This window comes from Bradyrhizobium sp. Leo78 (genome assembly GCF_059512425.1).
Genome location: NZ_JCAMOT010000016.1, coordinates 113,950 through 171,062 on the forward strand (window position 1 = coordinate 113,950; position 57,113 = coordinate 171,062).

The following is a 57,113-nucleotide window of genomic DNA, read 5'->3' on the forward strand; positions in this document are numbered from 1 at the left end:
GCCGTCGCGCAACAGGAAAAACAGAAGATACAGCATGATGCCCAGGCTGATGACGAAATCGAATGTGTTCATCCCGATGCTGAGCGCCTGAGGCGCCAGGACCTGTCCGCCCTTCATGAGGCCGGACGTCAACGTTTCGCGCAGGGCCGAAAGATCGCCCAGGTTGAAGCGATCCAGCCAGCCGGTCGCCCACGCAGGCAGCGCATCGAAAACCCGCTGGACATAGGCGGAGAAGTTGTACTCCCCGGACTGGATCTTTGCGTAAAGACCGGCAGCTTCTCGAGCCAGGGAGGTCGCGATGATCGCGAGCGGCAGCAGCACCATCGCGATGATAAGCAGGACCGTGATCGAGGCGGCGAGGGTCTCCCTTCCGCCCACCGATCTCAATATCCTCCGGTTGGCCGGCGCAAAGATGACGGCCACGACGATGGCCCAGAGCACCGCGCCATAGAACGGCTGCAGGATCCAGGCGAACGCCAGGGTGACGACGAACAGCAGCAGCAGGAAACCCTGGTCTTCAATCCTTCGCACGGCCGTCTCGCTTTCACCTTTGCTGCGCCGCTGTCGATACAACGAACCCGGCGCCGACTTTGTTCACGGCCTGTATATTGCTTTATTGCGTCCCGGTCCCCTCGAAAAAATCGCGCTCGCCTGCGCACGGCGTCGCAGCCCGCTGCCATTCTCCCACAAGATGCCTCCGTCCCATTTGCCGGAGATGTCGCATCGTACAAACGCGGTCATAGTCCGCCCGAAAAAGAAACGTGGAGGAAACATGACCGAGAGTGCCGTTGAGATGATAGCGTCGGAGGTCGCGGAGGGCGGGGCGGTATCGCCCAGGAAAGTGTTCTGGGCGACCTGGTCCGGATGGATGCTCGATGGCTTCGACTCCTCCATGTACAGCTACATCCTGGTCGGCGCGCTCTCGGAATTGTTGCCGGCGAGCGGGATCGAGGCGAATCACGCCAATATCGGCATTTATGGCGGCCTCCTGTTCTCGATCTTCATGCTCGGCTGGGCTTGCTCGATGGTGTGGGGCTGGGCGGCTGACCGCTATGGCCGGGTCCGGATCATGTGCTGGACGGTGCTGGTCTATTCGTTGTTCACGGCACTGTGCGGTCTTGCGACCGGCGTCGTCATGTTCGCCCTGTTTCGCTTCATGGCCGGTTTCGGTGTCGGCGGCGAATGGGCGGCGGGCACGCCGCTGCTGCAGGAATCCGTGCCCGAACACACAAGGGTGCGGCTCGCTGGCTGGCTGCACACGGCAACGCCGACCGGACTGTTTCTCGCCGCAGCCGTCACGCTGATCGGGGGAAGCCTGCTCGGCTGGCGCGGCATGTTCATGCTCGGCATCTTGCCTGCGCTCTTGATCGCGTACTTGCGCAGAAATATTCCTGAGCCGGCGCACAGCCGCGCATCCAGGACGAAGACCTCGCTTGCGGCGCTGTTCTCGGGCGCGCAAGCGCGCACCACATGGGCGGCAGCGCTGATGATGGCCTGCATCATCTTCGGCCTATGGTCATCCAACTTCTGGGCGCCGACGGTCATCATCACCAAGCTCACCGCGGCGGGCGCGACGCCAGCGCATGCGCAGCAGATGGGCGCGGTGGCCGGTCTCATCACCAATGTCGGCACGCTGGCCGGTTGCCTGCTGATGCCCTGGATCACCGGCTATCTCGCGAGCCGCCGCCGGACGGCGGTGCTGTTCTTCATCGGCTCGCTGATCTCGGTGGTGGTGAGCTACGAGATCGCCATCGCGCGTCTCGACAATCTCGCGCTGTTCCTGGTCCTGCTTCCCGTGCTCGGCTTCTTCACCAACGGCGTGTTTGGCCTGTTCACGATCTGGCTGCCGGAGATGTTTCCGACCGCCTTGCGGGGATCCGGCTCCGGCTTCGCCTTCAGCATGGGACGCGTATTGGGCGCGGCCGGCCCGACCCTGATCGGCGCGCTCGCCGCAAAGACCGGGAGCTATCCGCTCGCGATCTCGCTGCTGTCGCTGATCTACGTGGTCGGCCTGCCCTTCATCGCGATGGCGCCCGAGACGGCGGGGAAGCCGCTGGCAAGATGAGGTCAGGCGCGCGCTTCGGCTCGCGTCATTCGGCCGGCTCCGGAACGCGCGCCTTGCTCGCCGTCGCCGGTGCTGCGGCCGGCGGCAGTGATTGGTCCTGATCGTCGGAAGGCAGGCCGAAGCCTTTGACGATGCCGAAGATCGCGGGGATCACGATCAGCGTCAGCAGCGTCGAGGAGACCATGCCACCGATCATGGGCACCGCGATCCGCTGCATGATCTCCGAGCCCGTGCCGGTGCTCCACATGATCGGCAGCAGTCCGGCCATGATCGCAACCACCGTCATCATCTTCGGCCGCACGCGCTCGACCGCGCCTTCCATGATGGCATCGCGCAGGTCGGCCCTAGTCAACGCGCGTCCCTCGACGGCGCGACGCTCCCTGATCTCGGCCAGCGCCTGGTTGAGATAGATCAGCATCACGACGCCGGTCTCGGCGGCAACGCCCGCGAGCGCAATGAAGCCGACCGCGACGGCAACCGAAAGGTTGAAGCCGAGCCACCACATCAGCCAGAGACCGCCGACCAGCGCGAAAGGCAGCGACAGCATGACAACGCCCGTCTCGGTGACCGAGCGGAAGTTGAGGTAGAGCAGGAGGAAGATGATCAGGAGCGTTGCCGGCACGACGATCTTCAGGCGGGCCATCGCGCGTTCGAGATATTCGTACTGGCCGCTCCAGATCACATAATAGCCCGGCGGAAACTGGACGCTTGCCTGCACCGCATGCTGCGCCTCAGTGACGTAGCCGCCGAGGTCGCGGTCGCGGATGTCGACATAGATGTAGGTCGCAAGCTGCCCGTTCTCGGTGCGGATCGAGGTCGGCCCGCGTGCCGGCTGGATGGTCGCGACCTCGCCGAGCGGCACCGCGCCTCCCGCCGGCATCGGCACCAGGACGTCGCTCCCGATCGCCTTCGGATTGTCACGGAGATCGCGCGGATAGCGCATATTGACAGTGAAGCGCTGCCGGCCTTCGACTGTCGTCGTCACCGTCTGTCCGCCGAGCGCGGTTGCGATCGTATCCTGTACGTCCTGGACCGACATGCCGTAGCGCGCGAGCGCCGTGCGGTCCGGCGTGATCTCGAGATAATAGCCGCCGATGCCGCGCTCGGCATAAGCCGATGATGTTCCCGGGACTGCCTTCAGAACCTGCTCGATCTGCTTGGCGAGACGATCGATCTCGACCAGGTCGGTACCAACGACTTTCACGCCGATCGGCGTGCGGATGCCGGTCGAAAGCATGTCGATGCGCGCCTTGATCGGCATGGTCCAGGCGTTGGAGACACCTGGGAACTGCAGCGCCTTGTCCATCTCCGCGATCAGGCTGTCTACGGTGACTCCCGCCCGCCATTGCTCCTTGGGCTTGAGGTTGACGATGGTCTCGAACATCTCGGTCGGCGCGGGATCGGTCGCGGTCGCCGCCCGTCCGGCCTTGCCGTAGACTGAGGCAACTTCGGGGAACGAGCGGATGATGCGGTCCTGCATCTGCATCAGCTCGGCGGCTTTTGTCACGGAGATGCCGGGCAGCGTGGTCGGCATGTAGAGCAGGGTGCCTTCGTTCAGGTTCGGCATGAATTCGGTGCCAAGCTGCCGCGCCGGCCAGACCGTCACAGTGAGGACGGCGAGCGCGAGCAGCACGACCAGCGTCTTGGCACGCAATACGCCCTTGATGATGGGCCGATAGATCCAGATCAGGAAGCGGTTGATCGGATTCTTGTGCTCCGGAACGATCTTGCCGCGGACGAAGATCACCATCAGCGCCGGCACCAGCGTGACCGAGAGCAGCGCGGCGGCCGCCATCGCAAACGTCTTGGTGAAGGCAAGCGGGCTGAACAGACGGCCCTCCTGCGATTCCAGCGTGAAGATCGGCATGAAGGAGACGGTGATGATCAATAGGCTGAAGAACAGCGCCGGCCCGACTTCGGCGGCGGCGTCGATCAGGATCGAGACGCGGGACTGGCCGGGCCTGGCCCGCTCGAGATGCTTGTGGGCGTTCTCGATCATGACGATGGCGGCGTCCACCATGGCGCCGATCGCAATGGCGATGCCGCCGAGACTCATGATGTTGGAGCCGATGCCGAGCAGCTTCATCGCGCCGAACGCCATCAGCACGCCGACCGGCAGCATCAGGATCGCGACCAGCGCGCTGCGGACATGGAGCAGGAACACGATGCAGACGACGGCGACGACGATGCTCTCCTCGACCAGCGTGTGCTTCAAGGTATCGATGGCGGCATTGATCAGGTTCGAGCGGTCGTAGACCGGCACGATCTCGACCGATTTCGGCAGGCTGGTTGCGATCTCCTTGAAACGCTTCTTGACGTTCTCGATGACGTCGAGCGCATTGACGCCGAAGCGTTGCAGCACGATGCCGCTTGCAACCTCGCCCTCGCCATTGAGCTCGGCGATGCCGCGCCGCTCGTCGGGGCCGAGCTCGACGCGGGCGACATCGCGCAGCAGCACGGGCGTGCCGTTGGTGGCCTTGAGCACGATATTGCCGAGGTCGTTGACATCCTTGATGTAGCCCTTGCCGCGGATGACGTATTCGAATTCGGACAATTCGACGGTGCGGCCGCCGACATCGGCGTTGCTGGCGCGGATCGCCTCGCGCATCCTTTGCATGGTGATGCCGCGGTCGCGCATCCGCTGCGGATCGAGGATCACGTTGTACTGCTTCACGAAGCCGCCGATGCTGGCGACCTCTGCGACACCTTCGGCCTTGGCGAGCGCGAATTTCAGATTCCAGTCCTGGATCGTGCGGGTGTCGGCGAGGTTCAGCTCTTTCGAGATCACGGCGTATTGGTAAACCCAGCCGACGCCCGTCGCGTCGGGCCCGATCGTCGGCGTTACGCCGGCCGGCAGGCGCGAGGATGCGCCATTGAGGAATTCGAGCACGCGCGAGCGCGCCCAATAGATGTCGGTGCCGTCTTCGAAGATCACATAGACGAAGGAGACGCCGAAGAACGAGAAGCCGCGCACCACCTTCGACTTCGGCACCGTCAGCATTGCTGATGTCAAGGGATAGGTGACCTGGTCCTCGATCACCTGCGGCGCCTGGCCCGGATATTCGGTGTAGACGATCACCTGGGTGTCAGAGAGGTCAGGGATGGCATCGAGCGGCAGATGAAGGAGCGCATAGAGCCCGGCCGCCGCGGCGAAGCCGGTGCCGAACAGCACCAGCACGAGGTTACGTGCCGACCAGGCGATGAGGCGGGCGATCATGGCTGTCCTCCCATGCCGCTGGTCGAGGATGTTTCCTGCACACTGCGTGCATCGGAAAAGCCCTTCAGTGCCGCCTTGAGATTGCTCTCGGCGTCGATCAGGAAATTGGCCGAGGTCACGACGATGTCGTCTTCGCTGACACCCTCCGTGATCTCGACATAGCCGCCGCCGCGATGTCCGACCTTGACCTCGCGCGGCTCGAACCGGCCGCCGCCCTTGTCGATGATGACCGTCTGCCGGCTGCCGGTGTCGAGCACGGAGCTGTCGGGTACGGCGATCACGGGGTTCTGGCTGCCGACTTCGATCTCAGCATCGACATACATGTCGGGAAGCAGCGCGAGGTCGGCATTGTCGAGTTCGATCCGGAGGCGGACGGTGCGCGTGTCGCGGTTCACCTGCGGATAGATCACGCTGACCTTGCCGGCGAAAGCGCGGCCCGGAAAGCTACGGGCGCGCACGGTGACGGGCTGGCCGACAGCCACGCCGCCGACATCGCGTTCCGCCACTTCGACCACCGCCCAGACCAGCGAGGTGTCGGCCACACGAAACAGCACGTCGCCGGGCTGCGCACGCATGCCCTCGATCGCATTGCGCTCCAGCACGATGCCGTCGCGCGGCGCCGACCATTCGATCACGATCGGGACGGCCTTGGTCTTTTCCATCGTCGCGATGGCGGCTTCCGGCACGTCGAGATTCATCAGCCGCTGCCGCGAGCCGCGGCCATAGCTTTCGATCGTCGCCGTGGTCTTCGAGGTGATGGTGGCGAGATATTCGGCGGCGGCCGATGAGACCGCGGGGCTATAGATCTCCATTAGCGGCAGGCCTTTTGTCACCCGGTTGCCGGTGGTCACATTGGCGACCTTCTGCACATAGCTTTCGGCGCGCATGGCGATGACGGAGACGCGGCGCTCGTCGAGCTGGATCGTCCCCGGTGCACGCACCAATGTGCTGACGATATGGAGCATCACCGGCTCGGACTTGACGCCGGTGCGCTGGATCCGGCCCGGCGACAGCCTGATCGAGCCGTCGTCGGTCTCCTCGCCGTCGTAGACGGGGATGTAGTCCATCCCCATCGAGTCCTTCTTCGGTGTCGGCGAGGTATCCGGCAGCCCCATCGGGTTGCGGTAGTACTTGATCTTGCGGGCGTTCGCAGGCGGGCCGCTTTCGGCGGCGACCGCGTGCGAGACGGTGTAACCCGCGAGCTTCGACGGAAGTCCGCCGGCGAAAATGGCGAGACCCGCCGCTGCGAAGGTCGCAGCGGCGGCGCCGATCATGATGGCGCGGGTCATTTCTGCGCCGTGACGACGAGCTTGTTTTCGACCGCGCCGGTTTCGCCCTGCACCTTGGCGCCGAGCGAAAGCTGCCACCGGCCGGCCATGCCCAGGGTGGCCTTGAACTTGTACAGTCCGGGCTCGCCGCCGGGCACGGCGGTAACCTTGGTCGCCATCTCCTGCATGCCGTCGGGGGCCATATCCAGCCGCGTGGCGAAGATCACGGCATCCGGCACCGGCTTGCCGGTCTTCTTGTTGACCAGCCGAACCGTGATGATCTTGTCCGCTCCCGCCTGGACGGTCTGATCGACCAGTTGGAATTCGTAGTCCTTGATCTCGGCCCGCGCGGTGCCGGCCGTGCCCAGCATGGCCATGCCGATGAGCGCTGCCGAGACGGCGCGCTTGGTGTTGAACGATTTCATTTTTCCATTCCTCGATTGCTTTGGTCTGCTGCTCGCGCAGCACGTGTCATCCGCGCGGCGTCTCAAGCCACGCGGCAGCGCTCGGCGCCGTGACGCCGGTCAGGCCAAAGTTCGAGGGGGGTGGTCGGGAGGTGGGCGCGCCAGCCCGTCTGCGATGATGTCGTTGAGCGGACGGAGCTGTTCGCCCGGCCGTCGGATCACGTCCACCATGCTGGTCGATGGGCCGGCCAGCATGACCTGCATCATGCAGATCGCAACCAGCGGACAATCCTGGCAAGCCGGACTCTTCTCTTTGTCCGGGCAGCAGGGCATGTCCGCCATGTCCTGATCGTCCGCCATCTGCATGCCAGCGGACGACAGCATATGCTCCGCCGCGGCCGGGGTGGCGAGCGGCGCCAGGGTCAGGCTTGCCGTCACCAGCAGCGCGACCAGGAGCTTGAGCAGTTGGCGGATATCCACGGTGCGAGTTTCGCATAGTTGGATGGTTGCTGGAAGGGCCCTATTGCTCACGAAGTTGGTGGCAGCGTGAGAATGCCGTCATTCCGGGATGCGCCGTGAGGCGCAGGCCCGGAATCCATTGGGCCGCAGGCACGGTGGTGAAGTGGATTCCGGGTTCTCGCTGCGCGAGCCCCGGAATGACGGGAGTGGCGGAGGGCATTTCCGCATGCCCAATATTTCGCCAAAGCGCTTGACCAGGAGGCAATTCGCGACGAAGTTTGGCCTCGCCGTGGAAATTCCTTCTCAGATCAGCCCAAATTCGGACCAGTTCATTCCCGATTCGCGCCGGGCATGGCTGCGGCTCGCTGTCGCCGTGGTGATCGGCGCGCTCGGCAGCGTCGGTATGTGGTCCGTGGTGGTGGCGCTGCCGGTGGTGCAGGGGGATTTCGCCGCCACGCGAGGGACCGCCTCGCTCGCATTCACCCTCGTCATGATCGGCTTCGGCTCGGGCGGGGTTTTGACCGGCAAGATCACCGATCGCTACGGCATCGTCACCGCGATCGGGCTCGGGATCGGCATCCTCGGGCTCGGCTATATTGGCGCCGGCTACTCGCCGTCGATCTGGTCGTTCATCCTGTTTCATTTCGCGATCGGACTGTCGTCATCGGCGACCTTCGGGCCGTTGATGGCGGAAGCCTCGCACTGGTTCGACCGCTACCGCGGACTCGCGGTCGCGATCGCCGCCAGCGGCAACTATATCGGCGGCACGATCTGGCCGCCGCTGGTGAATCTCGGCATGCAGCAGTTCGGCTGGCGCACCACGCATGTCGCGATCGGCATCTTCACGGCGGTGGCGATGACGGTCGCGCTGTTGGTGCTGCGGCGCCTGACGGGCGCGGCGAGCCGGCGCAGCCATCTCAACGCGGCGCCGCCGCGCGTCAATGTGCGGCTCTCCACCAACGCGCTGACGGCGATCCTGTCGCTGGCCGCGATCGCCTGCTGCGTGGCGATGGCGATGCCGCAGGTGCATATCGTCGCCTATTGCGGCGACCTTGGCTATGGCGTGGCGCGCGGCGCCGAGATGCTGTCCCTGATGCTCGGCTTCGGCATCATCAGCCGCATCGGCTCCGGCTTTCTCGCCGACCGGATCGGCGGCATCCGTACGCTGCTGCTCGGCTCGGTCGCGCAGGGCACGGCGCTGCTGTTCTATTTATTCTTCGACAGCCTGACCTCGCTCTACATCATCTCGGCGATGTTCGGCCTGTTCCAGGGCGGCATCGTGCCGAGCTACGCCATCATCATCCGCGAGGCGATGCCGGCCGCGGAGGCCGCCACCCGGGTGGGCATCGTGATCTTCGCCTCGGTGATCGGCATGTCGCTGGGCGGCTATATTTCCGGGGTGATCTTCGATGCCACCGGCTCCTACGCCGCCGCCTTCGCCAACGGGCTCGCCTGGAACGCGCTCAACGTCACCATCATGCTGATGCTGCTGATCCGCTCGCGGCAGCGGCTGGCGATGGCCTAGGCCTACCATCCTTTCGGATTTGATCGAGCGCAAAGCACTGCGGCGGCAATCCGCTAGCTTTTCTCCATCAGCCACGGAGAGAAGCCATGACCCTCGATACCATCCTGGTCGTTATTGGCGTGACGGCGATATTCGTGACGATCGCTGCGGCCATCGCCTGGGGCGACAAGCAGACCCGGAATCTGTGAGGCGCCGCGCGGCGCCTGCCACGTTCAGAACGTCGGCGGGGTGCAGGCGCTGATCACCTCGCAGGGCTTGCCGCCGACGCAGCGAAAGCGATGCGGGCGGCGGCTTTCGAAATAATAGGCGTCGCCGGGATTGAGGATGCGGCGCTCGTCATCGACGGTGACCTCGAGCTTGCCGGAGACCACGATGCCGCCTTCCTCCCCGTCATGCACCAGCGGCACGCGGCCGGTGTCGCTGCCGGGCTCGTAGCGCTCTTTCAGGATCTGCAGGCTGCGGCCGAACAGATTGTCGCCGACCTGGCGATAGGAGATCGGCTTCTTGCCGATCTCGGTCAGTTCGTCGGAGCGGTAGAACACCTTGCGGCGGCGCTCCGGCTCAAGCGCGAAGAATTCCGCCAGTCCCATCGGAATTCCATCGAGGATGCGCTTCAGCGCCCCGACGGATGGGTTCATCTGGTTGGACTCGATCAGCGAGATCGTCGAATTGGTGACGCCGGACCGCTTGGCGAGTTCGCGCTGCGACAGCTTCTGCTGCGCGCGAATGAATCGCAGCCGGCCACCGATATCGACGCTCATGGAGAGAATCCCTGTTGCAGGTGTTGCGGATCGCGCAAATATGCCGCGTCCGCCCCAACGAGATCAATGGGTTGCGGCGGCCCAGAAAAGGGCTTGTTGCGCGTTTGGGAGCATGTTCGGCTGCGGCGTCAGCAGTGGAGCGACGCCGTGACCGTTCATCAGATTCCGAACACCATCAAGCTCGATTCGTTCTGGATGCCGTTCACGGCCAACCGGCAGTTCAAGGAGACGCCGCGGCTGTTCGCCTCCGCCGAGGGCATGTATTACACCAGCGTCGATGGGCGGAAGGTGATCGACGGCTCGGCCGGGCTCTGGTGCGTCAATGCCGGCCACGGCCGCAAGCAGATTGCTGCAGCGGTCGAGCGGCAGTTGATGACGCTGGACTTCGCGCCGTCGTTCCAGATGGGCCATCCGATCGCGTTCGATTTCGCCGAACGCCTCGCCGCGCTGGCGCCCACGGGATTGGACCGCGTCTTCTTCACCAATTCGGGATCGGAATCGGTCGATACCGCGCTGAAAATCGCGCTCGCCTATCACCGCGCCGCCGGCCAGCCGACCCGCACGCGCCTGATTGGCCGCGAGCGCGGCTATCACGGCGTCGGTTTTGGCGGCATGTCCGTGGGCGGCATGGTGGCCAACCGCCGCGCCTTCGCGACTCATCTGCCCGGTGTCGACCATATCCGCCACACCTATGATCTCGCCCGCAACGCGTTTGCAAAGGATCAGCCGGAGCACGGCGCCGAACTCGCCGACGACGTCGAGCGGCTGGTGGCGCTGCACGGTGCCGAGACCATCGCAGCCGTCATCGTCGAGCCGGTGCCGGGTTCGACCGCGGTGCTGCCGCCGCCGAAGGGCTATCTGCAGCGGCTGCGCGAATTGTGCGACAAGCACGGCATTCTGCTGATCTTCGACGAAGTCATCACCGGGTTCGGCCGGCTCGGCACGCCGTTCGCGTCGCAGTTCTTCGGCGTGACGCCTGACCTGATGACGACCGCCAAGGGCATCACCAACGGCACCGTTCCCTGCGGCGCGGTGTTCGCCAGCCGTAAGATCTACGACGGACTGATGACCGGGCCGGAAAGCCAGATCGAGTTGTTCCACGGCTACACCTATTCGGCGCATCCGGTGGCCTGCGCCGCCGGCCTTGCCACGCTCGACATCTACAAGGACGAAGGCCTGCTGACGCGCGGCGCTTCGCTCGCCGAATACTGGCGCGATGCGCTGCATCAGCTCAAGGGGCTGCCGAACGTGATCGACATCCGCAATGTCGGCCTGATGGGCGCCATCGAAGTGGCACCGCGCAAGGACGCGATTGGTGCACGCGGCTATGACATGATGGTCGATTGTTTCAATCGCGGCCTCTACCTCCGCCAGAGCGGCGACTCCTTGGCGATGTCGCCGCCTTTGATCGTCGAGCGCAGTCATATCGACGAGATCGTGTCGATCCTCGGCGACGTCATCAAGCGCGTAGCCTGACCTTGCTCCAGCCGTTGCGGAGATTATTTGCAGCGGCAAGTCATGCCGCGGCGGGAGCCTGAAAAGCGTGAAAGTCATCATCCTCGGCAGCGGCGTCATCGGCGTCACGTCAGCCTATTATCTCGCGCGCGCCGGTCATGAGGTGACGGTTGTCGACCGCCAGCCCAAGCCCGCGCTGGAAACCTCTTTTGCCAATGCCGGCGAAGTCTCGCCCGGCTACTCTTCGCCATGGGCCGGTCCCGGCGTGCCGATCAAGGCCATCAAATGGCTGTTGATGAAGCACGGTCCGCTGGTGGTTCGCCCGAAGCCCGATCCCGCGATGTGGATCTGGCTGCTCAAGATGCTGCGCAACTGCACCGCGGAGCGGTACGCGGTCAACAAGAGCCGGATGATCCCGATCGCGGAATATAGCCGCGACTGCCTGCGCGCGTTGCGCAGCGAGATCGGCATCCCATATGACGAGCGTTCCCGCGGCACGCTGCAATTGTTCCGCTACGCCGCCCAGCTCGACCACACCGCCGATGACATTGCGGTGCTCAAGCAATATGGCGTTCCGTTCGAGGTGCTCGATCGCGAAGGCTGCATTGCCGCCGAGCCGGCGCTCGCCGCGGTGAAGGAGAAGATCGCCGGCGGACTGCAGCTGCCGCAGGACGAGACCGGCGATTGCCACATGTTTACGCAGGCTCTCGCGCTTGAGGCCGAAAAGCTCGGCGTGCGCTTCGAATTCAACGTCGCCATTGATGGCTTGATCGCCGACGCCTCGCGCGTCACCGGCGTTGCGACCAGCAAGGGCGTGCTGCGGGCCGACGCCTATGTCGTCGCGCTCGGAAGCTGGTCGCCGCGACTGCTCAGGCCGCTCGGCATTTCGCTGCCGGTGTATCCGGTGAAAGGCTATTCGATCACGGTGCCGATCGTAGATGCCAGCGGCGCGCCGGAATCGACCGTCATGGACGAGAGCTACAAGGTCGCGATCACGCGGCTCGGCGAGCGCATCCGCGTCGGCGGCACCGCGGAGATTTCAGGCTATTCCGACAAGCTTTATGCGGCGCGTCGGGCGACGCTCGATCATTCGCTGACAGATCTGTTTCCGCGTGGCGGCGATCTTGCCAAGGCGACGTTCTGGAGTGGCCTGCGCCCGATGACGCCGGATGGACCGCCGGTGATCGGCGCGACACGCTACAGCAATCTCCATCTCAACAGCGGCCATGGCACGCTTGGCTGGACCATGGCCTGCGGCTCGGGCAGGGTGCTGGCAGACCTCTTGTCCGGACGCAAGCCGGAGATCGATGTGAGCGAGCTGTCGATCACGCGCTACGATCATAGATTTGGGTGAGTTGCACTGTCGTCATTGCGAGGAGCGAAAGCGACGAAGCAATCCATATCTCGGCTTGCGGCGACATGGATTGCTTCGCTGCGCTCGCAATGACGGTGCTTGGAGCTAGCGCTTTCGCTTGACTGCCTTCTTCGCCGGCTTCGGCACCGCCACCGTCGCCTTCCGCGCCGGTTGCAGGCGCAGTCCGTCGATGAACACATCCAACAGCCGCAGCACGGTCGATTGCCAGCCTGCCTGGTCGTGCATGTAGCACAGGCCGATCAGCGCGCGCAGGACGTCCTCGGCGCTGATATCGGCCCGGATCTCGCCGGCGGCGACGGCGCGCGCAAGCAGCGCGGCGATCGCCTTGGTCAGGCGGTCGAGCGAGTAGGCGTGAAGCTCGGGCGAGCCGTGCGCGACCAGCGCCAGCGCCGCCGCCATGCCCTTCTTGGTGGCGACGAATTGCACGTTGGCATGCAGCCAATGCCGCAGCGCTTCGACCGGGTCCGCCTCTTCGTTCAATTGCTCCGCGAGGTCGCCGAGCTGATCCACCTCGCGCCGATACACCGCTTCATACAGTGCTTCGCGCGTCGGAAAGTGACGGTAGAGCGTTCCGATGCCGACGCCGGCGTGCCGCGCGACGGCCTCCAGGCTGGCCTCGGGACCACCAGCGCTGAACACGGCTTTCGCTGCTTCCAGCACGCGCTCCCGGTTGCGCACGGCATCTGCGCGTGGCTTGCGAACTATTCCTGCGAACTGACTGGCCATCAGATTTGTGATCACCCTCCCTTGTAAAACGGAGGATGCCTCCGTATATGCGATGAGTACCCGGCCTGCAAAGGTTCGCCGATCGACACATTGGCGGACGCCGGCGGCGCATTACCACTGTAACAATCCCACCATAGCACTGATCGGAGCCCTGCATGAATTTCTCCATCAGCCTCACCGTGAACGGTGTGCGGCGGGAGATCGAGCTCGACGACCCGCGCGTCACCCTGCTCGATCTCTTGCGCGAACGTCTTGATCTGACCGGCACCAAGAAGGGGTGCGACCGCGGCCAGTGTGGCGCCTGCACCGTCCTGGTCGACGGGCGGCGCATCAATTCCTGCCTCGCTTTGGCGGTGAGCCAGGACGGCGCCGACATCCTCACCATCGAAGGTGTCGCGCATGGCGACCAGCTCCATCCGGTGCAGGCCGCCTTCATCGCGCATGACGCCTTTCAATGCGGCTTCTGCACGCCCGGACAGGTCATGAGCGGAATCGGACTGATCACCGAAGGCCAGGCGGGCGATGATCCCGAGCGCGTGCGCGAAGGCATGAGTGGCAATCTGTGCCGGTGCGGCGCCTATGCCGGCATCACCGAAGCCGTGCTTGAGGCCCAACAAACTCTCGCGAACTCCGAACAGAGGCGCTCCGCATGATGAAGTTCGATTACGTCAGGCCCGCCACCATCGCCGAGGCGGTCGCGGCCGCGTCCGAGAAGGGCGCCACTTATCTTGCTTCCGGCACCAATCTGCTCGACCTCATGAAGGGCGGCGTCTGCCATCCGAGCCGGCTGGTCGACGTCACGCGCCTGCCGGGGCTCGACCGCGTCGAATATCTTGCCGACGGCGGCGTCCGGATCGGCGCGCTGGTCCGCAATGCCGATCTCGCGCATGATGCGGAGTTCGCCCGCGCCTTTCCGTCGGTGGCCGAGGCGCTGCTGTCGGGCGCGTCCGCGCAGCTTCGCAACGCAGCGACTGTCGGCGGCAACGTGCTGCAGCGGACGCGCTGTGCCTATTTCTACGACGCCCCCAGCGCCTGCAACAAACGCTGGCCCGGTGCCGGCTGCGACGCCCGCCATGGCGAAAACCGCCTGCATGCCGTGCTCGGCTGGAGCGAGGCCTGCATCGCCACGCATCCTTCTGATTTCTGCGTTCCGCTGGTTGCGCTCGATGCGGTCGTCGAGATCGAGGGCAAGAGCGGGCGGCGCGAGGTCGCGCTCGAGGCGCTGCACCGCCTGCCCGGCGACACGCCGCAGCGGGAGACTTTGCTCGAGCGCGGTGATCTGATCGTCGCGCTGCGGCTGCCGGCGGAGGCACGCGGCTTTGCCGCGCATGCACGCTATATCAAGGTTCGCGAACGCACCTCCTATGCATTCGCGGTCGTATCGGCCGCCGCGAGCCTGCAGCTGGAGCAAGGTCTGATCCGCGAGGCACGGCTCGCGCTCGGCGGCCTCGCGGCAAAGCCCTGGCGCGCGCGGGCCGCGGAGCAGAGTCTTGCCGGCGTTACGCCCGATGCTGCGGGCTTCCGCGAGGCTGCGCGCATCGCGCTTGCCGATGCAAAGCCGTCTGGCGACAACGCGTTCAAGATCGAACTCGCAGAGCGTATCGTGGTCCGGGCGCTGACGCTCGCCACCGCGGGCACGCCGGCGCGCATTCCCGCGCTTCCCGGCTCTCCCTTCTCATCAGGAGTGCGCCATGTCGCTTGAGCTCACCCGTGATCCTGCCCATCTCAGGCACGGCTCGAATATTGGCCAGCCGCTGACCCGCCGCGACGGCGTCCTGAAGGTCAAGGGCCAGGCCCGCTATGCCGCCGACAATCACCCGGCGGGCATGCTCTATGCCGTGATCGCCGTCTCCACCATCGCGCGCGGCCGCGTGACCTCCCTCGATGTCGATGCCGCCAAGCGCTATCCCGGCGTCGTCGACGTGATGACGCCCTCGCACAAGCCGCCGCTTGCCGAAGATCCGGACGGCAAGCCCAATCCTTTCGCATTCAAGATGGAGCTCCTGCAGAACGACGAGGTGCGCTATGCGAACCAGGCGATCGCGGTCGTGATCGCCGAGACGCTGGAAGCCGCGACCGAAGGCGCGGCACTGCTGTCGCCGCAATATCACATCGAGTCCGCGCGGGTCGGCCTTGATGGTGCCGAGAGCTATGTGCCGCCGGTGGTCGGTATCGGCAATCCGGCCGAGGTCCGGCATGGCGATGTCGATGCTGCGCTCGCCGGTGCATCGAAACGCATCGAGGCGACGTATGAAACGCCCGCGCAGTATCACAATGCGATGGAGCCGCACGCGATGGTCGCGGCCTGGGACGGCGACAAGCTCTCGATCGATACGCCGAGCCAGGGCATGGCGATGGCGCAGATGCGGCTCGGCGGATTGCTCGGCATTCCGCCTGGCAATATTCATATCCGCAGCCCGTTCCTCGGTGGTGGTTTCGGCTCGAAGGGACTGGTCTCCGGGCCACAAGTGCTGGGCATCATGGCGGCCAAGCTGGTGGGACGTCCGGTCAAGCTCGTGCTGCGCCGTGACCAGATGTACGGCCCGGTCGGCCATCGTCCGCCGACCCGGCAGACGCTGCGCATCGGCGCCGACGGCGAAGGTCGCCTGACCGCCATCGATCATCACGCCAAGGTCACGACCAGCACGTTCGATGATTTCTACGAGCCGGCCGCCGACGCCTCGCACACGCTCTATGCAAGCCCCGCGATCAAGACCTCGCATGAAGCGGTGCGCGTCAATACCGGCACGCCACTGTTCATGCGCGCGCCGGGAGAGGCGACCGGCTCGATCGCGCTCGAGAGTGCCATCGACGAGATCGCGGTGGCGTGCGGAATGGACCCGCTCGATTTTCGCCTGAAGAACTACGCCGAGGTCGAGCCGATCTCCGGAAAGCCGTTCTCCTCGAAGGCGCTGCGGCAGTGTTATGCCAAGGGTGCCGAACGCTTCGGTTGGGCAGGGCGTCCGCTCGCGCCGCGGCAGATGCGCGACGATGATGGTTTCCTGGTCGGGTGGGGCATGGGCACCGCGACCTTTCCGGCGCTGATGTTCCAGGCGCAGGCGCGCGCCGTGATCCGCAGCGACGGCTCGGGCGTGATGGAGACCGGCGCGCATGACATGGGGCAGGGCGCGTGGACCGCGCTCGCCCAGATCGCGGCCGACGGACTCGGGCTCGGCATCGACCAGGTCGAATTCAGGTCGGGCACGTCGGATCTGCCGGACGCGGGCATTGCCGGCGGCTCGGCCCATACCGCGACCGCCGGTGCTGCGATCCACAACGCCGGCGCGGCGGTGATCGCAAAGCTCGCCGATCTCGCGACCTCCGACCAGCGCTCGCCGTTGTTCGGTGCCGGCAATGCCGGCGTGATCGCGCGGGAAGGGCGGCTATTCCGCCGAGACGATGAAGCGCGTAGCGAGAGCTATGCCGACATCCTCAAGCGCGCCGGCGTCGCCGAAATCGAAGCCAGCGGTGGCGGCGCGGCAGATCCTGCGGCGCAGTCGAACTATGCCATGCACGCCCATGGCGCTGTTTTCGCGGAGGTGAAGGTCGATCCCGAACTCGGCCAGATCCGCGTCACGCGCCTGGTTGGCGCCTTTGCAGCCGGCCGCATCATCAATCCGCGCCTGGTCCAGAGCCAGCTCTTCGGCGGCATGATCTGGGGCGTATCGTTCGCGCTGCACGAGGAAGCCGTCATGGACCACCGTTCCGGCCGGATCCTGAACGCGAACCTCGCCGAGTACCATATCCCTGTGAATGCCGATGTGCCGTCGCTCGATGTGCTGACGGTCGACGAGCACGATCCGCATGTGAATGCGCTCGGCATCAAGGGCGTCGGCGAGATCGGCGTCACCGGCAGCGCCGGTGCGGTCGCCAATGCGCTCTGGCACGCCACAGGCGTTCGCGTGCGCCGCTTCCCGATCCGGATCGATGATCTCCTGACGCAGCTTTAGGTTCAGCCGCGTCAGCGTCCCTGGAACACCGCAGCCCGCCGTTCGATGAAGGACTGAATGCCTTCGCGGGCGTCGGCGCTGTTCAGGACGCGTTCGCGGATCGACGGGATAAAGGCGATCGCAGCGGCCTCGCCGCCGTCGATATATTTCGCGGCTGCTTCCTTGGTCGCCTGGATGCCGAGCGGCGCGTTGCGCGCGATCGCGGCGGCAAGCTCCATCGCGCGGGCGACCTGCTGGCCCGCTGGCACCACCTCCTGCACCAGGCCGATCTCGCGGGCGCGCCGCGCCGTGAATTCGTCGCACAGGAACAGGTGATACATCGCATTGCCCCATCCGGTGCGCGACAGGAAGCGGAAATGTGCGCCGCCGAGGGGCGCGATTCCGCGCTTTGCCTCCATCTGGCAGAACCGGCTGTCATCAGCGGCAACGACGATGTCGCCCGCCAGCATCAGCTCGATGCCGATCGTGAACACGATGCCTTGTACCGCCGTGACGATCGGTTTCCTGCAACGCTTGGAAAGGCCGAACGCGTCGACATTGCCCTCCTTGATGTTGCGTTTCTCGGCGGTGGGACCGAAGAATTTCGGCATGTCGAGACCGGCGGTGAAATCCTTGCCTTCGGCGCAGATGACGCCGACCCAATAGGTATCGTTGTTGTGCAGCTCGGTGAGCGCGTCGGAAAGCTGCTCCATCATCGCCGGCGAGAAGGCATTCTTCTTGGCCGGGTTGTCGATGACGATCTTGAAGATGTGGTCGTGTGCTTCAGTCCGGATGCTGCCTGGCGTGGTCATAGTTCCTCCCTTTCGTTGTCAGCATTCGTCATCGCGCCACTCTCGCCCGGCCAGCTATGACATTTGACATAGCCGCATATCGGGCTGGCTATGTCAAGTGTCATAGTCTAGTCTGGATCGACGAATCCACGAGGCAAGGATGATTTCCAGTACGAGAGCAAAGATGGTGGCGGGAGCGGCCGACCTCTTGAGCCGCCGTGGCGTCAACGCCACCAGCATGCGCGAGGTGGTCCGCCATACCGGCACGCCGCGCGGCTCGATCAGCCATCATTTTCCGCGCGGCAAGCAGCAATTGATCGAAGATGCGATCGTCTATGCCGGCGCACAGGTGAGCAAGCCGCTGGAGCAGTTCACGCGCGAGCGCGGCACGATCGATGGCTTGCGCGCCTTCATCGCATTGTGGCGAAAAATTCTCGAGCGCAGCAGGTTTCAGGCCGGTTGCCCGGTGCTCGCCGTGGCGGTCGAGCGATATGTCTCCGACGCCATGGACAATGCGGGAGCGCCGGACGAAGCCGCGCAGCGCCACTTGCTCGATCTCGCCGATGGCGTGTTCGCGGACTGGCAGCGGATCATGATCGCCGCGCTGCGCCGCGACGGCGTGACGCCGGCCCGCGCGCGGCGGCTGGCCGCGCTGGTCGTCGCCTCGATCGAGGGCGCGCTCGCGCTGTGCCGCGCCGCCCGCAACGCGCAACCGCTCGACGATGTCAGGCAGGAACTCGAAGCGGTACTGTCGGCGGCGATATCGGCTTGAATTGAGCCGATGAGATGAGATCGAGTTGGTGCTATGCGGGAGGTGCAAAACCTCTCCCCATCGGGGAGAGGTCGGATCGCATCGCAAGATGCGAATCGGGTGATGGGCTCGAGTGCCCATGAGAAACCGTAACCCCTCACCCGGCGCTGCGCGCCGACCTCTCCCGATGGGAGAGGTGAAGAGAGAGACATCAACCTTCCGCCACCGCTTCGCTCCAGACGTGGAACGGCTCCGCGGCGCCGCTGTTGCTGGCGCCGTCGCGCAGCACGACGCTGGGGCAAGCGAATTTCAGCGGCATCGTCTGCATCCGCGCTTCTTCATAGTCGAACCGTGCGCGCAGCGCCTCGCGCGCCGCTGGTGGCAGCCGCGCATCGCCGATCACGATTGCGCCTTCGCTGGCGTCGATCCTCGGCTGATGGATCGCGGCATCGAGGTCCATGCCGAAATCCATCACGAAGGAGAGAAGCTGCGTCACCGCCGGAAGAATCCGCCGGCCACCTGAGGCGCCGACGGCGAGGCGCCGGCCGTCAGCAGCCTGCGCCACGACCGGCGTATAGTTGGTCAGGCAGCGCTTGCCCGGCGCCAGCGAATTCGGCGTGCCCGGCGTCGGATCGAACCACATGATGCCGTTGTTCATGGTGATGCCGGTCTGTGGCGTCACGAATTTGGAGCCGAAGGTCGACAGCAGCGTTTGCGTCACCGCCGCCATGTTGCCATCGCGGTCGACGACGGAGAAATGCGTGGTGCAGGCGGGCGCGACCGCTTCCGCGCCGAGCGAGCGGCGGCCATCGGCATCGCCCATGCCTTGCAGGCGTTCGCGATAGGCGGTCTGCAGCGCCTGTGCGTAAGCCGTGTAGGCGGCGGCCTCCGGGGAGGGCGAGGGTTGGACGCTCTGCTGCAGCAGGCGCAGCGTATGCGCGAGCGTCGGCCCTGCGGTCAGTTCGGGCGTCGCATAGACGTAGCCGCCGCGATAGGGGATGCGCAGCGGCTCGCGCACATGGGCGCGGAACGCAGCCAGATCCTCGACCGATAGCGCGCCGCCGCTCTCCCGGATGTCGGCGGCGATGCTGCGCGCCAGGCCGCCCTCATAGAAGTCGCGCGGTCCTTCGGCCGCGAGCTGCGCCATGGTTGCCTTCAGCCGGTCCTGCGATAGCCGCACTACCGACTTGATGCCCCATTGCGCGTTCGGCGGCAGGCCGTCCTGCAGATAGGCGGTCGCACTCGCCGGATAGCGGCGGAGGTCGGCGGCTGAGCTTGCGATCATCAGCGTGGTCCACCAGTCGACCAGCAGGCCTTCGCTGGCGAGATCGACGCTCGGTTTGAGCAAATCCTTCCACGGCAATTTGGCATGGCGGCGATGCGCCTCCTCCATGCCTGCCACCACGCCGGGCACCGCGACCGAGCCGGGGCCATGCAGGTTGCGGTCGTCCTTCACCCGCGCCCAGGGAAACAGGTCGGAAGCGGTGCCGTCGCCGGTCAGCGGATAGTCCTCGATGCGAAGGCTGTTCGGAGCCCGCATGCCGTAGTCGATCACCTCATAGCGGTTTTCGCGGGCGCGGTAGAGCACCATGGCGCCGCCGCCGCCGATCCCGCTCATCCAGGGCTCCACCACGCCGAGCGCAAAGGTGGTCGCGACCACGGCATCGACGCAATCGCCGCCCGCCGCCAGCACGGCTGCACCGATCTCGGCAGCCCTTCGCGATTGCGCGGCGACGATGCCGCCCTTGGAGGTGACGGCCGGTTTGCGGATCTGCTGGGTGTTGGAGAACTGATCGGACATTGCGGTGTTCAGGCCTTCTCGGAGGGAGGGATCGAGGAGGCCTAGCATGCCGGCCAGCGCAGGGTTAGGCAACCAGCCGCCAGATCGGAGGTTCAGGGCGAATCCGCATAGGTGGTGAACTGTCAATCCTTCTCGGTTCGATCGGCTCGCATCGAGGAGATGCCTTCGTTATTCCGGCCATTTCGAGTTCAGGATGACGTCGCAGAAATTGATCCGGTGGTAGGTCGGGTCGCGCAGCGCCAGCACGTCCGCCTTGACGTTGCCGAAAGTCGTCTGCGGCTTCTTGATCGTGCCGGCCGCAAACGCATCGATGATGCCGTTCTTGAAGTCGTGGCCGCGCGGATGGTGGGCGCAGACCTCATGGCGCTGTGCGGCGGTGAAGGAGTCGAATTCCAGGCCCAGCACATCCATCTCGACGCCGGCCGTCACCAGCGCCACCACCGGCCGCTTGTGCTGCGGGATGCCTGGCGTGGTGTGCAGCGCGATCGCGTCCCAGACGTCCTCGACGTCGCGCTCATTGATGCGATGGGCGCGGAGGAAGCTTGCGGCGGCATTGGCGCCGTCGACCTCGAAACGCTCGCTTGTGCTGGCATAGGGTGCCTGCAAGCCCATGTCGTGGAACATCGCACCGACATAGAGCAGTTCATGATCGACCTTCAGCCCGCGGCGCTGCCCGGCCAGCGCGCCGAACAGGAAGACGCGATTGGAATGGTGGTAGAGCAGTTCGGATTCGGTGTCGCGAACCAGTTCGTCGATCTCGCGCGCCAGCTTGCTGTCGGGAACGGTGATACCGGCAATGACCCTGGTCATGATCTGATGTCCTTATGGTCTTGGTGAATAGCTCACCTGACAATTGACGCTTTACGTTGGCGCGAACAACGCCGCCGATCCCTGCGAAACCGTCAAAACACCATGCTTTTCTGCCGATGGCGTTCGTGCAAGAAGCCGCTGGCTGAAATGCATGGCCGGCTGGCAGGATTCCATGCATAGTCATGGCGCGCATCCACGCGCAGCAACTGGATTGTTGGTCGATGAAGGCGGTCGCGCTGGCGATCTTTCCGGGAGTGCAGGCGCTCGATGTCGCTGGCCCGCTTGACGTGTTCGCCGAGACTAACGCGTTCGTCGGAACGGATCGCGGCTACGTCCTCACGCTGATCGGTGCCGAACGGCAGCCGTACCGCGCGTCGAACGGGATGTCGATCACGCCGGAGATGACGTTTGCCGATGCGGAGCAGGCGTTCGATCTCGCGCTGGTCGCCGGCGGACCGGCGCTTCCGACCACGCCGCCGGATCCGCGGCTTGTCGACTGGCTGGGCGAGAGCGCCTCGCGCTGTCAGCAATATGGCTCGATCTGCACCGGTGCGTTCGCGCTCGGCCATGCCGGCCTGATCGACGGCAAGACGGTGACGACGCATTGGCAGAATGCGCCTAGTCTTGCCCGCCAGTTCCCGAAGGCGAAGGTCGAGTTCGATCGCATCTATCTCCGCGACGGGCCGCTGCTCACCTCGGCCGGCGTCACGGCAGGAATCGATCTCGCGCTCGCGATCGTGCAGGATGATCACGGGCCGGAAGTCGCTCTCGCGGTCGCCAAGCGGCTCGTCGTGGTGGCGCAGCGGCAGGGCGGGCAATCCCAGTTCAGTCCCTATCTCGTGCCGCCGGCCGAGAAGGATTCGCCGATCGCGCGCGTCCATACTCATGTGATGGCGCATTTGCGTGAGCGGAACGGTGTTGAGGTGCTGGCGCAGGTCGCCGGAATGAGCGCACGCAGTTTTGCGCGCGCGTTCAAGCGCGAGACCAATGTGACGCCGGCCGAATTCGTCGAAAGCGCGCGCGTCGATGCCGCGCGCAACCGCCTCGAAGGCTCCGACCTTGCGCTGAAAGTGGTCGCGCATGAAAGCGGCTTTGGCAGCGCCGAGCATATGCGCGTCGTGTTCGTCAAGCGCCTCGGGATCACGCCGAGCCAGTACCGCGCAAGCTTTCGCAAAGTCTGACCCGCCCCGTTCTGCGCGGGTTTCGCAGCCAATTCGGAAGAATGTCCCGAAATCCGTGCGAATCCGAAAGAGTCCGCAGGCTCTGGAAAGATAGGCTCCGCGATGCACGGTATCGCAACCGTCAGGCACGGCCCGGAAACGCTGCGGCCGCCGACCAAGAAACAAGGATGGCACGAATGCTCAAGTCCACGCGCCCCGAATTGCAGAGCCCGACCGACCTCAACGCCGAGGCGACACGCGATATCTCAGCGGCGCTCAGCGGCCTGCTGGCCGACGTGTTTGCGCTCTACGTCAAGACCAAGAACTTCCATTGGCATATGTCGGGCAGGCACTTCCGCGACTACCATCTTCTGCTCGACGAGCAATCCGACCAGATCTTCGCGATGACCGATCCGATCGCCGAGCGCGCGCGCAAGATCGGCGGCACCACGATCCGCTCGATCGGTCAGATCGCACGCCAGCAGCGCATCCTCGACAACGACGCCGACTATGTCGATCCGCAGGACATGCTGGCTGAACTGGGCAGCGACAACCAACAGCTCACGCGGGAGATGCGCCAGGTTCACAATGTCTGTGACGAATATGGCGACGTCGCCACCGCGAGCCTGCTGGAAAACTGGATCGACGAGACCGAGCGCCGGACCTGGTTCCTCTACGAGGCGACGCGGAACAGGAACTCCTGACCTGAGCCGTGTAGCCCGCCGCGCATTCGACGCCGAACCCGAGCTGAGGTGATCATGGCCGCCGATGGTGCTTTCATCGAACGAACCGGCCTGAACTGGCGGGGCGGCCGCGCGAGCTCTTCGTCACGAGCGGTGGCGGAAGAGACCGCCATCGCGCTGACCTTCGACGGATCGACCTATGCCGTGATGATGGCGACGCCCGCCGATCTGAAGGATTTCGGCGTCGGCTTCGCCGTGACGGAGGGCATCGTTGCCCGCACCGAGGAGATCAGGAGTCTCGATCTGATCGAGACTGATCTCGGCATCGAGGTCCGGATCTGGCTTGCAGAAAATCGGACCGCGGCCTTGTTCGCGCGGCGCCGTGCCTCGGTGGGCCCCGTCGGTTGCGGTCTTTGCGGCATCGAAAGCCTGGTGGAGGCGAGGCGCGCGGTTCCCAGGGTGAAGAAGGGCGCGACGTTCGATGCCCGCGATCTCCTGGAAGCCATGGGTGCGCTTCCCTCGCTGCAGGACCTCAACCAGAAAACCCGCGCCGTGCATGCGGCCGGTTTCTGGCAGGCCGATGGCGGCGTCGGCCCGGTGCGCGAGGATGTCGGCCGCCACAACGCGCTCGACAAGCTCGCCGGCGCACTGATCCGCCACAACAGGTCGGTCTCGAACGGCGCCATTCTGCTCACGAGCCGCATGTCGGTCGAGATGGTGCAGAAGACTGCCATGATCGGCGCGCCCGTCATCGTCGCCGTTTCCGCGCCGACGACGCTCGCGATCAAGACCGCTGACGAAGCGGGGATCACCTTGATCGCCATTGCGCGCGACGACGGCTACGAAGTGTTCACGCATCCCGACCGTGTTGTCTTCGCGCCGGGAATGCGTCGCCGTTCCGTTGAGACAGGTGATGGCTTTGCGACGGCGTGAGTGCTTTCGCGGCCTCGGCCAAAGTGAACATTATCGGCGATAGCGGCAAACGTAGCCGTTTGTACTGATGTGCTTGTGCGCGGCCTTCCGCGCTGGCGCGTCGTTCTTGCTCGTGACGACGGAAATTCGCGAAAATTGTCGCAGCGCAGTGCTGACATGCAATTCCGTAAAAGACGTTCGTTTCAGGAAGCCTGTACGCGACCCCGCACGTAGCCTTGCCGCAACGCCGATGCTTGCTTTCGAACCGCGCGTAAAGAGAGGCGACCATGAGTGACTTCCGCAAGGAAACCGACAGTCTTGGTGAAGTCGAAGTCCCCGCCGATAAGCTCTGGGGCGCCCAGACCCAGCGTTCGCTCGAGCACTTCAGCATCGGCAAGGACCTGATGCCGCGCGAGATGATCCATTCCTACGCGATCCTGAAGAAGGCGGCCGCGAACGCCAACCATGCCGGCAAGCGGCTCGATGCCAAGGTCCACAAGCTGATCGTCCATGTCTGCGACGAAATCCTGCAGGGCCAGCATCACGACATGTTTCCGCTGCACGTCTGGATGACCGGCAGCGGCACGCAATTCAACATGAACGTCAACGAGGTGATCTCGAACCGATGCTGCCAGCTCGCAGGCACGCCGCTCGGCAGCAAGCATCCGGTTCATCCGAACGATCACGTCAACATGTCGCAATCCTCGAACGACAGTTTTCCTTCCGCCATGTATATCGCGGCCGCCGTCAACGTGACGCAACGCCTTATTCCGGCGGTGAAGGCCCTGCACGACGCGATCGATGCCAAAGCCAAACAGTGGGACGACGTGGTCAAGATCGGCCGCACCCACATGCAGGATGCGACGCCGCTGACGCTCGGCCAGGAATGGTCGGGCTATGCCGGCATGCTCGCCGATGACCTTGCGCGGATCGAGGACGCGCTCAAGGGCGTGTTCCGGCTGGCGCTTGGCGGCACTGCCGTGGGCACCGGCATCAATGCCGCGCCGGGCTTTGCCGAGGCCGTCGCCGCCGAGATCGCGCGCCTGAGCGGGTTGCCGTTCGTCAGTGCGCCCAACAAGTTCACCGTGCAGGGCGCGCATGATGCGCTGGTGCAGCTTTCCGGCACGCTGCGCACGCTTGCGGTGTCGCTCTACAAGATCGGCAACGACATCCGCCTGATGTCCTGCGGCCCGCGCGCCGGCTTTGCCGAACTGATGATCCCAGAGAATGAACCAGGCTCCTCGATCATGCCGGGCAAGGTCAACCCGACCCAGGCCGAAGCACTGACGATGATCGCGGTGCAGGTGATGGCGAACGATGTCGCGGTCGGCTTCGGCGGCGCCAGCGGCTATCTGGAGATGAACGTCTACAAGCCGCTGATGATCCACAACATCGCCCAGTCGATCACGATCCTGACCGACGGCTGCACGAATTTCCGCAAGTTCCTGGTCGAGGGCACCAAGCCCAACGAGAAAAAGATCAAGGAATATGTCGAACGCTCGCTGATGCTGGTCACCGCGCTCGCGCCTGTGATCGGCTACGACAAGGCGTCGGCGATCGCGCACTACGCGATGGACAACGATCTCACGCTGAAGGCGGCAGCGCTGAAGCTCGGCTTCGTCAGCGAGCCGGAATTCGACCGCGTCGTCGATCCCGCCAAGATGGTCAAGCCCTATGTGGCCCAAGGCAACGCGCCGGTCAAAGCCGGCACACCGACGAGCTGAAGGAGCACAGCATGATCAGATGCGTCAGGTTATGGACCGGTGAGGACAACAATTCGCATTTCGAGGATGGGCTCATCGAGCTCGAGCCGGGCCAGCGCGGCGATTGGCTCAGCAGCAAGGCCGACGCCGTCACCATCTCCTTCCAGGAGACGGCATCGGGCGGCGCGTTCGCCTGGCACACCGCGCCGATCCGCCAATTGGTGATCACGCTCTCCGGGACGCTGGAGTTCCAGACCCGCGATGGCGAGCACTTCCTGCTGCATCCCGGCGACATCCTGCTGGCGGAAGACACTGCCGGCTCCGGACATAGCTGGAAACTGACCGACAATTCATCCTGGCGCCGCGCCTATGTGGTGCTGCGGCCCGGTGCGCATGTGCCGTTCCGCTCCAAGGAGCAGCAGCCCGCCTCGGCGTGAGTCGTTCAGGACAGCGATATCAACCCGGAAGGAGATATCCATGCAGAGCACCCCCACTGGTGAACCGGACGTCGTCCTCATCGGCGCAGGTATCATGAGCGCTACGGTAGGCGTTTTCCTCAAGGAACTGGAGCCGCAACTCACCATCTCGATGTTCGAGGTCTTGGAGGATTGCGGGCTGGAAAGCTCGGACGCCTGGAACAATGCCGGCACCGGGCACGCCGCCAATTGCGAGATGAACTACACGCCGGAGCGGCCCGACGGCAGCGTCGACATTTCCAAAGCGCTGCAGGTCAATGTCGAATTCGATCTGACGCGGCAGTTCTGGTCCTTTCTTGTCGGCAAGGGCGCGATCTCGGATCCGCGCACCTTCATCCATCCGGTGCCGCATATGAGCTTCGTGTCCGGCGCCGACAATGTCGAGTTCCTCAGGAGGCGGTTCAAGGCGATGTCGGCCCATCATTGCTATGAGGGCATGGAGTACACCGAGGATCCGAAGCAGATCGCCGACTGGGTGCCGCTGGTGATGGAAGGCCGTAGTGGCGACGATCCGGTCGCTGCAACGCGGATCATCACCGGCACCGATGTCGACTACGGCTCGCTGACCCATCATCTGGTTCATCATCTCGTCAGCCAGCCCGGCTGCGCCGTCCATTACAAGAGCGTCGTCACTGATCTCGTTCGCGATCAGGATGGTCGCTGGCGGATCGAGGTTCGCGATACCGACACCGGCGAGAAACGGACAGTCAAGACAAAGTTCGTGTTCATCGGCGCCGGCGGCGGTGCGCTGCCGCTGTTGCAGAAATCCGGCATTCCGGAAGGGAATGGCTATGGCGGCTTTCCCGTCTCGGGAATCTGGCTGCGCTGCGACGATCCCGCGGTCAATAAGCGTCACCACGCCAAGGTCTATGGCAAGGCTGCGGTCGGCTCGCCGCCGATGTCGGTGCCGCATCTCGACACCCGCGTCATCGGCGGGCAGCACTCGCTGTTGTTCGGGCCTTATGCCGGCTTCTCCAGCAAGTTCCTCAAGCACGGCTCGCGGCTTGATTTACTCGAGTCGATCCGGCCCGCCAACATCGAACCGCTGCTTGCGGTGGCGCGCGACAATTTCGACCTGACCGAATATCTGATCGGGCAGGTGCTGCAGTCCGAGAGCCATCGGCTGGCGACGCTCGACCAGTATTATCCGAACGCTGACCCCAAGGACTGGCGGCTGCAGGTCGCAGGCCAGCGCGTCCAGATCATCAAGCCCGACGTCAAGCGCGGCGGACTGCTCGAATTCGGCACCGAACTGGTCGGCGCCGCTGACCATTCGCTGGTCGCGCTGCTGGGCGCGTCGCCGGGCGCCTCGACCGCGGCCTTCATCGCCATCAGCGTGCTGGAGAAGTGCTTTGCCGGCGAGCTCACGGCGAACGCCTGGCTGCCCAAGCTGAAAGAAATCATCCCCTCCTACGGCATATCGCTGATCGATGATGCGGATTTCTGCCGGCGCATCCGTGCGACCACCGCGAAAATTCTGAAGGTCGACAACATTCCACCGCCGGCCGCCACGCCGACCTCGGCAGCGCAACGGGCTTGAGAAGGCAGGAGACTTCCGATGGATGCCACAGCACTTCTCCTGTCACGATTGCAGTTTGCCTTCACCATCTCCTTTCACATCATCTTCCCGTCGTTCACGATCGGCCTGGCCGCGTGGCTGACCGTGCTCGAAGCGATGCACATGCGTACCGGCAAGCCGGTGTACCGGACACTGTTCGAGTTCTGGCTCAAGATCTTCGGCGTTGCCTTCGGCATGGGCGTGGTGTCGGGCGTGGTCATGGGATTCCAGTTCGGCACCAACTGGAGCGTGCTGGCCAAGATGTCGGGACCGATCCAGGGGCCGCTATTGTCGTACGAGACGTTCACCGCCTTCATGCTGGAGGCGAGCTTCTTCGGCATCCTGATCTTCGGCCGCAACCGCGTGCCGCCATGGTTCTATCTGTTCTCCACTGCCATGGTGGCGCTGGGAACGACGCTTTCGGCGTTCTGGATCATGGTCAACAACAGCTGGATGCAGGCGCCGGTCGGCTATGTCCTGGAGAAGGGACAGTTCGCGCCTGACGACTGGGTGGCGATCCTCTTCAATCGCGTGGTCTGGGTGCGCTTTCCGCACATGCTGATCGCCTCTTACCTGACCGGTGCGTTCTGCGTGGCGGCGACCGGCGCGTGGTACCTGCTGCGACGGACCTATTACGTAGAGGCGCGGGTGATGCTGCGCATGGGCCCTTCGCTTGCGGCGGTGCTGCTTCCGATCCAGCTCTTCATCGGACATCTCGTCGGCGACTATGTCCACGATTATCAGCCGGCCAAATTCGCCGCGATCGAGGCCCGTTGGCACGACGAGCAGCCCGCCTCCGAAGTGCTGATCGCGGTCCCCGATTCGAGCACGGAGTCCAACAAATACGCGATCAGCATTCCCGTGCTCGGCAGCATCATCGGCAGCATGAGCTTGACCTCAAAGGAAGTCGGTCTGACGACATTCCCGCCGCAGGACCGGCCGCCGGTGATCATCCCGTTCTTCACCTTCCGCATCATGGTCGGCTGCGGTCTCGTGATGCTGGGGCTGGCCTGGCTCGGGACCTATCTCAGCCTCAAGCATCGGCTCGAGCGGAACCGCATGCTGCTCTGGGGTATCTTTCTCAGCTTTCCGCTGCCGTGGATCGCGATCCTCACCGGCTGGTACACCGCGGAAGTCGGCCGTCAGCCCTGGGCCGTCTATGGCGTGCTGCGCACGGCTGATGCGATGACGCCGTTCCTCACCGCGTCCGCCGCCTTGACCACGCTGATCCTGTTCGTTCTGGTCTACGCCTTCATCTTTTCGTTTGGCACCTACTACATCTATCGCCTGCTGCGCGCCGGCCCGGCCGGAATTCCGACCACGGAGCCGCGCGAAGCGGCACCGAACCGGCCCATGTCGATGGCCGATCAGCCCCCGGTCGGCGCACGCAGCTACATCAGTGCAGGAGAATAGACATGGTGATGTTCTGGGTAGCGCTGCTCGCAATCAGTATCCTGATCTATCTCCTGCTCGACGGGTTTGACCTCGGCGTCGGCATGCTGTTCGGCCTGGCCAAGAACGAGAAGGATCGGGCCGAAATGCTGCACACGGTCGCGCCGGTCTGGGATGGCAACGAGACCTGGCTGGTCGTGGCTGGCGTGATCCTGTGGGGTGCGTTTTCCGCTGCCTACGCGATCCTGTTGTCGGCCTTCTATATCCCCGTCATCGTCATGCTGCTGGGATTGATCCTGCGCGGCGTGGCATTCGAGTTCCGCAACAAGGCGCTGGCCTCGCGCTGGGTCTGGGATGTCGCCTTCTCCGGTGGCTCGCTTGTTGCGAGCTTCATGCAGGGCGCGATGGTCGGCGCGCTGGTCGAGGGACTTGAGTTCACCAATGGCGAATATTCCGGCGGCGCGCTCGGCTGGCTGACCGGCTTTGCCGTATTGTGCGGTATCGGCCTTTGCCTCGGATACGCGCTGCTCGGCGCCTGCTGGCTGGTGCGGAAGAGCGAGGGGGCGGTTCGCGCCACCGCGCGCCGCCAGATCCCGGTCCTTGCGATCGCCGTGCTGGTGTTCCTGATCGTCGTCTTCGCCCATGCGCTCATCGAGAATCTTCCGATCCTGCAGCGGTGGACCGATAGGCCATATCTGTTCGCGTTCCCGGCGATCGGTGCCACTGCGGCGCTGGTGCTTGCCACCAGCATCCTGCGCCATAACGATTACTGGCCGTTCCACATGGTGGCGACGATCTTCGTTACCGCCTTCGGGACACTGGCGCTGTCGTTCTGGCCCTATATGATCCCCTCTGTCATCACCATAGAGGAGGCGGCCGCGCCGCATTCCAGCCTCGCCTTCATGTTCTGGGGCGAGGGCTTGTTCGTGTTCCCGCTCATGCTGCTCTACATCGTGATCGGCTACCGCGTGTTCCGTGGTAAGGTCGGTCCCATGACCGATCATTACTGATGCGGCATGAGCTCGATTGAGATCAGCGCGCAGTCTGCCCGATGTGCATAGGTGAGGCAGATGACCAGGGCGGCGTCGCTTCTGCTTGATTGGACTGCGGGCCGGCTTCCCGAAGCAAGACGGCTTGCCGACCGGCTGCGCGTTCCGGCGTCGGCGCTGATGTTTGGGTTGCGCTTGTGGGCAAGCGTTTGCCTCGCCCTCTATCTCAGCTTCTGGCTTCAGCTCGAGATTCCGTCCTGGGCCGGTGCATCGGCCGCGATCGCCAGCCAGCCGCACCTCGGCGCTGCGCTGCGCAAGGGCTGGTTTCGCCTGATCGGGACGACGATCGGCGCTGTGGCGATCGTGGTGCTGGCAGCACTCTTTCCGCAACAGCGGGTCGGATTCCTGCTTGGACTGGCGCTTTGGAGCGCGGGCTGCGCTTTCGTGGCAACGCTGCTGCGCAATTTCGCGTCCTACTCGGCAGCGCTCGCGGGCTTTACCGCTGCAATCGTCGCAAGCGACCTGCTTGGCGCCACCGGTGGCGCCAATGGCGAGGTCTTCACGCTTGCGGTGAACCGCGCCAGCGAGATCTGCGTCGGCATCGTGTGTTCGGGCCTGGTGATGGCGATGACGGATTTCGGCGATGCGCCAAGGCGGCTGGCGAAGGAGATGGCTGCGCTGGCGACGGAAATCCTGGCTCAGCTCGTCGCGACGTTGTCGGAAAGGCGAGAGGGATCCCGCCGGATCGGCTTCGGTCTGGCGCAGCGGATCGGTGCTCTCGATCCCCTCATGGATGAGGCAGGCGGCGAGTCCTATGATGTTCGCTATCACATGCTGGAATTAGAGTCGGCATCGACTGGTCTTCTCCGCGCAATGTCCGCATGGCGAAGGGTGGCCGTCCATCTCGATCTGCTGCCAAGCGAAGAGGGGCGGCATGAAATCGGCCAGATCGCGCGCAGCTTTCCAACGGAGTTGACGGCGCAATCCGCCGGCGTTGCGATGATCGCACAAACCGATCCGGCGCGTTTGCGCAGGTCATGTGCTGCAGCCGTGCGTGAACTGCTGACGATGCGATGTGCGACGCCGTCGATCAAGCTGATCGTCGATGAGGCGGCGCGGTCGCTGCTTGCGCTTCGAAGGGCGTTTGGCGGCTTGCTCGTGCTGACTGATCCCGCGCAGCCCGTTCGGGCGCGGCGGCATGAAAGGTTTCCGGTTCCGGACTATGCTCCTTCGCTTCTCAATGCGGCACGGGCATTCACCGCGATCGCCGCGGTCGAATTGTTCTGGGTCGTGACGGCGTGGCCGAATGGCGCGCTTGCCGTCGCCTTTGCGGCGATCGCGCTCACCCTGTTCTCGGCGCGGCCCGATCAGGCCTATGGCATCACCATGCAGTTCATGGTCGGCGCCGCCATCACCACCGTGCTCGCGGCCATCGCCAACTTCGCGCTTCTGCCGCAGATGACATCCTTCGCCGGCCTCTGCCTTGTGATCGGGCTTGTTCTCATTCCGGCCGGTGCGCTGATGACCCAACCCTGGCTGCCGCCGGTCTTCATCGCGCTGGTCGCGACTTTCATTCCGCTGCTCGGGCCGGCGAACCAGATGACCTACAATACGCTCGCCTTTTACAATGTCGCGCTGGCGATCTTCGTGGGACTCGGCGCGGCCGCGCTTGCGTTCCGCATGGTGCCGCCGCTGTCGGCGGAGCTCCGTGTCCGCCGTCTGCTGCGGCGGACATTGCGGGAACTACGGCGGCTTGCCACCGACCGGCTGCAACTGACATCGGAGGCGTGGGAAGGACGGATCTACAACTACCTGCAGGCGCTCCCTGAAAAGACCGAGCCGACGGCACGTTCTGATCTCCTGTCGGCCCTGGTGGTGGGCAATGCCATCATCCGGCTTCGTCCCGTCGCCGGTCGCTTCGACCTTGATCAGGAGTTCTCCGTTGCACTGGATGCGGTCGCGCAAGCCGATATCGCGGCTGCGATCGAGCGCCTCGGAGACTTCGATGCGAAGCTTGCCGCGGTCGCGCCCACGACGCCGGGATTGCCCGTCAGGGAGCGGGCGCGCGGCAGCATCCTCGTGCTATCGGAAACGCTCGCACAACATAAGACCTATTTCGAAACATCGCCGCCATGAGCTTTTCGGAAGTCAACCTGTTTGGCGTCTACGTCGCCCCGCTTTCGTTGCTGATGGTGGCGGCCTGGCTTATCCTGGTCGTGTTGCGACGGATGGTGGCGGGCTTCGGCTTGCTGCGCCATGTCTGGCATCCGGCGCTGTTCGTGCTCGCGATTTATATCATTCTGCTTTCATGCGTGGTTTTGGTGGTAGCTGAGGTATAGCGATGTCTGAAGTTCAGACGCGATTGGCGGGCGATGGGAAAGCTCTGCTGCGCTCTTCGGCAGGCGGGGCGAGCCGCAGGATATCGCTCAGTTCCGCGATCCCGGCACTGCTCACGCTGGGCGCTGTCGTGGTGGCGGCGTTGTTGGGATGGTTCGCGTGGGACGTCTATATGGGGCGGCCGTGGACGCGCGACGGCATGGTGCGGGCCTATGTCGTGACCGTCGCGCCGGAGATTGCCGGGCGGATCGTCAACCTGCCGGTCGCCGACAACCAGATGGTGCGCAAGGGCGACGTGCTGTTCGAGATCGAACCGAACGACTACCAGATCGCGTTGGACGCTGCCCGCGCCCAGGTTGCGCGCGACCAGGCCGCGCTCGACTACGCGCGCGCCAACGAAGGACGGCAGGCGAAGCTGCGCGGAGAAGGCTGGGTGTCGACGGACGTCTTTCAGCAATCGGCAAGCTCGCTGCATCAACTGCAAGCCGCTGTCGCCGCGGGTCAGGCCATGGTCTCCAAGGCGGAGCTCAATCTCAGCCGTGTCACCGTTCGCTCGCCCGTCAATGGCTATGTGACGAATCTGCTGGCCCAGCGCGGCGACTACGCCAATATCGGCCAAAACCTGGTCTCGCTGGTCGACGCCGATTCCTTCTGGGTCGACGGCTATTTTGAGGAGACGAGCCTTGGAAGGATTCGCGACAATGATCCGGCGACAGTCCGCTTGATGGGCTACAGCCAGCTCATCCGTGGCCATGTCGGCGGGGTCTCGCGCGGCATCACTGTCACCAACGCGCAGCCGGGGCAGGGCGGGCTCGCGTCGGTCAATCCGATCTTCACCTGGGTGCGGCTGGCGCAGCGGATCCCGGTGCATATTCACATCGATCATGTGCCTGACGGAGTGCGCCTCGTTGCCGGCACCACTGCCAGTGTGGAAGTCGGCCGCTAGGCCTTCGATCCCGGTTGGCTATTTTGTCGCAGGCATAGCAGCAGCGCCGCGGGAGCATGGTTGCGTCCTGTTCCCGGCACCCCCGTAGAATTGCGGAGGTTCCGCTGATGTGTTCTAACGTCAGAGGTCAGGGATACCCGGAAAATCAGTTTTGAATCCGAAACATCCGTCTGCTGCCGTCCGCTGGAGTTCTCATTCGGCCATTGCATGCGGAGATGGCGCATGAATCCGTTTGCGTCGCCTCACGACCTGACGACGGGCCAGGAGTCAGTTGTCTTCGTCGTCGACGATGACGAGAGCGTACGACGGGCGCTTGCCAACCTGTTCCAATCGGTGGGCCTGGAGGTGCAGGAGTTCGGCTCCGCCGCGGAATTGCTGCACAGCAAGTTGCCTGATGTCGCGAGTTGCCTGGTGCTGGACATCCGGCTGCCCGGGTTGAGTGGGCTCGACCTCCAGCTCGAATTGGCCAAGGCCGACGTCCACATTCCCATCATCTTCATGACCGGTCACGGCGACATTCCGATGAGCGTCCGCGCCATGAAGGGCGGGGCGATCGACTTCCTGACCAAGCCGTTCCGCGATCAGGATATGCTCGATTCCGTGATGACCGCGATCAAGCGCGATCGCGAAAGGCGCGAGGCTGAGAAAGCCGTTACGGGCTTGCGAGAACATTTCGAGACCCTGACCGACCGTGAACGCGAAGTACTGGCTTTGGTGGCTGCGGGCCTCATGAACAAGCAGATTGCGGCGCAGATCGGGGTTGCCGAGATCACCGTCAAAATCCATCGCGGGCGCGTCATGAAGAAGATGGGCGCAAAATCGCTCGCCGATCTGGTCAGGATGGCCGAAATGATCGGAATTCGCCGCCGATAGCTGTGGGCGAGAAACCTAAGTATGATTCCCCGGTACCTTGATAGAGCGCATTTTAACGTTACGAGCGTGCGATCCGGGGAAGCGGTGCCGGCTTTTCCGCGCGACAAATGGGGAACGTTTGCGCGGCAGATCGTGTGCCGGACAAGAATCTAGGCGGGCTGACGATTCGAGGAAAAGTCATCGCGCGCTAGCGGATCCTTATTCCCCGTTTCCCCAAAAGGACAGCGATCTTGCCGACAACACCGATGATCTCCATCATCGACGACGATGCGTCCGTCCGTACCGCGACCGACAATCTGCTGAGGTCTTTTGGTTATGGCGTTCTCACGTTTGGGTCGGCTGACGAATTTCTGCAGTCCGGCGTGCTCGACCAGACCTCCTGCGTGATCGCCGACGTCAATATGCCCGGCACTAACGGCGTCGAGCTCCTGCTTCGCCTGCGCGCCCGCGGCAACGAGATACCTTTCATCTTTATCACGGCTTTTCCCGAGGCGGCCGTGTCCGCCCACGCCGCAAGCGCCGGTGCAGTCTGTCTCTTGACCAAGCCGTTCGAGACCGACAATCTCATTCAAAACCTTGAACAGGCCCTGCAGGGGCGTGATGGGCAAGGTCCGACTGTCAAGATCTGAATTCTTCGGCAGGCGGGTTTTTCCGACCCGGTCGGTCGCCAGACGGGACGGGTCCCGACGATCACCAAAACCGCATCGCGGCCGCCGTTCACGGCTCGTCCACTCCTGCCACACGGAAATTCAACGGCTCTTGAGTTGGAAGAACGAGTCTTGAGTTGGAAGAGCTCTTGCGCGACCGTAAGCAGGGATTTCATGATCGGGCGGCACAAGGAGCATTTGGCATGTATCCGGGCCAGCGTAGCAGCGAAACAGGTGCGCCCGCTTTGTCCGTCGATGCCCCGCGGCCATCTTCAGATTGGCGCTTGGGACTGACCGATTTCGATCAGACGCCCTGGGCGACGTTCTCCCGTTATGCGGTTGCGATCTTGTCGGTCGCTGCAGCTCTAATCGCCTCCAAGGCCGCGGTCGAGTACCTGAACATCGAACCGTACGTCTCGCTATTTCTTTGCGCGATCATGTTTGCGGCCTGGTTCGGCGGCCTCGGCCCCGGCTTGGTGTCGACTGCGCTTGCAGGTTTGGCGTTCGAGTATTTCGTGGCCTCTCCCATCAATTCGTTCGAGATCGATGTTCATCAGATCCCGCGCGTGAGTTTGTTCTTGATCACGGCGCTGTTCGTTAACTGGATCGCTGCGGCACAGCGAAAGGCGACGAGATCGCTGGAGCTTTCTCGCCGCGATCTGTTGGCTGCGCTCGAAGCGCAGAAGCGGACCGAGGCCCGGCTGCTGCGGAGCGAAATGTACCTGGCCGAAGCGCAGCGGCTGAGCCGCACCGGCAGCTTTGGCTGGAAGGTGGCGACCGGCGAGATCAGCTGGTCGGAGGAGACGTTTCGGATCTTCGAATGCGATCCGGCCACAACGCCGACACTGGAGTTCGTTCTGCGGCGTATGCATCCCGAAGATCGGGATTTCGTGCAGCAATTGCTCGAGGAGGCTTCGCAGAATGGCGTGGATTTCGGTCACGAAGCCAGGCTGGTGATGCCGAATGGCGCGCTAAAGCATATTCGCACTTTGGCCCATGCCGTGAAGGACGGTCCTGATGGCATCGAGTACATCGGTGCGGTGACCGACGTCACTGCCGCCAAGCAGGCCGAGGCCGCGCTCAACGACGCGCAGGCGGACCTCGCGCACGCCACGCGCGTGATCACGCTCGGCGAGTTGACGTCCTCCATCGCCCACGAGGTGAACCAGCCGCTGGCCGCGATCATGTCGAACGGCGAAGCCTGCCTGCGCTGGCTCGACCGCGGCGCGTCAGGCATGGAGCATGCGCGGCGCTCGGTGGAATGGATCGTCAAGGATGTCAGCCGCGCGGCCGACGTGATCGGGCGCGTTAGGGCGCTGGCACGCAAGACCGATACGGAGCGGGCGCTTCTTGACATCAACGAGGTCGTCAACGAGGCCCGCGTGCTGATGCGGCGCGAGCTCACGAGCAAGCAGATCACGCTGCGTACGGAGCTTGCGACCGATCCGCTGATCGTCCGCGCCGACCGGGTTCAATTGCAGCAGGTCGTCATGAACCTGGTGATGAACGGCATCGAGGCGATGCAGCCTGTTACGGATCGGCCGCGCGAATTGCTGATCCGATCGCAGCGCAGTTTCGATGCCGATCAGGCCATCCTGATCATGGCGGACTGCGGCGTCGGCTTTTCCGACGAGAACGCCGAGCGGCTGTTCAATGCGTTCTTCACCACCAAGTCGGCCGGCCTTGGCTTGGGATTATCGATCTGCCGCTCGATCGTCGAGGCCCATGGCGGAAAGCTGTCTGCATCCCGCAATGCCGGGCCGGGCGCGACCTTCCAGTTCACCCTGCCGCTCCATGAGGATGTCGGACGGGCGCAATGAGCCCGCCCGACTGCGATCAAGCCTTCGGCAAGATACCCAGGTTCATGCCTTGGGCATGATACCCAGGTTCATGCCTTCGGCATGATACCCAGGTTCATCCCTTCGGCATGATACCCGGACTGTTGTCGGGCCACTTGGCAATCATCGCTTCGTCGATGTTGAGATGCTGCGCTACCAGCTTGGGCGGCGTATGCGTGAGCCAGTTCGTCAGCGAGACTTCCTCGTAGCGAGGGGCGCGGAACACGCCGACGAATTGCAGGTCGGTGTCACCGACGTTCTCGACATAGTGCCCGTAGTTCTTCTTGACGTAACCGATGTCGCCCGCGTTGAAGTCCATTGTCAGCGCATTGGGGCCGGTGTTGAACACCGTCATCCGGGCCTTGCCCTTGATGTAGTATTGCCACTCGTCGGCGTTCGGATGCCAGTGCATCTCGCGGACCGCGCCCGGCTTGAGGGTGACCAGCGCCGAGGCCACGGTCGTTGCGACATTGAAGTTGGTGCTGTCGGCAACGTGAATGGTGCCGGCCTCGGACTGCTTGAGCGGGCGCGAGCCTTCGAGCGAGAAGATGAAGGGATGCGGCGGCATCTCTGCGTTTCTGCTCATCGCAGCGCGGTCGGCGGCCAGGTCGCCGGGCAGGGTGCCCTGGAATATCCAGAGATTGTGCAGCGGAATGTTCGCGAAGCTCTCGACGGGAACGCCAAAATTCTTGGCGAGCACTTCAGGCGGCGTGTGGGCCATCCAGTCCGACAGCAGCAGCGTATTGAACTCGTCGGCGTGGCCGTCATCGAAGCAGATCACGAACTCGCAGCCGTCGGGTCCGAGGCCCTGCAGGGAGTGTGGCGTGCCGGCCGGAAAATACCAGAGGTCGCCCGCCTTGAGGTCGCCGACATAAGGACGCCCCTCTGCATCGAGAACAGTCACGCGGCAGGTGCCATAGGTCATAATGGCCCACTCGGCGGCCTGATGCCAATGCAGCTCGCGAATGCCGCCGGCGGCGAGGCGCATGTTCACGCCGGATATTTCCTTCGAGATCGCGAAATCGTCGACCGTGACCTGCCGCGCCCAGCCGCCGTTCTGAATGCGTCTCGGTGCATTGTTGAAGGACGCCCAGGTCGTGGGCAGGCCGCCAACGTCGGTCGCGGGCGGAGTGAATGCGGATGGAAACTGTTTTGCAATGGCTGGATTCTGCGGACCGGGATCGGTCAGACTTCCAGGCGACTTGGCGTTGATGGCGCCCTGAGGCGGCTCGTCCGGATTACCGAAGCTTGCAGCATGCGCGGATGCGGTCATTGCGGCTCCGACAGCCGACGCTGCCAGAAGATCTCGTCGCGAGAACATGAGCTGATACTCCAGAAAGAGATGGTCGAACCGGCACAGATCCGCTCATCAGCGGCCCGTTCATCAAGACCTAGGCAGGCGCCGTTGGTTTTGCTTCCGTAATGACACGCTTTTTCTGGAACGCACTGCCGCGATGACAGATGACGCGCAGTTGCGTGAGCACGACGTGCAAGCTTCTCACGCGGCGAGCGGTGCGATTGTGCAAATCCCGCCTCGTTTTGGAAAGACATCGGTTGGACAGCTCTCCTTTACTCAACCGACCCTGGCATTCTAAAAAAGGCCTTTGCCGATGACCGTTCGCAAATCCATCCGTCCCTATCATCAGCCGGCCGGCGGATGGGGAGCGCTCAAGGCGTTGAGCGAGCATCTGATCGAGCAGCGCGTTCCGATCAAGGGCGCGACGACGCTGAGCCGGATGAACCAGCCCGAAGGATTCGACTGTCCGGGCTGCGCCTGGCCTGATCCGAAGCATACGTCGTCGTTCGAGTTCTGCGAGAACGGCGCCAAGGCAGTTGCGTGGGAAGCGACGGCGAAGCGCTGCACGCCGGAGTTCTTCGCCGAGCACTCCGTCACCGAGTTGTCCGGCTGGAGCGATTACGATCTCGAAATGGTCGGTCGGCTCACCCATCCGATGGTCTATGACAGGACGTCCGATCATTACCGTCCGGTAAGCTGGGACGATGCGTTCGCGATCATCGGCCGCCACCTCAACGCACTGCCCGACCCTAATATGGCGGAGTTCTACACCTCGGGTCGCACGTCGAACGAAGCCGCGTTCCTCTATCAGCTTTTCGCCCGCGAATACGGCACCAACAATTTTCCTGATTGTTCGAACATGTGCCATGAGGCGACCAGCGTCGGCCTGCCGCAGTCGCTCGGGGTGGGCAAGGGCACCGTGCTGCTCGACGACTTCGATAAGGCAGACTGCATCTTCATCTTCGGCCAGAATCCCGGCACCAACAGCCCGCGCATGATGACGAGCCTGTGGAAGGCGTCGCGCCGCGGTGCCGCGATCATTTCCTTCAATCCGTTCCGCGAGCGGGCACTGGAGCGCTTCCAGTATCCGCAGAATCCGGTCGAAATGGCGACGTTTTCGGCCACCAAGATCAGCTCGCCGCTCTACCAGGTGCGCGTCGGCGGCGACATTGCCGCGCTCAAGGGCATCATGAAGGTGATGGTCGAGGAAGACGAGGCCGCGCGCGCAAGCGACAAGCCCGAGCTCCTGGATTGGGATTTCATCCGTGGTCATACCGCCGGCATCGAGGCGTTCATCGCGGACCTGAAGGCGGCGCAATGGCCTGATATCGAGCGGCAGTCCGGTCTCTCGCGCGAGGATCTGGAGCATGCCGCCCACGTCTATCTGAAGGCCGAGCGCGCGATCATCGTCTATGGCATGGGCATCACCCAGCACAAGCGCGGCGCCTGCAATGTGCAGCAGCTTGCCAATCTCGCGCTCCTGCGCGGCCACATCGGACGCGAGGGCGCCGGCCTCTGTCCGGTGCGCGGCCACTCGAATGTGCAGGGCGATCGCACCGTCGGCATCACCGAAGTGCCGACCAAGGAATTCCTCGATCGGCTGGAGCATCGCTTCGGCTTCAAGCCGCCAGCCGCGCACGGCCACAACGTGGTGACGGCGCTCGAGGCGATGCTGCGCGGCGAGGTGAAGGTGTTCGTCGCCATGGGCGGCAATTTCGCCGCGGCGATACCGGACTGGCAGCAGACGCAGGCCGCGTTGCGCAATCTGGATCTCACGGTCCATGTCTCGACCAAGCTCAACCGCAGTCATCTGATCCATGGGCGCGATGCGCTGATCCTGCCGTGCCTCGGGCGCACCGAGATCGATATCCAGGCGACCGGACCGCAATCGATCACGGTCGAGGATTCGATGTCGATGGTTCATGCCTCCGGCGGCCGCAACAAGCCAGCCTCCGAGCATCTCCTGAGCGAGCCGGCGATCATCGCCGGAATCGCACGCGCCACCCTCGGCAACCGCAGCGTGGTGGATTGGGAGGCCTTCGTCGCCGATTACGACCGCATCCGCGATGCGATCGAGGACGTGTTCCCGATCTTCCAAGGCTACAACGCCCGCATCCGCGTGCCCGGCGGCTTCCATCTCACCTCGACGGCGCGCGAGCGCATCTGGATGACACCGTCGGGAAAAGCCAATTTCCTGCTGTTTGAAGGATTGGGCGAAGATAGCTGTGAAAGCGATCCGGAGATGCTCTGGCTGAGCACCATCCGCAGCCATGATCAGTACAACACGACGCTCTATTCGATGTCCGACCGCTATCGCGGCGTGTACGGTCAGCGCGACGTGGTGTTCCTGAACGAGGGGGAAATGAAGAAGCGCGGCCTTGCGGACGGCGACCGGGTCGATCTCGTCACGCTCTCGACCGACGGAATGGAGCGCAGCGTGCACAATTTCCGCGTGGTCGGCTATTCCTTCCCGAACGGCTGCTGCGCCGCCTATTATCCCGAGACCAATCCGCTGGTGCCGCTCTATGCGCACGATCCCATGAGCTTCACCCCGTCGTCCAAGGGGATTCCGATCCGGATCGTACGCTCGGTGAGGGAGCAGAACTAAGCGGGCCCGCTCTCTCCTCCCTCTCCCCGTTCTTACGGGGAGAGGGTAGGGTGAGGGGCTGCTTCCACGGATACGGTGCGAGTTGCACTCGCGGAGGCTCCCCCTCACCCGGAATTCAAGCTTCGCTTGAATTCCGACCTCTCCCCGCAGGCAGGGCGAGGTGGAAGTCCCGTAGCGACAGCAGGCCGCGGTCACGCAGCCGCATTCTCATTCACGCCGAACCGCTTCTCAAATTCTGCGACGTTGACGATGCCGCGGCGGTGGGTGCCTTCGCCGATCTTGCGCTCCTCGTTCCAGGCTTCCACGGCGAACAGGATGTGCCTGGAATCGAGCTCGGTGACGCGGGCGGTCGCGCGCACGGTCTGGCCGATCGGAGTTGCAGCGAGATGGCGGACGTTCACCTCCATGCCGACGCTGACAAATCCCTTCGGCAGCGCCGCTGAGATGGCGGCACCTGCGGCGATCTCCATGTGCAGGATCATCATCGGCGTCGCATAGACCCGCGGCATGCCTGGAACGAAATGTCCGACCGTCAGTTCCGGCGTCACGATGATCATCGTCTCCGCGGTCATGTCGAGCTTCAATAATTCACGTGCATCCATATCCACTTCCTTATTCTGCGGCTGCCGCGACCACTTTCTTGGCGGGACGCTTGCCGATACTGCCGAGCCATTTGCCCAGCCAGTCGAGATAGAGATAGACCACCGGCGTCGTGTACAGGGTCAGGACCTGCGACAGCATCAGGCCGCCGACGATGGTGTAGCCGAGCGGCTGGCGCAACTCAGACCCGGTGCCGGTTCCAACCATCAGCGGCACGCCGCCGAGCAGCGCCGCCATGGTCGTCATCAGGATCGGTCGGAACCGCATGGTGCAGGACCTATAGATCGCCTCTTCCGGGCTCAAGCCCTCATTGCGCTCGACCTCGAGCGCGAAGTCGACCAGCATGATGCCGTTCTTCTTGACGATGCCGATCAGCAGGATGATGCCGATAATGGCAATGACGGTGAGATCCATGCGCACGGCCATCAGCAGCAATAGCGCACCGATGCCCGCCGAAGGCAGCGTCGATAGGATCGTGATCGGATGGATGAAGCTCTCATAGAGCACGCCCAGAATAATGTAGATGACGATCAGCGCCACGCCGATCAACAGCGGGGTGCCCGACAGCGACGACTGGAAGGCTTGCGCGTTGCCCTGGAACGACGTCGCGAGCGAGGCCGGCTTGCCGGTTTCCTTTTCGATGTTCTGAATGCCGCTCACCGCCTCGCCCAGCGACGCGCTGGGCTTCAGGTTAAACGAGATGGTGACCGACGGGAACATGCTCTGATGGTTGATCAAGATCGGCGCCGGCTTGATCCCGCTCTTGACGAGCTGGCTGAGCGGGACCTGCTGGCCGCTCGCGGAATTCACGTAGATGTCCTTCAGCGCCTCGGGCCCGTACTGGAAGCTCGGATAGACCTCCATCACGACGTGATACTGGTTCAGCGCGGTGAACATGGTCGAGACGATGCGCTGGCCGAAGGCGTCATCCAGCGTGTTGTCGATGGCGGAGGGAAGGATGCCGAAGCTCGACGCTATTTCACGATTGACGGTGACGTCCAGCATCGGACCGGCGTTGGCCTGATCGCTGGCGACGTCGGTGACGAACGGCAGGCTCCTGATCCGTTCGAGGAAGATGGCCGACCAATGCGTCAGCTCGTTCGAATCCGCGTCGGTCAACGTGTACTGATATTGGGTCTTCGACAGCCGCGCGCCGATGGTGATGTCCTGCGCGGCCTGCATGTAGAGGGTGATGCCCTGGATGCGCGCGAGCTGCGGCCTCAGCCGATTGATGATCTCGTCCGCGCTCGCCTTGCGCTGTGGCTTGGGCTTCAGCATGATGAAGATGCGGCCCTGATTGAGCGTCGCGGTCGGCCCGCCCGGCCCGATATAGCTCGCCACCGAATCGATCGCGGGGTCCTTCAGCAGCGTGTCGACCAGCACCTGCTGCCGCTCGGACATCGCCGGGAACGAGATGTCCTGCGCGGCTTCGGTGATGCCGACGATCTGGCCGGTGTCTTCCTGCGGGAAGAAGCCTTTCGGAATGATGACGTAGAGAAATCCCGTCAGCGCGATCGTACTCAGCATCACCATCAACGTAACGAACCGATGGCGCAGCACGACCTTCAGGCCGCGGGCATAAAGCGCGAGCAGGGAATCGAAACCCCACTCGAAGGCGAGGTAGATTCTGCCATGTTTCTTGTGGCTGTCGTCCTTCAGGAGCCGCGAGCACATCATCGGTGTCAGTGTCAGCGAGATCACGAGCGACAGTATCAGTGAGGCGGTGATCGTGATCGCGAACTCCTGGAACAGCTTGCCGACATAGCCGCCCATCAGGAACAGCGGGATGAACACCGCGATCAGCGACAGGGTGATGGAGACGATCGTGAATCCGATTTCGGCCGAACCCTTGAGCGCGGCCTGCATTGGGGTAAGGCCCTTCTCGAGATGGCGCACGATATTCTCAATGACGACGACGGCATCGTCGACGACGAAGCCGACCGCGATCGACAGCGCCATCAGCGACAAATTGTCGAGGCTGTAGCCGAGTACGTAGAGGACCGCGAAAGTGCCGATCAGCGATAGCGGAACGGTGACAGCGGGAATCACGGTTGCCCAGAGATTGCGCAGGAACAGGAAGATCACCATCACCACCAGAGCTACCGTCAGCATCAGCGTGAACTGGACGTCGGCGACGGCGGCGCGGATGGTGGTGGTGCGATCGGCCGCGATCGTCACCTTGATCGCGGGCGGAATGGATGCCTGAAGCGTTGGCAATAGCTTCTTGATGCGGTCCACGGTCTCGATGACATTGGCGCCGGGCACGCGCTGGACCGCGAGGATGATCGCCGGCTGCTTGTCATACCACCCGGCCAGCAGGTCGTTTTCCGGAGCCTCGATCGCCTTGCCAATATCCCGAATCCGCACCGGAGAGCCGTTGCGATAGGCGATGATCAACTCGTCATAGGCGGCGGGATTGAGTAACTGATCGTTGGTGTTGAGCGTGTAGGTCACGCGCGGGCTGTTGAGCGTTCCCTTCGGCAGATCGACATTGGCGCCGGCGATGACGGTGCGGACATCCTCAAGGCTTATTCCCCTTGCGGCGAGCGCCTGCGGATTGACCTGAATGCGGATGGCGGGCTTCTGCTGACCGCCGATGCCGACCAGGCCGACGCCGGGAATCTGCGAGATCTTCGGCAGCAGGATGTTCTCGGCATAGGCATCGACCGTGGTCATCGGCAGCGATTCCGAGGTCAGCGCGATCAGCATGATCGGCGTCTCGGCCGGATTCACTTTCCGGATCGTTGGTGGGTAGGGAATATTCTGCGGCAGATAGGGGCTTGCGGCATTGATCGCCGAGAGCACGTCGACGGCGGCGCTGTCGACAGTGCGCGAGAGCTCGAACTGGACGACAACCTGGGCGACGCCGAGCGCGCTCGATGACGTCAGTTGGGTGACGCCGGGGATCTGGCTCAATTGCTGCTCGAGGGGCGTCGCGACAGAAGATGCGATAGTCTGCGGATCGGCGCCGGGCAGTTGCGCCGAGATTTGGATCGTCGGGTAGTTGACGTTCGGCAGTGCGCCGACCGGCAACAGCGGATAGGCGGCAAGTCCACACAGCAACAGCCCGGCCATCAAGAGGACGGTCGCGATCGGCCGGGCGATGAAAGGCGCCGAGAGGTTCATGGAATGGCCTTCTGCACCGAGCTTTGCAGATCGGCTTCGGTTGCGGCCTTGCCGTGCAATTCCTTGACGCGGCTGCCCTGCTGCAATCTGTATTGGCCATCGACCACGACGGTCTCATTGGCCTTGAGGCCGTCATCGATCAGTGCCTGCCCCTGGCTGATCTGGCCGACCTTCACGGAGCGCAACTGCGCGGTCCCATCCGGCGTCACCACGTAGACATAGGAGCCGTTCTGGCCTTGCTGGACCGCGGAAGCGGCGATGGTCAGCCCGTCTTTGCGGGTTTCAAGCAGCAGGTTGACGTTGACGAGCTGGCCGGGCCAGAGCCGATGCGCGGCATTCGGGAATTCGGCCTTGAGCTGGATGCTGCCGGTCGTCTGCACGATCTCGTTGTCGACGAGGAGCAGCTTGCCTTCATCCAGCTTGATCTTGTTGTCCTGACTGTAGGCGATCACCTTCAGCGGACCCTTGGCCATCTCCTCTTGGATTCGCGGCAGATAGCTTTCCGGCAGCGTGAAGATCAGTGAAATCGGTTCGATCTGGGTGACGACCACGAGGCCGTTCGGATCGGTCGGGTGAATGATGTTGCCGACGTCGATCTGGCGCACGCCGGTCACGCCGGGAATTGGCGAGGTCAAGCGCGTGTAGCTGAGCTGGATCTTGGCCTCGTCGATCTGGGCCTGATCCGCCTTCACCGCGCTCTGCAACTGCGCTACCTGCGCCTGCTGGGTCTGGATCAGTTGCGGGGTGGCATAGCCCTTGTTACCGAGCTGGGTGTACCGCGACAGATTGGCCTGTGCGTTCTCGAGCTGCGCGTTGTCGCGGGCGAGGTTCGCGGTCAGTTGCTCGATCTCCGCCTGATAAGGCCGCGGATCGATTTGCGCCAACAGATCGCCGGCCTTGACGGTTTGTCCTTCGACGAAGGTGATTTGCGTGATCTGTCCCTGGATTTGGCTGCGCACTAAGTCTGTATTGTAGGCGATCACCGTGCCGACGCCGGTCAGATAGATCGGGACATTGCTGCTGGCGACGGTCGTCGCGACCACCGGGATCGGCGCCGGCTCCGGCACTGCGGCGGCTTGCTCTGACGTCAGCGGGCGCTTGAAGTGCCAGAACCCGCCGCCCGCCAGCACCACGAGCAGAACGGCCACTGCGATCGCGATCTTTCGCTTCACGGCATGCCTCGTAAATGTGTTTGTCTCAACAGCCGCCTGGTGCCGCCGTCGTTGTTGTCGTGCCATCGGCCGGACAAGGTAGCGCTTCGGCCGGAGGCGAAGAGCCTACTGGCGATGACGCAGGTGACGGGAACGACACCGCCGGACTGAGACCCGCACTGCCCAGTTCAGTCGAGCCCAAGGGAACTCCGATCGGTCCCACGGATGACGATGTCGACGTCATGGGACGCACGATGCTCGTCGTGCCGTGCGCGCCGCAGCCGGCCGAGGAATGTCCCGACAGCCCGCCGCCATCGAAAACCGCTCCCGGTTTGCTGGCGGTGAAACAGTTTTCGTTTCCGAAACTCATGGCGGCGCCGGATTGCGGCAGCACCGGGCTCGTGCCGGGTGTTGCAAGTTCGGTGGAGCCCAGCGGAATGCCTGCCGGCCGGATGGCGGAACCCGTTGCCGAACCGAGCGGCGAGGCGAGGTTCGGAAATGGCTGCACGCCAGGCGTCGCTGCCTGCGCGGTCGCGGGTTCGAGCGAAATCGATTCGACGGCGAGCCACAGCGAAATGCAAGCAGCGAGTGCGGCGATTAGGGATCGTCGTCCGGACGTGCGCGAAAGCTGGTTTCGCCTCGACCGAAGCGGACCTGTCATAGGACGGCTCTCCGGAGGTTAAGCTCTCCGAAAAGTTACTTCCCGCCTTCCGCGACGGTATTTCAAGAACGCACGCCCTACCCGTCGAACGCACGCAGCAGATACCAAGGTATGATCGCCTTAGCCCCACAATATACGTACGTGAAAACGCCCGTAGAATGGAGCGAGCGGCGGTGCTAGATATTCTCCAAGGCACAAGTCGGAATGCGGCCGCTCCGAGGAGAGACGCTCAAGGAAGAGTGATCTCTCGATTGGTAACGTGTACAGGCCTTCCGGCGTACGGTCACCATGGCGACAGAGAGATGGTACCATGCCGCAGATTCAGCTTCGACGAGATGACAACGTTCACTTCAACGATGGTCTGCCGGTTCACGCGACTGTCCATGAAACACCATATCACCGCAAGACAGCCGCAGCTGAACGTCTCAATAAGTCGACGCAGGCCGCGGTGCTGCTGCCCGGCCGTCCTGTCGTCGATGACAGGATGGCGCTTGCGTTTGAACGCCTGCACCTCGTGCTCGCGATCGCAGCACAAGGTCATGCGGAAGGGAATGCAGCTGAGCGCGCCGCGCTGCTGAACGCCGCCAGTAGCCTCGATGTCTTCCAGCACAAGGCCGCGATCGAACGGCTCAAGGATCCCGTCATCAAATGCCTGTCGGATGCGCTCGCGGACACCGGGCAGGCCTATGACCGCCATGCCGGAATTCGCGCCGATGCGCTGCGGCTCGCCGTGGCCATCAGGTTGCTTGGGTTGCAGGCCGAGAACGGGTCATTCGTCAATGATCGAGCTGTCACGACGGTTCCTGCCGAGCGACCGGTCGGGGGATTGCAGAAGTGGCGGCTGAAGCGTGTCGCCGAATATGTCGACAGCCATCTGTCGAAGAAGATCACGCTCTCGGATCTGGCAGTCGTTGCGGGATTGAGCCGGATGCATTTCGCTTCGCAATTCCGGATCGCGACTGGCCTTCGGCCGCACGAATATCTGCTGCGACAGCGCATCCGCCGCGCCGACGAACTGCTTCGGCACACGACGATGACGATCGTCGAGGTTGCCCTGAGCGTCGGATTCCAGACCCAGGCTCATTTCACCACGGTGTTCAAGCGGATCGCGGGAAGTACGCCGGCTCAGTGGCGCGCGCTCCGTTAACGGCTAGGCCTCCGGCTACGCTCATTTGGCAGTCGCACGCCGTGCGGCCACCTGTGACGGCTCATCGCGCCGCCGCGAGCGCACGTGTGGCCTTGTCGAGTTGGGCGTTGCATTGCGCGGCATCCCCTGCGCGATCGGCGGCACGGGCAAGATTGAGCGCATTGAGCACGCGTTGGAGACGCCGCCCATATTTGCCTTCGGTGGCGGCGATCGATCGCGGCGTCGGCTGGTAGTTGCGCGTCGCGTCGAGACTCTCCTTCTGCCAACCCCCGGCGCCGGCGCGTTTCTCGATCGCGGCATCGGCCTGGGCTTGAACGCGCGCGATCGAGTCCTCGCAGGGACCGGCATGGCTTGGCGGAATCGTCAGAAGCAGGATGAGGATGGCGGCCCCGAACGGCGCGACCTTTTGCATGGGTTCGTCTCCTTGTGTGCGGCCAACTGTTACTTGGTTACCAAATGACAACGTTCGTGACGATGTCTTTCGCAATTGAACGTGCACGCGCAACCATAGGCTTTTCGAGATGACATCGCATCTGCGAAGGGAACAGGGCGTTGCTGCAGCGGTAGACTGTCTCTAACTGTCCGGTTATGTAGGGAGGCTAGGGAGGGGCCAGCCCGTGGAGACGGGCGGCCGAGACGATCATGTTCGAAGGACACGATCCCTATCTCGTCGCGCTGTCGGTGGCGATCGCGATCCTGGGTGGATATACGGGCTTCAGCCTGGCGGCGCGGATTCGCGGCACGCCGGGAGGCAGCAACCGCATCCTGCTCGCGGGCGCCGCCGCGTTTCTGGCTGTCGGCATCTGGACCATGCATTTCGTCGGCATGCTGGCGGCCCCGCTGCCGCCCGACACCGTCTATCTGGTCCTGCCCACGATCATCTCCTTTCTGATCTGCGCGCTGGTGGTCGGCATCTCCCTGTTCTTCGTCAGCATCGGCGAGCCGTCGCTCAGGCGCGTGGCCTCGTCGGCCGTGTTGCTCGGCGCCGGGATCGCCAGCATGCATTACGTCGGCATCCACGGTCTGTCCGGTCGTTTCATGATCGAGCACGACGACGCATTCGTCCTGTTATCGGTGATCGTCGCGATGGTGACGGCCTATGGCGGCCTGCGCGCCTTCCTCGCGCAGCAGGAAGGCTTTCGACTGGTTGTCAGCTCGATTGCCTTCGGTGTTGCCGTCTCCGGCATGCATTATACGGCGATGGCGGGGATGCATTTCGCACCGCTTGCGGCGGGGACGCATCAGCATCTCGGCGGCGGACTTGCTGCGTCGCAACAAATCCTTTCGATCATCGTTGCCGTGCTCTGCTTCGTGATCGCGGCTGGCTTCCTGCTGTCGCTGGTGCCGGATCCGCGCCGCCAGAATCTGGTTCCGGCGATGGCCGGCGAGGTCGTGTTGCCTGCCGATGCGCTCGTGCCCGAAACGGTCGCGGCTGCCGCTGTTGCACCGCGGCTGAGCGCGGCGCCGCTCGGCGGTGTCGGCCGGCCGCCCCGTTCGGCGCCCGCGCCGCGGCTGCCGGTGGAGGGGGCCGACGGCACGCACTTTATAGATATCGCTGACGTGCGCAGCGTCCGGGCCGATGCGCATTATACCCGGGTGCATGACGGGACTCGGGAGCGGATGTGTCCGTGGTCGATCTCCGAGGCCGAGGCGCAGCTCGATCCCGCTCTGTTCATGCGGGTGCATCGCAGCCACATCGTCGCGATCCCGCATGTGGCCTTCGTCCGCAGGGAGGGCGATGGCGCGATCATCGAGCTCGACGGCACTTCGCCGCATCGCGTCCCCGTCAGCCGCGCCAAGATCGCCGAGGTCAAGGCGCGACTCGGTCTCAGCCGTCGCCATGCCTAGGCCCGGCTCCGGCCAATAGGTCGCTGCGGTTGACGCAATTCGTGTCCCGCCATCCGCATTTCGTGCGAAAAACCCCATTCCGTGCCCGAACGATTGCGGTCGGGAAAAACCGGAGAGACCGTCCCGCCAACGTCCACGCGCCCGACCGGCGCCAAAGGACGATTGGAGGAAACGATGATCCCGGGACCTTTCAGCTATCACCGGCCGGCAACCCTGGCCGACGCGGTCAAATTGCTGGCCGATCTGGGCGACGACGCCCGGCCACTGGCCGGCGGGCACAGCCTGGTGCCGATGATGAAGCTGCGGCTCGCCACGCCCACTCATCTGGTTGATCTTCACGGCGTCGCTGATCTCAAGGGCATGCGCCGCGACGGCGACACGATCGTGATCGGGGCAATGACCACCCAGCACGAGCTGCTGGCCTCTGCGGCAATCCGGCAATCTCTGCCCATCCTGCAGGAGGCGGCGGCCCTGATCGCCGATCCCCAGGTGCGCTACCTCGGCACCATCGGCGGCAATGTCGCCAATGGCGATCCCGGGAACGACATGCCGGCGTTGATGATCGTGCTCGGCGCAAATTTCCGCCTGAGCGGACCCGGTGGTGAGCGCGAGGTCGCGGCGAGCGAATTCTATCAGGGCGCCTATTTCACCGCGCTCGAGCCCGGCGAAATCCTGACATCGATCTCCATTCCGGTGCCGCCGGCCGGTCACGGCTATGCCTACGAGAAGCTGAAGCGCAAGGTTGGCGATTACGCCACCGCTGCCGCAGCCGTCGTGCTGACCATGGCAGGCGGCAAGGTCGCGACCTGCGCGATCGGGCTGACCAATCTGCACGAGACGCCGCTGCTCGCGACGGACGCTGCCAACGCTGCGATCGGCAGCAATCTCGATGCGGCCACACTGAAGCAAGCCGCGTCCGCTGCGGAAGCGATCATGGCGCCGGCGGCCGACGCCCGAGGCCCGGTCGAATACCGCAAGCATGTCGGCGGCATCATGGTGATGCGCGCGCTGCAGCGCGCCGCTGGCCGTGCGGCATAGAGGGAGAGAACAGATGGCAAAGACGCATGTGACCATGAAAGTGAACGGCGCGGAGGTCGAAGGGCTGGTCGAGCCGCGGACGCTGCTCGTGCACTTCATTCGCGAGAATCTGCAGCTCACCGGCACCCATGTCGGCTGCGAGACCACCCATTGCGGCGCCTGCACCGTCGATCTCGACGGCATGTCGGTGAAGAGCTGCACGGTGTTCGCCGTGCAGGCCGACGGCTCCGAGATCACCACCGTCGAAGGGATGGCCAACCCCGACGGCTCGCTCTCGGCGCTGCAGGAAGGTTTCCGCATGATGCACGGCCTGCAATGCGGCTTCTGCACGCCCGGCATGATCATGCGCGCGCACCGGCTGTTACAGGAAAATCCGTCGCCGAGCGAGCAGGACATCCGCATGGGCATGTCAGGCAATCTCTGCCGCTGCACCGGGTACCAGAACATCGTTCGGGCGATCCAGTATGCCGCCGCCAAGCTCAACAATGTCGAATTCAAGGAGGCCGCGGAATGAACGACATGACTCCCACGCGGGAACAACGCACCGCCGCGCTCGAAGGCATGGGCTGCAAGCGCAAGCGTGTCGAGGACATCCGCTTCACGCAAGGCAAGGGCAACTATGTCGACGACGTCAAGCTGCCGGGCATGCTGCATGGCGATTTCGTCCGCTCGCCGCACGCACATGCGCGCGTCAAGGCGATCAAGACTGAAGAGGCCCTGAAGGTACCGGGCGTGCTCGCGGTGATCACCGCCGAGACGCTGAAGACCGTTAACCTCGCCTGGATGCCGACGCTCGCCGGCGACGTGCAGATGGTGCTGGCCGACGGCAAGGTGCTGTTCCAGAACCAGGAGGTGGCCTTCGTGGTCGCGACCGACCGCTACGCCGCCGACGATGGCATCAACAAGGTCGAGGTCGAATACGAGCCGCTCCCGCCGCTGGTCGATCCGTTCAAGGCGATGGACCATAATGCGCCGGTGCTGCGCGAGGACCTCGCCGGCAAGACCACGGGCGCGCATGGGCCGCGCAAGCATCACAACCACATCTTCGAGTGGACGGTCGGGGACAAGGACCTGACCGATGCGGCGTTTCGCAAGGCCGAGGTCACGATCAAGGAGATGATCTCCTATCACCGTACTCATCCGTCGCCGCTCGAGACCTGCCAGTGCGTGTGCTCCTTTGACAAGGTCAAGGGCGAGCTGACGATCTGGGGCACCTTCCAGGCCCCGCATGTGATCCGCACCGTGGTGTCGCTGATCGCCAAGCTGCCGGAGCAGAAGATCCACGTGATCGCGCCTGACATCGGCGGCGGCTTCGGCAACAAGGTCGGTGCTTACCCCGGCTATATCTGTGCGGCGGTCGCTTCCATCGTCACCGGCAAACCGGTGAAATGGGTCGAGGACCGGATCGAGAATTTGACCGCGACCTCGTTTGCGCGCGACTACCACATGACGACCGAGATCGCGGCGACGAAGGAGGGCAAGGTCACCGGGCTTCGCGTCCATGTGCTCGCCGATCACGGCGCGTTCGATGCCTGCGCCGACCCGTCGAAATGGCCCGCCGGTTTCTTCAACATTGTCACCGGCTCCTATGACTTCCCGACTGCGCATCTGACGGTCGACGGCGTCTACACCAACAAGGCGCCGGGCGGCGTCGCCTATCGCTGCTCCTTCCGCGTCACCGAGGCGGCCTATTGCATCGAGCGCGCGATGGACATTCTGGCGCAGAAGCTCGGCATGGACCCTGCTGAGCTGCGGCTGAAGAATTTCATCAGGCCGGAGCAGTTCCCCTATCACTCCGCCCTCGGCTGGGAATACGATTCCGGCGACTATCACACCGCCATGCGCAAGATGATGGAGACGACCGACTACGCCGCACTCCGCCAGGAGCAGGCCGACAAGCGCGCGGCCTTCAAGCGCGGCGAGACCCGCGAGATCACGGGGCTCGGCGTCTCCTTCTTCACCGAAATCGTCGGCGCCGGCCCGTCGAAGAATTGCGACATCTTGGGGATCGCGATGTTCGACTCCTGCGAGATCCGCATGCACCCGACCGGTGCGGGCATCGCGCGCATGGGGACCAAGAGCCAGGGCCAAGGGCACGAGACCACATGGGCTCAGATCATCGCCACCGAGATCGGCATTCCCGCCGACAACATCCAGGTCGAGGAGGGCAACACCGACACCGCGCCTTACGGGCTCGGCACCTATGGCTCCCGCTCGACGCCGGTCGCAGGCGCCGCAATCGCGATGGCTGCGCGCAAGATCAAGGCCAAGGCGCAGATGATCGCCGCCTACAAGCTCGAAGTCCACGAGGATGATCTCGAGTTCGATATCGACGGCTTCCGGGTCAAGGGCCTGCCGGAGAAGTTCATGTCGATGAAGGATATCTGCTGGGCCGCCTACAACTCCGTCCCGCCGGGCATGGAGCCGGGGCTGGAAGCGGTGAGCTACTACGATCCACCCAACATGACCTATCCGTTCGGCGCCTATCTCTGCGTGATGGATATCGACGTCGATACCGGCGTGTACAAGGTCCGGCGCTTCTATGCGCTCGACGATTGCGGCACCCGGATCAACCCGATGATCATCGAAGGCCAGGTGCATGGCGGGCTCACAGAAGCCTTTGCGATCGCGATGGGCCAGGAGATCCGCTATGACGACACCGGCAATGTCGTGACCGGCTCGTTCATGGACTTCTTCATGCCGACCGCGGTCGAGACCCCGCATTGGGAAACCGATTTCACCGTGACGCCATCGCCGCATCATCCAATCGGCGCCAAGGGGGTCGGCGAGAGCCCGAATGTCGGCGGCGTGCCGGCGTTCTCCAACGCCGTCAACGACGCCTTCTCGTTCCTGGGCTCGACCCACATCCAGATGCCGCACGACTTCTGGCGCAACTGGAAGGCGGCAAAGACTCTCGGAGCGGTCGCCTAGATGAAGGGACGTGAGGAGATCGCGCAAGCGCTGGCGGCATCGGGTTACATCGCCGATGCGGAGCTTGCGACCGCGATCTCGCTGATGCAATTGCTGCGGCGTCCGCTGCTGCTCGAGGGCGAGGCGGGCGTCGGCAAGACCGAGGTCGCGAAAGCGCTGGCGCAGGCGTATTCGACCGAGCTGATCCGCCTGCAATGCTATGAGGGGCTCGACCAGTCGGCCGCGCTCTACGAATGGAACTACCAGCGGCAGCTCTTGGCGATCCAGGCGCATCAAGGCGAGGATGCCGATGCGGTCGAGGACCGGATCTTCTCCGAGAAGTATCTTCTCGAACGGCCGCTGCTCGCTGCGATCCGCCGCGCGCAGGCGCCGGTGCTGCTGATCGACGAGATCGACCGCGCCGATGACGAGTTCGAGGCGTTCCTGCTCGAACTGCTGTCGGACTTCCAGGTCTCGATCCCCGAGCTCGGAACCGTCTCCGCCGTAACGATCCCGCATGTCGTGCTGACGTCCAACGGCACGCGCGAGCTTTCGGATGCGTTGCGGCGACGCTGTCTCTACCATTATGTCGACTACCCCGATGTCGACCGCGAGACGCGCATCATCCTGGCGCGGATCGAGAACGCGATCCCGTCGCTGTCGCTGCAGATCGCGCGCATGGTGCAGGCGATCCGCAAGGAGGATCTGCGCAAGGTCCCCGGCGTCGCCGAGACGCTGGACTGGGCGGCGGCGCTGGTCGGCCTCGATATCCGCGATCTCAATGATGCGCCGGAGACGGTGCATGAGACGTTGATCTGCCTGCTGAAGACTCATGAGGATCGCGCCCGCTTCGCACCTGAGGTGACACAGCGCCTGCTAGGGAAGGTCGCATGAGCTGCTGTGGCACCAATCCGGGCTTTGAGGAGATCGACGAGGTCTCGCGGCTGGTCTCGGGTCGGCTTGCAGCCTTTCTCTGCACGCTGCGCGACAACGGCTTTCGCATCGGCCTTGCCGAGGGCCGCGATGCCGCGGCGCTGATGGCCGAAGGCTATGCGGCGCGGCCCGGATCGTTGCGGTCGGCGTTCAAGCATCTGTTCTCGGCGCGGAAGTCGGATTGGGAGAAATTCGACGGGCTGTTCGATGCGTTCTGGCTCGGCAAGCGGGCGCGTTCGCGATCGCGGACCATGGCATCGGGGCAGGCGGCGAACAGTCCATCGCTCAAGCGCCTGCAGGAGGGCCAACCTGCGCCGGGCGGTGGCCAATCCGCGACTGACCAGGTGCCGTCGTCCGACGATGTGCCCGAAGGACGCAGCGGTGAGGGACGGATGGAAGGCGCTTCGCGGGCGGAAAATCTCGCCGAGGTCGATTTCCGCAAGCTCGCCGATCCCGACCAGGTTGCGCAGGCGCATGAGGCTGCAGCGCAACTCGCCAAGGTCATGCGTACGCGATTGACGCGGCGGGATCTTGCGCGGCGGCGCGGCTATCGGCTCGATCTGCGCCGCACCATCCACCGCAATATCAATCATGGCGGCGTGCCGATCAGCCTGGTGAAGCGGCAGCGCAAGGACAAGCCGCTGCGGCTGATCGTGCTCTTGGATGCGTCGGGTTCGATGAGCATGTACACCAGCGTGTTCCTGCGCTTCATCCACGGCGTGCTCGATGAATTCCGCGAGGCCGAGGCATTTCTGTTCCATACCCGTCTCGCTTACGTCTCCGATGCCATGAAGGAGAAGGACGCCGGCCGCGCGCTCGACCGGCTCTCGATCATGGCGCACGGCGCGGGCGGCGGCACAAAGATCGGCGAGAGCCTGCAGACGTTCAACCGCTGGCACGCCGCGCGCGTCATCCATTCGCGCAGTTGCGTGATGATCGTATCCGACGGCTACGAGACCGGCGATGCAGCGCTGCTCGGCCGCGAGATGGCTGCGCTTGCACGGCGCTGCCGCCGCATCGTCTGGCTCAATCCGATGATGGCCTGGGACGGTTATGCACCAGAGGCGCTCGGCATCAAGGCGGCGCTGCCGCATGTCGATCTCTATGCGCCCGCCAATACGCTGCAGAGCCTGCGCGCGCTCGAGCCCTATCTGGCGAAGATCTGAAGGAGTCTTCCTATGACCGCTCATGTCGAAGTCATGGATTTGGTCGCGCAGATGAAATCGGCCGAGCGGGCCTTCGTGCTCGCGACCGTGGTGCGCACCGTTTCGGTAACGGCCGCGAAGGCCGGCGCCAAGGCGATCATCGCCCCCGACGGCACCATCGTTGCGGGGTGGATCGGCGGCGGCTGCGCGCGCAGTGCGGTGTTGAAGGCGGCGCGTGAGGCGCTCGCCGATGGCGTGCCGCGGATGGTGTCGGTGCAGCCGCAGGACCTGCTCGCCGAGCTCGGCGTCAAGGCCGGCGAGAGCCGCGGCGGCATCCGCTTCGCCAGCAATATGTGCCCCAGCCAAGGTACGATGGATATTTTCGTCGAGCCGGTATTGCCGCATCCCTCGCTCATCATCCTTGGCGCGAGCCCGGTGGCGCTGTCGCTGGCCGCGCAGGCGCGCACGCTCGGCTATCACGTCACGCTCGCCGCGCCCGCAGCCGATGTTGCCGCGGTGCCCGATGCCGACGAGCGGATCGACGGCTTCCAGTTGGGCAAACTGAATGACGCGAAGCGCTTCATCGTGGTGTCGACGCAGGGAAAGGGCGATGAAGCCGCCTTGCGCGCGGCGGTCGCGATCGATGCCTGCTATCACGCTTTCGTCGGAAGCCGACGCAAGATGGCTTCGCTGCGCGCCAAGCTGATCGGCGAGGGCGTGGACGCTTCGCTGGTTGACCGCGTCAAGGCTCCGGCCGGCCTCGACCTCGGCGCCATCACGCCGGAGGAGATCGCGATGTCAATCCTGGCCGAGATCACGATCGAGCGGCGGCGCGGCCAGCGCTTGCCGGTTTCCGCCTGATATCATTGAGGACCTACTCATGCAGATGAACGACAGCCCGCGTATCCCCGCATCGAAGGAAAGGGTGTGGGCGATGCTGAACGATCCCGCGGTGCTCAAGCAGTGCATTCCCGGCTGCGAGCGCCTTGAGATGACGTCGCCAACCGAGATGACCGCGACCGTCGTCATCAAGGTCGGACCGGTGAAGGCGTCCTTCGGCGGCAAGGTGACGCTGTCCGATCTCGATCCGCCGAACAGTTATCGCATCTCGGGCGAAGGCTCCGGCGGCGTCGCCGGCTTCGCCAAGGGCGGCGCGACAGTGCGGCTGGAGGCGGAAAGCGTCGACGTCACGGTGCTGCATTACGAGGTCGATGCGCAGATCGGCGGCAAGCTCGCGCAACTCGGCTCGCGCCTGATCGACTCGACGGCGAAGAAGCTCGCCGGCGAATTCTTCACGCGCTTCGCTGCTGCAGCGGGCGGGACGACGGATGCGGCTCCGGCGGAAGCAGGCGAGAAGAAGGGCTGGATCGCAAGCTTGATCTCGTGAGAGTCTTGCGCGAGAAGCCGTAGGGTGGGCAAAGCGAAGCGTGCCCACCATCACGGGCGAAGTGCTCAATGGTGGGTACGCTTCGCTTTTCCCACCCTACGATTCTCTGCGCGGTCTCCTCAGGGTGAGGGGATAGGTGCGAGCGCGCTGCTCTATCCTCGTCATTGCGAGCGGAGCGAAGCAATCCATGCCTCCACACGCGGCGCGATGGATTGCTTCGCTACGCTCGCAATGACGAGGTGAGATCTGATTCAATTGTCAAACAACGGAGGGGATGTGAGTACGCATTCTCGCGGCATTCGCTGCCCGAGGTTTGCATCTGGTTTCACCCTCTTCGATATCAGAGGGCGCAGGGAAAGCCGGGTGCTGGTTGCACCCGTGGGTCCCGTGCAACAAAAAGCACGGGGGTAG

Annotated in this window: 48 protein-coding genes (1 of these 48 running past the window's edge); 33 read left to right on the forward strand and 15 right to left on the reverse strand. The window is 64.0% G+C overall.

Going from position 1 to position 57,113, the window contains the following annotated elements:
* Window positions 1–531, reverse strand: the 5' portion of a protein-coding gene (locus AC5ZG1_RS21125; RefSeq protein ID WP_496133972.1) for an AI-2E family transporter. The gene continues 528 nt to the left of window position 1, outside the view; 531 of the gene's 1,059 nt are visible here — the first part of the coding sequence; the start codon lies at window positions 529–531; the stop codon falls past the left edge of the window.
* A 241-nt stretch (window positions 532–772) separates the two neighbouring features.
* Here AC5ZG1_RS21125 and AC5ZG1_RS21130 point away from each other — a divergent pair, with 241 nt between their 5' ends.
* The gene (locus tag AC5ZG1_RS21130; RefSeq protein WP_496133973.1) at window positions 773–2,065 is read left to right on the forward strand and encodes an MFS transporter; all 1,293 of its coding nucleotides are present in this window, start codon (window positions 773–775) and stop codon (window positions 2,063–2,065) included.
* A gap of 25 nt (window positions 2,066–2,090) precedes the next feature.
* Here AC5ZG1_RS21130 and AC5ZG1_RS21135 read toward each other — a convergent pair whose 3' ends face one another.
* The 4 genes from AC5ZG1_RS21135 to AC5ZG1_RS21150 form a co-directional block, all read right to left on the reverse strand.
* Window positions 2,091–5,282, reverse strand: a complete 3,192-nt coding sequence (locus AC5ZG1_RS21135; RefSeq protein WP_496133974.1) for an efflux RND transporter permease subunit — start codon at window positions 5,280–5,282, stop codon at window positions 2,091–2,093.
* Window positions 5,279–6,571: an efflux RND transporter periplasmic adaptor subunit gene (locus AC5ZG1_RS21140; protein WP_496133975.1), complete on the reverse strand. Its 1,293-nt coding sequence runs from the start codon at window positions 6,569–6,571 to the stop codon at window positions 5,279–5,281. The genes AC5ZG1_RS21135 and AC5ZG1_RS21140 overlap by 4 nt, the downstream gene beginning before the upstream one ends.
* On the reverse strand, window positions 6,568–6,975 hold the full coding sequence (locus tag AC5ZG1_RS21145; protein WP_464344337.1) for a FixH family protein: 408 nt from the start codon (window positions 6,973–6,975) through the stop codon (window positions 6,568–6,570). Before AC5ZG1_RS21145 ends, AC5ZG1_RS21140 begins: the two co-directional genes overlap by 4 nt.
* Window positions 6,976–7,074: 99 nt before the next feature.
* Window positions 7,075–7,434 carry a hypothetical protein gene (locus AC5ZG1_RS21150; RefSeq protein WP_456642752.1) on the reverse strand — a complete coding sequence of 120 codons (360 nt, stop codon included), beginning with the start codon at window positions 7,432–7,434 and terminating at the stop codon, window positions 7,075–7,077.
* 205 nt (window positions 7,435–7,639) lie between these two features.
* On the opposite strand from AC5ZG1_RS21150, the gene AC5ZG1_RS21155 reads away from it, so the two are divergent.
* Window positions 7,640–8,938: an MFS transporter gene (locus AC5ZG1_RS21155; protein ID WP_496133976.1), complete on the forward strand. Its 1,299-nt coding sequence runs from the start codon at window positions 7,640–7,642 to the stop codon at window positions 8,936–8,938.
* Between the two features lie 212 nt (window positions 8,939–9,150).
* Here AC5ZG1_RS21155 and AC5ZG1_RS21160 read toward each other — a convergent pair whose 3' ends face one another.
* Window positions 9,151–9,699, reverse strand: coding sequence for a cupin domain-containing protein (locus AC5ZG1_RS21160; RefSeq protein ID WP_130227448.1), 549 nt, complete (start codon window positions 9,697–9,699; stop codon window positions 9,151–9,153).
* Window positions 9,700–9,846: 147 nt separating this feature from the next.
* On the opposite strand from AC5ZG1_RS21160, the gene aptA reads away from it, so the two are divergent.
* Both aptA and AC5ZG1_RS21170 read left to right on the forward strand, forming a co-directional pair.
* Entirely contained in the window at window positions 9,847–11,175 is a 1,329-nt protein-coding gene (aptA, locus tag AC5ZG1_RS21165) for an omega-aminotransferase AptA (protein WP_456642750.1), read from the forward strand.
* A 67-nt stretch (window positions 11,176–11,242) separates the two neighbouring features.
* A complete protein-coding gene (locus AC5ZG1_RS21170) occupies window positions 11,243–12,508 on the forward strand; it encodes a D-amino acid dehydrogenase (protein WP_496133977.1) in 1,266 nt (421 codons plus the stop codon).
* Between the two features lie 105 nt (window positions 12,509–12,613).
* On the opposite strand, the gene AC5ZG1_RS21175 is transcribed toward AC5ZG1_RS21170, so the two are convergent.
* Window positions 12,614–13,255, reverse strand: a complete 642-nt coding sequence (locus AC5ZG1_RS21175; RefSeq protein ID WP_496133978.1) for a TetR/AcrR family transcriptional regulator — start codon at window positions 13,253–13,255, stop codon at window positions 12,614–12,616.
* 155 nt (window positions 13,256–13,410) lie between these two features.
* Between AC5ZG1_RS21175 and AC5ZG1_RS21180 the strand changes: the two genes are divergently transcribed.
* The 3 genes from AC5ZG1_RS21180 to AC5ZG1_RS21190 are packed head-to-tail and all read left to right on the forward strand — an operon-like array spanning window position 13,411 to window position 17,205.
* Window positions 13,411–13,908: a (2Fe-2S)-binding protein gene (locus tag AC5ZG1_RS21180; protein ID WP_456642747.1), complete on the forward strand. Its 498-nt coding sequence runs from the start codon at window positions 13,411–13,413 to the stop codon at window positions 13,906–13,908.
* Window positions 13,905–14,957 (forward strand): FAD binding domain-containing protein, encoded by a 1,053-nt coding sequence (locus AC5ZG1_RS21185; protein WP_496133979.1) that lies wholly within the window; start codon window positions 13,905–13,907, stop codon window positions 14,955–14,957. The genes AC5ZG1_RS21180 and AC5ZG1_RS21185 overlap by 4 nt, the downstream gene beginning before the upstream one ends.
* Window positions 14,947–17,205, forward strand: coding sequence for a xanthine dehydrogenase family protein molybdopterin-binding subunit (locus AC5ZG1_RS21190; RefSeq protein WP_496133980.1), 2,259 nt, complete (start codon window positions 14,947–14,949; stop codon window positions 17,203–17,205). The genes AC5ZG1_RS21185 and AC5ZG1_RS21190 overlap by 11 nt, the downstream gene beginning before the upstream one ends.
* A gap of 11 nt (window positions 17,206–17,216) precedes the next feature.
* Here the strand turns inward: AC5ZG1_RS21190 and AC5ZG1_RS21195 are convergent, their stop codons facing one another.
* Entirely contained in the window at window positions 17,217–17,996 is a 780-nt protein-coding gene (locus AC5ZG1_RS21195; RefSeq protein WP_496133981.1) for a crotonase/enoyl-CoA hydratase family protein, read from the reverse strand.
* Window positions 17,997–18,135: 139 nt separating this feature from the next.
* Here AC5ZG1_RS21195 and AC5ZG1_RS21200 point away from each other — a divergent pair, with 139 nt between their 5' ends.
* Window positions 18,136–18,747, forward strand: a complete 612-nt coding sequence (locus tag AC5ZG1_RS21200) for a TetR/AcrR family transcriptional regulator (RefSeq protein ID WP_496133982.1) — start codon at window positions 18,136–18,138, stop codon at window positions 18,745–18,747.
* A 190-nt stretch (window positions 18,748–18,937) separates the two neighbouring features.
* On the opposite strand, the gene AC5ZG1_RS21205 is transcribed toward AC5ZG1_RS21200, so the two are convergent.
* Window positions 18,938–20,527 carry a gamma-glutamyltransferase family protein gene (locus tag AC5ZG1_RS21205; RefSeq protein ID WP_496133983.1) on the reverse strand — a complete coding sequence of 530 codons (1,590 nt, stop codon included), beginning with the start codon at window positions 20,525–20,527 and terminating at the stop codon, window positions 18,938–18,940.
* 168 nt (window positions 20,528–20,695) lie between these two features.
* Window positions 20,696–21,337, reverse strand: a complete 642-nt coding sequence (locus AC5ZG1_RS21210) for an HD domain-containing protein (RefSeq protein ID WP_496133984.1) — start codon at window positions 21,335–21,337, stop codon at window positions 20,696–20,698.
* A 182-nt stretch (window positions 21,338–21,519) separates the two neighbouring features.
* Between AC5ZG1_RS21210 and AC5ZG1_RS21215 the strand changes: the two genes are divergently transcribed.
* From AC5ZG1_RS21215 to AC5ZG1_RS21280, 14 genes are all read left to right on the forward strand, one after another.
* Entirely contained in the window at window positions 21,520–22,518 is a 999-nt protein-coding gene (locus tag AC5ZG1_RS21215) for a GlxA family transcriptional regulator (protein ID WP_496133985.1), read from the forward strand.
* Window positions 22,519–22,694: 176 nt separating this feature from the next.
* Window positions 22,695–23,201, forward strand: a complete 507-nt coding sequence (locus AC5ZG1_RS21220) for a Dps family protein (protein ID WP_474419438.1) — start codon at window positions 22,695–22,697, stop codon at window positions 23,199–23,201.
* Window positions 23,202–23,255: 54 nt separating this feature from the next.
* Window positions 23,256–24,113, forward strand: a complete 858-nt coding sequence (gene fdhD / locus AC5ZG1_RS21225) for a formate dehydrogenase accessory sulfurtransferase FdhD (protein ID WP_496133986.1) — start codon at window positions 23,256–23,258, stop codon at window positions 24,111–24,113.
* A 266-nt stretch (window positions 24,114–24,379) separates the two neighbouring features.
* Window positions 24,380–25,816: a class II fumarate hydratase gene (gene fumC / locus AC5ZG1_RS21230; RefSeq protein WP_496133987.1), complete on the forward strand. Its 1,437-nt coding sequence runs from the start codon at window positions 24,380–24,382 to the stop codon at window positions 25,814–25,816.
* Between the two features lie 11 nt (window positions 25,817–25,827).
* Window positions 25,828–26,232 carry a cupin domain-containing protein gene (locus tag AC5ZG1_RS21235; protein ID WP_496133988.1) on the forward strand — a complete coding sequence of 135 codons (405 nt, stop codon included), beginning with the start codon at window positions 25,828–25,830 and terminating at the stop codon, window positions 26,230–26,232.
* A 40-nt stretch (window positions 26,233–26,272) separates the two neighbouring features.
* Complete coding sequence (mqo, locus tag AC5ZG1_RS21240) at window positions 26,273–27,811, forward strand: malate dehydrogenase (quinone) (protein ID WP_496133989.1); 1,539 nt, start codon at window positions 26,273–26,275, stop codon at window positions 27,809–27,811.
* A gap of 18 nt (window positions 27,812–27,829) precedes the next feature.
* Complete coding sequence (locus AC5ZG1_RS21245; RefSeq protein WP_496133990.1) at window positions 27,830–29,242, forward strand: cytochrome ubiquinol oxidase subunit I; 1,413 nt, start codon at window positions 27,830–27,832, stop codon at window positions 29,240–29,242.
* A gap of 2 nt (window positions 29,243–29,244) precedes the next feature.
* Window positions 29,245–30,231 carry a cytochrome d ubiquinol oxidase subunit II gene (cydB, locus tag AC5ZG1_RS21250; RefSeq protein WP_456642733.1) on the forward strand — a complete coding sequence of 329 codons (987 nt, stop codon included), beginning with the start codon at window positions 29,245–29,247 and terminating at the stop codon, window positions 30,229–30,231.
* 60 nt (window positions 30,232–30,291) lie between these two features.
* Window positions 30,292–32,346, forward strand: a complete 2,055-nt coding sequence (locus AC5ZG1_RS21255) for an FUSC family protein (RefSeq protein ID WP_496133991.1) — start codon at window positions 30,292–30,294, stop codon at window positions 32,344–32,346.
* Window positions 32,343–32,549 (forward strand): DUF1656 domain-containing protein, encoded by a 207-nt coding sequence (locus AC5ZG1_RS21260; protein ID WP_028162150.1) that lies wholly within the window; start codon window positions 32,343–32,345, stop codon window positions 32,547–32,549. Before AC5ZG1_RS21255 ends, AC5ZG1_RS21260 begins: the two co-directional genes overlap by 4 nt.
* Window positions 32,550–32,551: 2 nt before the next feature.
* Window positions 32,552–33,493, forward strand: coding sequence for an efflux RND transporter periplasmic adaptor subunit (locus AC5ZG1_RS21265; RefSeq protein WP_496133992.1), 942 nt, complete (start codon window positions 32,552–32,554; stop codon window positions 33,491–33,493).
* Between the two features lie 222 nt (window positions 33,494–33,715).
* The gene (locus AC5ZG1_RS21270; protein ID WP_496133993.1) at window positions 33,716–34,366 is read left to right on the forward strand and encodes a response regulator transcription factor; all 651 of its coding nucleotides are present in this window, start codon (window positions 33,716–33,718) and stop codon (window positions 34,364–34,366) included.
* A 230-nt stretch (window positions 34,367–34,596) separates the two neighbouring features.
* Window positions 34,597–34,995 (forward strand): response regulator transcription factor, encoded by a 399-nt coding sequence (locus tag AC5ZG1_RS21275; RefSeq protein WP_130227863.1) that lies wholly within the window; start codon window positions 34,597–34,599, stop codon window positions 34,993–34,995.
* A 302-nt stretch (window positions 34,996–35,297) separates the two neighbouring features.
* Window positions 35,298–36,833, forward strand: coding sequence for an ATP-binding protein (locus AC5ZG1_RS21280; RefSeq protein ID WP_496133994.1), 1,536 nt, complete (start codon window positions 35,298–35,300; stop codon window positions 36,831–36,833).
* 94 nt (window positions 36,834–36,927) lie between these two features.
* On the opposite strand, the gene AC5ZG1_RS21285 is transcribed toward AC5ZG1_RS21280, so the two are convergent.
* Entirely contained in the window at window positions 36,928–38,172 is a 1,245-nt protein-coding gene (locus tag AC5ZG1_RS21285; protein WP_496133995.1) for an oxalate decarboxylase family bicupin, read from the reverse strand.
* A gap of 289 nt (window positions 38,173–38,461) precedes the next feature.
* On the opposite strand from AC5ZG1_RS21285, the gene AC5ZG1_RS21290 reads away from it, so the two are divergent.
* Complete coding sequence (locus AC5ZG1_RS21290) at window positions 38,462–40,756, forward strand: FdhF/YdeP family oxidoreductase (protein ID WP_496133996.1); 2,295 nt, start codon at window positions 38,462–38,464, stop codon at window positions 40,754–40,756.
* A 191-nt stretch (window positions 40,757–40,947) separates the two neighbouring features.
* Here the strand turns inward: AC5ZG1_RS21290 and AC5ZG1_RS21295 are convergent, their stop codons facing one another.
* The 3 genes from AC5ZG1_RS21295 to AC5ZG1_RS21305 are packed head-to-tail and all read right to left on the reverse strand — an operon-like array spanning window position 40,948 to window position 45,654.
* Window positions 40,948–41,358 (reverse strand): thioesterase family protein, encoded by a 411-nt coding sequence (locus AC5ZG1_RS21295; RefSeq protein WP_028162156.1) that lies wholly within the window; start codon window positions 41,356–41,358, stop codon window positions 40,948–40,950.
* A 10-nt stretch (window positions 41,359–41,368) separates the two neighbouring features.
* The gene (locus AC5ZG1_RS21300; protein WP_496133997.1) at window positions 41,369–44,482 is read right to left on the reverse strand and encodes an efflux RND transporter permease subunit; all 3,114 of its coding nucleotides are present in this window, start codon (window positions 44,480–44,482) and stop codon (window positions 41,369–41,371) included.
* Window positions 44,479–45,654 carry an efflux RND transporter periplasmic adaptor subunit gene (locus AC5ZG1_RS21305; RefSeq protein WP_165435367.1) on the reverse strand — a complete coding sequence of 392 codons (1,176 nt, stop codon included), beginning with the start codon at window positions 45,652–45,654 and terminating at the stop codon, window positions 44,479–44,481. The genes AC5ZG1_RS21300 and AC5ZG1_RS21305 overlap by 4 nt, the downstream gene beginning before the upstream one ends.
* Before the next feature lie 221 nt (window positions 45,655–45,875).
* Between AC5ZG1_RS21305 and AC5ZG1_RS21310 the strand changes: the two genes are divergently transcribed.
* Entirely contained in the window at window positions 45,876–46,316 is a 441-nt protein-coding gene (locus AC5ZG1_RS21310) for a hypothetical protein (protein WP_496133998.1), read from the forward strand.
* A gap of 288 nt (window positions 46,317–46,604) precedes the next feature.
* Entirely contained in the window at window positions 46,605–47,441 is an 837-nt protein-coding gene (locus AC5ZG1_RS21315) for a helix-turn-helix transcriptional regulator (RefSeq protein ID WP_456642725.1), read from the forward strand.
* 61 nt (window positions 47,442–47,502) lie between these two features.
* On the opposite strand, the gene AC5ZG1_RS21320 is transcribed toward AC5ZG1_RS21315, so the two are convergent.
* Entirely contained in the window at window positions 47,503–47,853 is a 351-nt protein-coding gene (locus AC5ZG1_RS21320) for a hypothetical protein (RefSeq protein WP_456642724.1), read from the reverse strand.
* 230 nt (window positions 47,854–48,083) lie between these two features.
* Between AC5ZG1_RS21320 and AC5ZG1_RS21325 the strand changes: the two genes are divergently transcribed.
* The 8 genes from AC5ZG1_RS21325 to AC5ZG1_RS21360 all read left to right on the forward strand — a co-directional run bounded on the left by AC5ZG1_RS21325 (window position 48,084) and on the right by AC5ZG1_RS21360 (window position 56,702).
* A complete protein-coding gene (locus AC5ZG1_RS21325) occupies window positions 48,084–49,289 on the forward strand; it encodes an MHYT domain-containing protein (protein WP_496113845.1) in 1,206 nt (401 codons plus the stop codon).
* Between the two features lie 174 nt (window positions 49,290–49,463).
* Window positions 49,464–50,327, forward strand: a complete 864-nt coding sequence (locus AC5ZG1_RS21330; protein WP_456642722.1) for an FAD binding domain-containing protein — start codon at window positions 49,464–49,466, stop codon at window positions 50,325–50,327.
* Between the two features lie 13 nt (window positions 50,328–50,340).
* The gene (locus tag AC5ZG1_RS21335; protein WP_028162161.1) at window positions 50,341–50,841 is read left to right on the forward strand and encodes a (2Fe-2S)-binding protein; all 501 of its coding nucleotides are present in this window, start codon (window positions 50,341–50,343) and stop codon (window positions 50,839–50,841) included.
* Window positions 50,838–53,258 carry an aerobic carbon-monoxide dehydrogenase large subunit gene (locus AC5ZG1_RS21340; protein ID WP_496133999.1) on the forward strand — a complete coding sequence of 807 codons (2,421 nt, stop codon included), beginning with the start codon at window positions 50,838–50,840 and terminating at the stop codon, window positions 53,256–53,258. Before AC5ZG1_RS21335 ends, AC5ZG1_RS21340 begins: the two co-directional genes overlap by 4 nt.
* A complete protein-coding gene (locus tag AC5ZG1_RS21345; RefSeq protein WP_496134000.1) occupies window positions 53,259–54,131 on the forward strand; it encodes an AAA family ATPase in 873 nt (290 codons plus the stop codon).
* On the forward strand, window positions 54,128–55,336 hold the full coding sequence (locus tag AC5ZG1_RS21350) for a vWA domain-containing protein (RefSeq protein WP_496134001.1): 1,209 nt from the start codon (window positions 54,128–54,130) through the stop codon (window positions 55,334–55,336). Before AC5ZG1_RS21345 ends, AC5ZG1_RS21350 begins: the two co-directional genes overlap by 4 nt.
* A gap of 12 nt (window positions 55,337–55,348) precedes the next feature.
* Window positions 55,349–56,176, forward strand: a complete 828-nt coding sequence (locus AC5ZG1_RS21355) for an XdhC family protein (protein ID WP_496134002.1) — start codon at window positions 55,349–55,351, stop codon at window positions 56,174–56,176.
* Between the two features lie 19 nt (window positions 56,177–56,195).
* Window positions 56,196–56,702, forward strand: coding sequence for an SRPBCC family protein (locus AC5ZG1_RS21360; protein WP_496134003.1), 507 nt, complete (start codon window positions 56,196–56,198; stop codon window positions 56,700–56,702).
* Window positions 56,703–57,113 lie beyond the last annotated feature (411 nt).

What these genes read in the sequence shown, in the direction of transcription:
- AC5ZG1_RS21320 (WP_456642724.1), bottom strand. Translation starts at nt 47,853, where the DNA reads ATGCAAAAGGTCGCGCCGTTCGGGGCCGCCATCCTCATCCTGCTTCTG.
- AC5ZG1_RS21210 (WP_496133984.1), bottom strand. Translation starts at nt 21,337, where the DNA reads ATGACCAGGGTCATTGCCGGTATCACCGTTCCCGACAGCAAGCTGGCG.
- AC5ZG1_RS21330 (WP_456642722.1), top strand. Translation starts at nt 49,464, where the DNA reads ATGATCCCGGGACCTTTCAGCTATCACCGGCCGGCAACCCTGGCCGAC.
- AC5ZG1_RS21335 (WP_028162161.1), top strand. Translation starts at nt 50,341, where the DNA reads ATGGCAAAGACGCATGTGACCATGAAAGTGAACGGCGCGGAGGTCGAA.
- AC5ZG1_RS21340 (WP_496133999.1), top strand. Translation starts at nt 50,838, where the DNA reads ATGAACGACATGACTCCCACGCGGGAACAACGCACCGCCGCGCTCGAA.
- AC5ZG1_RS21205 (WP_496133983.1), bottom strand. Translation starts at nt 20,527, where the DNA reads ATGTCCGATCAGTTCTCCAACACCCAGCAGATCCGCAAACCGGCCGTC.
- AC5ZG1_RS21300 (WP_496133997.1), bottom strand. Translation starts at nt 44,482, where the DNA reads ATGAACCTCTCGGCGCCTTTCATCGCCCGGCCGATCGCGACCGTCCTC.
- AC5ZG1_RS21215 (WP_496133985.1), top strand. Translation starts at nt 21,520, where the DNA reads ATGGCGCGCATCCACGCGCAGCAACTGGATTGTTGGTCGATGAAGGCG.
- AC5ZG1_RS21260 (WP_028162150.1), top strand. Translation starts at nt 32,343, where the DNA reads ATGAGCTTTTCGGAAGTCAACCTGTTTGGCGTCTACGTCGCCCCGCTT.
- AC5ZG1_RS21140 (WP_496133975.1), bottom strand. Translation starts at nt 6,571, where the DNA reads ATGACCCGCGCCATCATGATCGGCGCCGCCGCTGCGACCTTCGCAGCG.
- AC5ZG1_RS21325 (WP_496113845.1), top strand. Translation starts at nt 48,084, where the DNA reads ATGTTCGAAGGACACGATCCCTATCTCGTCGCGCTGTCGGTGGCGATC.
- AC5ZG1_RS21270 (WP_496133993.1), top strand. Translation starts at nt 33,716, where the DNA reads ATGAATCCGTTTGCGTCGCCTCACGACCTGACGACGGGCCAGGAGTCA.
- AC5ZG1_RS21185 (WP_496133979.1), top strand. Translation starts at nt 13,905, where the DNA reads ATGATGAAGTTCGATTACGTCAGGCCCGCCACCATCGCCGAGGCGGTC.
- fdhD (WP_496133986.1), top strand. Translation starts at nt 23,256, where the DNA reads ATGGCCGCCGATGGTGCTTTCATCGAACGAACCGGCCTGAACTGGCGG.
- AC5ZG1_RS21160 (WP_130227448.1), bottom strand. Translation starts at nt 9,699, where the DNA reads ATGAGCGTCGATATCGGTGGCCGGCTGCGATTCATTCGCGCGCAGCAG.
- AC5ZG1_RS21265 (WP_496133992.1), top strand. Translation starts at nt 32,552, where the DNA reads ATGTCTGAAGTTCAGACGCGATTGGCGGGCGATGGGAAAGCTCTGCTG.
- AC5ZG1_RS21155 (WP_496133976.1), top strand. Translation starts at nt 7,640, where the DNA reads ATGCCCAATATTTCGCCAAAGCGCTTGACCAGGAGGCAATTCGCGACG.
- AC5ZG1_RS21315 (WP_456642725.1), top strand. Translation starts at nt 46,605, where the DNA reads ATGCCGCAGATTCAGCTTCGACGAGATGACAACGTTCACTTCAACGAT.
- AC5ZG1_RS21235 (WP_496133988.1), top strand. Translation starts at nt 25,828, where the DNA reads ATGATCAGATGCGTCAGGTTATGGACCGGTGAGGACAACAATTCGCAT.
- AC5ZG1_RS21310 (WP_496133998.1), top strand. Translation starts at nt 45,876, where the DNA reads ATGGGACGCACGATGCTCGTCGTGCCGTGCGCGCCGCAGCCGGCCGAG.
- AC5ZG1_RS21220 (WP_474419438.1), top strand. Translation starts at nt 22,695, where the DNA reads ATGCTCAAGTCCACGCGCCCCGAATTGCAGAGCCCGACCGACCTCAAC.
- AC5ZG1_RS21355 (WP_496134002.1), top strand. Translation starts at nt 55,349, where the DNA reads ATGACCGCTCATGTCGAAGTCATGGATTTGGTCGCGCAGATGAAATCG.
- AC5ZG1_RS21180 (WP_456642747.1), top strand. Translation starts at nt 13,411, where the DNA reads ATGAATTTCTCCATCAGCCTCACCGTGAACGGTGTGCGGCGGGAGATC.
- AC5ZG1_RS21135 (WP_496133974.1), bottom strand. Translation starts at nt 5,282, where the DNA reads ATGATCGCCCGCCTCATCGCCTGGTCGGCACGTAACCTCGTGCTGGTG.
- mqo (WP_496133989.1), top strand. Translation starts at nt 26,273, where the DNA reads ATGCAGAGCACCCCCACTGGTGAACCGGACGTCGTCCTCATCGGCGCA.
- AC5ZG1_RS21190 (WP_496133980.1), top strand. Translation starts at nt 14,947, where the DNA reads ATGTCGCTTGAGCTCACCCGTGATCCTGCCCATCTCAGGCACGGCTCG.
- AC5ZG1_RS21295 (WP_028162156.1), bottom strand. Translation starts at nt 41,358, where the DNA reads ATGGATGCACGTGAATTATTGAAGCTCGACATGACCGCGGAGACGATG.
- cydB (WP_456642733.1), top strand. Translation starts at nt 29,245, where the DNA reads ATGGTGATGTTCTGGGTAGCGCTGCTCGCAATCAGTATCCTGATCTAT.
- AC5ZG1_RS21130 (WP_496133973.1), top strand. Translation starts at nt 773, where the DNA reads ATGACCGAGAGTGCCGTTGAGATGATAGCGTCGGAGGTCGCGGAGGGC.
- AC5ZG1_RS21255 (WP_496133991.1), top strand. Translation starts at nt 30,292, where the DNA reads ATGACCAGGGCGGCGTCGCTTCTGCTTGATTGGACTGCGGGCCGGCTT.
- AC5ZG1_RS21345 (WP_496134000.1), top strand. Translation starts at nt 53,259, where the DNA reads ATGAAGGGACGTGAGGAGATCGCGCAAGCGCTGGCGGCATCGGGTTAC.
- AC5ZG1_RS21360 (WP_496134003.1), top strand. Translation starts at nt 56,196, where the DNA reads ATGCAGATGAACGACAGCCCGCGTATCCCCGCATCGAAGGAAAGGGTG.
- AC5ZG1_RS21245 (WP_496133990.1), top strand. Translation starts at nt 27,830, where the DNA reads ATGGATGCCACAGCACTTCTCCTGTCACGATTGCAGTTTGCCTTCACC.
- AC5ZG1_RS21285 (WP_496133995.1), bottom strand. Translation starts at nt 38,172, where the DNA reads ATGTTCTCGCGACGAGATCTTCTGGCAGCGTCGGCTGTCGGAGCCGCA.
- AC5ZG1_RS21290 (WP_496133996.1), top strand. Translation starts at nt 38,462, where the DNA reads ATGACCGTTCGCAAATCCATCCGTCCCTATCATCAGCCGGCCGGCGGA.
- AC5ZG1_RS21350 (WP_496134001.1), top strand. Translation starts at nt 54,128, where the DNA reads ATGAGCTGCTGTGGCACCAATCCGGGCTTTGAGGAGATCGACGAGGTC.
- fumC (WP_496133987.1), top strand. Translation starts at nt 24,380, where the DNA reads ATGAGTGACTTCCGCAAGGAAACCGACAGTCTTGGTGAAGTCGAAGTC.
- AC5ZG1_RS21195 (WP_496133981.1), bottom strand. Translation starts at nt 17,996, where the DNA reads ATGACCACGCCAGGCAGCATCCGGACTGAAGCACACGACCACATCTTC.
- AC5ZG1_RS21200 (WP_496133982.1), top strand. Translation starts at nt 18,136, where the DNA reads ATGATTTCCAGTACGAGAGCAAAGATGGTGGCGGGAGCGGCCGACCTC.
- AC5ZG1_RS21175 (WP_496133978.1), bottom strand. Translation starts at nt 13,255, where the DNA reads ATGGCCAGTCAGTTCGCAGGAATAGTTCGCAAGCCACGCGCAGATGCC.
- AC5ZG1_RS21145 (WP_464344337.1), bottom strand. Translation starts at nt 6,975, where the DNA reads ATGAAATCGTTCAACACCAAGCGCGCCGTCTCGGCAGCGCTCATCGGC.